General features: G+C 57.9%; 55 protein-coding genes and 1 tRNA gene (1 of these 56 running past the window's edge). 21 read left to right on the forward strand and 35 right to left on the reverse strand.

Translation table 11 applies throughout. From position 1 onward, the window contains the following. Positions 1-237 precede the first annotated feature (237 nt). Positions 238-1,230 carry a MoxR family ATPase gene (locus tag HY26_RS01015; protein WP_034762923.1) on the forward strand — a complete coding sequence of 331 codons (993 nt, stop codon included), beginning with the start codon at positions 238-240 and terminating at the stop codon, positions 1,228-1,230. 21 nt (positions 1,231-1,251) lie between these two features. Continuing rightward, complete coding sequence (locus HY26_RS01020) at positions 1,252-2,592, forward strand: VWA domain-containing protein (protein WP_034762925.1); 1,341 nt, start codon at positions 1,252-1,254, stop codon at positions 2,590-2,592. 68 nt (positions 2,593-2,660) lie between these two features. On the opposite strand, the gene HY26_RS01025 is transcribed toward HY26_RS01020, so the two are convergent. From HY26_RS01025 to HY26_RS01065, 9 genes are all read right to left on the reverse strand, one after another. Further along, entirely contained in the window at positions 2,661-4,061 is a 1,401-nt protein-coding gene (locus tag HY26_RS01025; RefSeq protein WP_034762927.1) for a tetratricopeptide repeat protein, read from the reverse strand. Positions 4,062-4,267: 206 nt separating this feature from the next. After that, positions 4,268-4,819, reverse strand: coding sequence for a TonB family protein (locus HY26_RS01030; protein ID WP_158531380.1), 552 nt, complete (start codon positions 4,817-4,819; stop codon positions 4,268-4,270). A gap of 358 nt (positions 4,820-5,177) precedes the next feature. Beyond that, the gene (locus HY26_RS01035) at positions 5,178-5,801 is read right to left on the reverse strand and encodes an energy transducer TonB (protein WP_034762929.1); all 624 of its coding nucleotides are present in this window, start codon (positions 5,799-5,801) and stop codon (positions 5,178-5,180) included. A 9-nt stretch (positions 5,802-5,810) separates the two neighbouring features. Next, positions 5,811-6,227, reverse strand: coding sequence for a biopolymer transporter ExbD (locus HY26_RS01040; RefSeq protein ID WP_034762931.1), 417 nt, complete (start codon positions 6,225-6,227; stop codon positions 5,811-5,813). A gap of 14 nt (positions 6,228-6,241) precedes the next feature. Continuing rightward, the gene (locus tag HY26_RS01045) at positions 6,242-6,661 is read right to left on the reverse strand and encodes a biopolymer transporter ExbD (protein ID WP_034762934.1); all 420 of its coding nucleotides are present in this window, start codon (positions 6,659-6,661) and stop codon (positions 6,242-6,244) included. Then, positions 6,661-7,170, reverse strand: coding sequence for a MotA/TolQ/ExbB proton channel family protein (locus HY26_RS01050; protein WP_034762936.1), 510 nt, complete (start codon positions 7,168-7,170; stop codon positions 6,661-6,663). The genes HY26_RS01045 and HY26_RS01050 overlap by 1 nt, the downstream gene beginning before the upstream one ends. Positions 7,171-7,206: 36 nt before the next feature. Next, positions 7,207-8,601: a MotA/TolQ/ExbB proton channel family protein gene (locus HY26_RS01055; RefSeq protein ID WP_034762940.1), complete on the reverse strand. Its 1,395-nt coding sequence runs from the start codon at positions 8,599-8,601 to the stop codon at positions 7,207-7,209. Positions 8,602-8,634: 33 nt separating this feature from the next. Then, complete coding sequence (locus tag HY26_RS01060) at positions 8,635-9,402, reverse strand: DUF3450 domain-containing protein (RefSeq protein WP_034762942.1); 768 nt, start codon at positions 9,400-9,402, stop codon at positions 8,635-8,637. Between the two features lie 430 nt (positions 9,403-9,832). Beyond that, positions 9,833-9,907 (reverse strand) — tRNA-Gln (locus tag HY26_RS01065). A gap of 195 nt (positions 9,908-10,102) precedes the next feature. Between HY26_RS01065 and sppA the strand changes: the two genes are divergently transcribed. Beyond that, positions 10,103-11,875, forward strand: coding sequence for a signal peptide peptidase SppA (sppA, locus tag HY26_RS01070; RefSeq protein WP_034762945.1), 1,773 nt, complete (start codon positions 10,103-10,105; stop codon positions 11,873-11,875). Between the two features lie 132 nt (positions 11,876-12,007). Then, on the forward strand, positions 12,008-13,012 hold the full coding sequence (locus HY26_RS01075) for an NAD-dependent epimerase/dehydratase family protein (protein WP_034762949.1): 1,005 nt from the start codon (positions 12,008-12,010) through the stop codon (positions 13,010-13,012). On the opposite strand, the gene HY26_RS01080 is transcribed toward HY26_RS01075, so the two are convergent. Further along, a complete protein-coding gene (locus HY26_RS01080) occupies positions 12,997-13,728 on the reverse strand; it encodes an RluA family pseudouridine synthase (RefSeq protein ID WP_034762952.1) in 732 nt (243 codons plus the stop codon). The genes HY26_RS01075 and HY26_RS01080 overlap by 16 nt on opposite strands. Beyond that, the gene (locus HY26_RS01085; protein WP_034762955.1) at positions 13,725-15,035 is read right to left on the reverse strand and encodes a replication-associated recombination protein A; all 1,311 of its coding nucleotides are present in this window, start codon (positions 15,033-15,035) and stop codon (positions 13,725-13,727) included. The genes HY26_RS01080 and HY26_RS01085 overlap by 4 nt, the downstream gene beginning before the upstream one ends. 59 nt (positions 15,036-15,094) lie before the next feature. Here HY26_RS01085 and HY26_RS01090 point away from each other — a divergent pair, with 59 nt between their 5' ends. Continuing rightward, the gene (locus HY26_RS01090) at positions 15,095-15,937 is read left to right on the forward strand and encodes a TauD/TfdA family dioxygenase (protein WP_034762957.1); all 843 of its coding nucleotides are present in this window, start codon (positions 15,095-15,097) and stop codon (positions 15,935-15,937) included. A gap of 73 nt (positions 15,938-16,010) precedes the next feature. After that, positions 16,011-17,273 (forward strand): cytochrome P450, encoded by a 1,263-nt coding sequence (locus HY26_RS01095; protein ID WP_051599660.1) that lies wholly within the window; start codon positions 16,011-16,013, stop codon positions 17,271-17,273. Positions 17,274-17,279: 6 nt separating this feature from the next. Here the strand turns inward: HY26_RS01095 and HY26_RS01100 are convergent, their stop codons facing one another. The 4 genes from HY26_RS01100 to HY26_RS01115 all read right to left on the reverse strand — a co-directional run bounded on the left by HY26_RS01100 (position 17,280) and on the right by HY26_RS01115 (position 21,760). Further along, complete coding sequence (locus HY26_RS01100; protein WP_233348617.1) at positions 17,280-18,701, reverse strand: Do family serine endopeptidase; 1,422 nt, start codon at positions 18,699-18,701, stop codon at positions 17,280-17,282. 67 nt (positions 18,702-18,768) lie between these two features. Next, on the reverse strand, positions 18,769-20,223 hold the full coding sequence (locus HY26_RS01105) for an MFS transporter (protein WP_034762958.1): 1,455 nt from the start codon (positions 20,221-20,223) through the stop codon (positions 18,769-18,771). Positions 20,224-20,232: 9 nt separating this feature from the next. Continuing rightward, the gene (locus HY26_RS01110) at positions 20,233-21,456 is read right to left on the reverse strand and encodes an acyl-CoA dehydrogenase family protein (protein ID WP_034762959.1); all 1,224 of its coding nucleotides are present in this window, start codon (positions 21,454-21,456) and stop codon (positions 20,233-20,235) included. A gap of 13 nt (positions 21,457-21,469) precedes the next feature. Beyond that, positions 21,470-21,760 (reverse strand): putative quinol monooxygenase, encoded by a 291-nt coding sequence (locus HY26_RS01115; protein ID WP_034762962.1) that lies wholly within the window; start codon positions 21,758-21,760, stop codon positions 21,470-21,472. Positions 21,761-21,911: 151 nt separating this feature from the next. Here HY26_RS01115 and HY26_RS01120 point away from each other — a divergent pair, with 151 nt between their 5' ends. From HY26_RS01120 to HY26_RS01135, 4 genes are all read left to right on the forward strand, one after another. Then, the gene (locus HY26_RS01120; protein WP_112072758.1) at positions 21,912-22,940 is read left to right on the forward strand and encodes a glycosyltransferase family 2 protein; all 1,029 of its coding nucleotides are present in this window, start codon (positions 21,912-21,914) and stop codon (positions 22,938-22,940) included. A 74-nt stretch (positions 22,941-23,014) separates the two neighbouring features. Then, entirely contained in the window at positions 23,015-23,923 is a 909-nt protein-coding gene (locus tag HY26_RS01125; protein WP_051599661.1) for a metallophosphoesterase family protein, read from the forward strand. Between the two features lie 58 nt (positions 23,924-23,981). Then, on the forward strand, positions 23,982-24,572 hold the full coding sequence (locus HY26_RS01130) for a polysaccharide biosynthesis/export family protein (RefSeq protein WP_034762965.1): 591 nt from the start codon (positions 23,982-23,984) through the stop codon (positions 24,570-24,572). Positions 24,573-24,940: 368 nt separating this feature from the next. Further along, complete coding sequence (locus tag HY26_RS01135) at positions 24,941-25,636, forward strand: sugar transferase (protein WP_081812965.1); 696 nt, start codon at positions 24,941-24,943, stop codon at positions 25,634-25,636. 85 nt (positions 25,637-25,721) lie between these two features. Here the strand turns inward: HY26_RS01135 and HY26_RS18915 are convergent, their stop codons facing one another. From HY26_RS18915 to HY26_RS01155, 5 genes are all read right to left on the reverse strand, one after another. After that, positions 25,722-25,895, reverse strand: a complete 174-nt coding sequence (locus HY26_RS18915; RefSeq protein ID WP_155843520.1) for a hypothetical protein — start codon at positions 25,893-25,895, stop codon at positions 25,722-25,724. Between the two features lie 346 nt (positions 25,896-26,241). Beyond that, the gene (locus HY26_RS01140) at positions 26,242-27,210 is read right to left on the reverse strand and encodes a UDP-glucuronic acid decarboxylase family protein (RefSeq protein ID WP_034762967.1); all 969 of its coding nucleotides are present in this window, start codon (positions 27,208-27,210) and stop codon (positions 26,242-26,244) included. A gap of 12 nt (positions 27,211-27,222) precedes the next feature. Continuing rightward, a complete protein-coding gene (locus tag HY26_RS01145) occupies positions 27,223-28,248 on the reverse strand; it encodes a glycosyltransferase (protein WP_146740149.1) in 1,026 nt (341 codons plus the stop codon). Between the two features lie 172 nt (positions 28,249-28,420). Next, positions 28,421-29,737: an O-antigen ligase gene (locus HY26_RS01150; RefSeq protein ID WP_034762969.1), complete on the reverse strand. Its 1,317-nt coding sequence runs from the start codon at positions 29,735-29,737 to the stop codon at positions 28,421-28,423. Further along, positions 29,734-30,648 (reverse strand): glycosyltransferase family 4 protein, encoded by a 915-nt coding sequence (locus HY26_RS01155; protein WP_146740150.1) that lies wholly within the window; start codon positions 30,646-30,648, stop codon positions 29,734-29,736. The genes HY26_RS01150 and HY26_RS01155 overlap by 4 nt, the downstream gene beginning before the upstream one ends. Here HY26_RS01155 and HY26_RS18815 point away from each other — a divergent pair, their 5' ends adjacent. Then, a complete protein-coding gene (locus HY26_RS18815) occupies positions 30,649-30,933 on the forward strand; it encodes a hypothetical protein (RefSeq protein WP_146740151.1) in 285 nt (94 codons plus the stop codon). A gap of 27 nt (positions 30,934-30,960) precedes the next feature. On the opposite strand, the gene HY26_RS01160 is transcribed toward HY26_RS18815, so the two are convergent. The 3 genes from HY26_RS01160 to HY26_RS01170 form a co-directional block, all read right to left on the reverse strand. Further along, positions 30,961-33,321, reverse strand: coding sequence for a polysaccharide biosynthesis tyrosine autokinase (locus tag HY26_RS01160; RefSeq protein WP_051599668.1), 2,361 nt, complete (start codon positions 33,319-33,321; stop codon positions 30,961-30,963). A gap of 90 nt (positions 33,322-33,411) precedes the next feature. Then, positions 33,412-34,770, reverse strand: a complete 1,359-nt coding sequence (locus HY26_RS01165; RefSeq protein ID WP_081812966.1) for an outer membrane beta-barrel protein — start codon at positions 34,768-34,770, stop codon at positions 33,412-33,414. 260 nt (positions 34,771-35,030) lie between these two features. Next, positions 35,031-36,038: a glycosyltransferase gene (locus HY26_RS01170; protein WP_051599670.1), complete on the reverse strand. Its 1,008-nt coding sequence runs from the start codon at positions 36,036-36,038 to the stop codon at positions 35,031-35,033. A gap of 212 nt (positions 36,039-36,250) precedes the next feature. On the opposite strand from HY26_RS01170, the gene HY26_RS01175 reads away from it, so the two are divergent. Both HY26_RS01175 and HY26_RS01180 read left to right on the forward strand, forming a co-directional pair. Beyond that, the gene (locus HY26_RS01175) at positions 36,251-37,378 is read left to right on the forward strand and encodes an NAD(P)/FAD-dependent oxidoreductase (RefSeq protein ID WP_034762975.1); all 1,128 of its coding nucleotides are present in this window, start codon (positions 36,251-36,253) and stop codon (positions 37,376-37,378) included. Between the two features lie 62 nt (positions 37,379-37,440). Continuing rightward, positions 37,441-37,749, forward strand: a complete 309-nt coding sequence (locus HY26_RS01180; RefSeq protein WP_081812967.1) for a PilZ domain-containing protein — start codon at positions 37,441-37,443, stop codon at positions 37,747-37,749. Here the strand turns inward: HY26_RS01180 and HY26_RS01185 are convergent. From HY26_RS01185 to HY26_RS01200, 4 genes are all read right to left on the reverse strand, one after another. After that, positions 37,746-38,696 (reverse strand): glycosyltransferase family 2 protein, encoded by a 951-nt coding sequence (locus HY26_RS01185; protein WP_034762980.1) that lies wholly within the window; start codon positions 38,694-38,696, stop codon positions 37,746-37,748. The genes HY26_RS01180 and HY26_RS01185 overlap by 4 nt on opposite strands. Before the next feature lie 138 nt (positions 38,697-38,834). Next, entirely contained in the window at positions 38,835-39,989 is a 1,155-nt protein-coding gene (locus tag HY26_RS01190) for an acyl-CoA dehydrogenase family protein (RefSeq protein WP_034762983.1), read from the reverse strand. 28 nt (positions 39,990-40,017) lie between these two features. Further along, entirely contained in the window at positions 40,018-41,208 is a 1,191-nt protein-coding gene (locus HY26_RS01195) for an acyl-CoA dehydrogenase family protein (RefSeq protein WP_034762987.1), read from the reverse strand. Between the two features lie 133 nt (positions 41,209-41,341). Beyond that, positions 41,342-42,343, reverse strand: coding sequence for a nicotinate-nucleotide--dimethylbenzimidazole phosphoribosyltransferase (locus HY26_RS01200; RefSeq protein WP_112072759.1), 1,002 nt, complete (start codon positions 42,341-42,343; stop codon positions 41,342-41,344). Positions 42,344-42,482: 139 nt separating this feature from the next. On the opposite strand from HY26_RS01200, the gene HY26_RS01205 reads away from it, so the two are divergent. Next, complete coding sequence (locus HY26_RS01205) at positions 42,483-42,677, forward strand: DUF1289 domain-containing protein (protein ID WP_081812968.1); 195 nt, start codon at positions 42,483-42,485, stop codon at positions 42,675-42,677. A gap of 28 nt (positions 42,678-42,705) precedes the next feature. After that, positions 42,706-43,221 carry a TIGR02281 family clan AA aspartic protease gene (locus HY26_RS01210; protein ID WP_158531382.1) on the forward strand — a complete coding sequence of 172 codons (516 nt, stop codon included), beginning with the start codon at positions 42,706-42,708 and terminating at the stop codon, positions 43,219-43,221. Here HY26_RS01210 and pyk read toward each other — a convergent pair. The 7 genes from pyk to HY26_RS01245 all read right to left on the reverse strand — a co-directional run bounded on the left by pyk (position 43,208) and on the right by HY26_RS01245 (position 51,161). Beyond that, positions 43,208-44,632: a pyruvate kinase gene (pyk, locus tag HY26_RS01215; RefSeq protein WP_034762992.1), complete on the reverse strand. Its 1,425-nt coding sequence runs from the start codon at positions 44,630-44,632 to the stop codon at positions 43,208-43,210. The genes HY26_RS01210 and pyk overlap by 14 nt on opposite strands. Before the next feature lie 109 nt (positions 44,633-44,741). Beyond that, entirely contained in the window at positions 44,742-47,372 is a 2,631-nt protein-coding gene (gene metH, locus HY26_RS01220) for a methionine synthase (protein ID WP_051599678.1), read from the reverse strand. After that, positions 47,369-47,797, reverse strand: a complete 429-nt coding sequence (locus HY26_RS01225; RefSeq protein WP_051599680.1) for a gamma-glutamylcyclotransferase — start codon at positions 47,795-47,797, stop codon at positions 47,369-47,371. The genes metH and HY26_RS01225 overlap by 4 nt, the downstream gene beginning before the upstream one ends. Beyond that, the gene (locus tag HY26_RS01230; protein WP_034762995.1) at positions 47,794-48,867 is read right to left on the reverse strand and encodes a homocysteine S-methyltransferase family protein; all 1,074 of its coding nucleotides are present in this window, start codon (positions 48,865-48,867) and stop codon (positions 47,794-47,796) included. Before HY26_RS01230 ends, HY26_RS01225 begins: the two co-directional genes overlap by 4 nt. Then, the gene (locus HY26_RS01235; protein ID WP_034763000.1) at positions 48,868-49,296 is read right to left on the reverse strand and encodes a VOC family protein; all 429 of its coding nucleotides are present in this window, start codon (positions 49,294-49,296) and stop codon (positions 48,868-48,870) included. Between the two features lie 3 nt (positions 49,297-49,299). Continuing rightward, positions 49,300-50,187, reverse strand: coding sequence for a methylenetetrahydrofolate reductase [NAD(P)H] (gene metF, locus HY26_RS01240; RefSeq protein WP_034763003.1), 888 nt, complete (start codon positions 50,185-50,187; stop codon positions 49,300-49,302). Next, positions 50,184-51,161 carry a metalloregulator ArsR/SmtB family transcription factor gene (locus tag HY26_RS01245; RefSeq protein WP_034763006.1) on the reverse strand — a complete coding sequence of 326 codons (978 nt, stop codon included), beginning with the start codon at positions 51,159-51,161 and terminating at the stop codon, positions 50,184-50,186. Before HY26_RS01245 ends, metF begins: the two co-directional genes overlap by 4 nt. A gap of 117 nt (positions 51,162-51,278) precedes the next feature. Here HY26_RS01245 and HY26_RS01250 point away from each other — a divergent pair, with 117 nt between their 5' ends. The 6 genes from HY26_RS01250 to HY26_RS01275 all read left to right on the forward strand — a co-directional run bounded on the left by HY26_RS01250 (position 51,279) and on the right by HY26_RS01275 (position 57,571). Continuing rightward, positions 51,279-52,076 carry a VacJ family lipoprotein gene (locus HY26_RS01250; RefSeq protein ID WP_233348627.1) on the forward strand — a complete coding sequence of 266 codons (798 nt, stop codon included), beginning with the start codon at positions 51,279-51,281 and terminating at the stop codon, positions 52,074-52,076. Positions 52,077-52,110: 34 nt separating this feature from the next. Beyond that, complete coding sequence (locus HY26_RS01255) at positions 52,111-52,737, forward strand: phospholipid-binding protein MlaC (RefSeq protein WP_034763009.1); 627 nt, start codon at positions 52,111-52,113, stop codon at positions 52,735-52,737. 278 nt (positions 52,738-53,015) lie between these two features. Continuing rightward, a complete protein-coding gene (locus HY26_RS01260; protein ID WP_158531383.1) occupies positions 53,016-55,055 on the forward strand; it encodes a lipopolysaccharide assembly protein LapB in 2,040 nt (679 codons plus the stop codon). A gap of 34 nt (positions 55,056-55,089) precedes the next feature. After that, complete coding sequence (locus HY26_RS01265; RefSeq protein WP_034763017.1) at positions 55,090-55,662, forward strand: hypothetical protein; 573 nt, start codon at positions 55,090-55,092, stop codon at positions 55,660-55,662. Between the two features lie 47 nt (positions 55,663-55,709). Continuing rightward, positions 55,710-56,213, forward strand: a complete 504-nt coding sequence (locus HY26_RS01270; protein WP_051599682.1) for a tellurite resistance TerB family protein — start codon at positions 55,710-55,712, stop codon at positions 56,211-56,213. Positions 56,214-56,242: 29 nt separating this feature from the next. Further along, a complete protein-coding gene (locus HY26_RS01275; RefSeq protein WP_112072761.1) occupies positions 56,243-57,571 on the forward strand; it encodes a murein L,D-transpeptidase in 1,329 nt (442 codons plus the stop codon). On the opposite strand, the gene HY26_RS01280 is transcribed toward HY26_RS01275, so the two are convergent. Continuing rightward, on the reverse strand, positions 57,572-57,671 hold the end of the coding sequence (locus tag HY26_RS01280) for an amidase (RefSeq protein ID WP_233348628.1). The gene runs 1,415 nt beyond the window's last position; only the last 100 of its 1,515 coding nucleotides appear in the window; its start codon lies off the right edge, out of view — the gene reads right to left on this strand; its stop codon occupies positions 57,572-57,574.

Below are 57,671 nucleotides of genomic sequence, written 5' to 3' on the forward strand. Positions count from 1 at the left end.
CGCACGTGCCGCCGATCCCGAACACGCACTGCATGCCCGCCGCCCTCGTCTAGGGCGGGCTGACCGTGCAGCTGATCGAAGCTTCTGAAACGGTGGCCGGATCCGAACAAGGGCTGAACTTCCCGACAATGAGGTGACGTTACCGGAGCGCGGGCGCGTTTCCGGACAAGGGGCTCGCGGGCGCTTCCCCCGCGATATGGCTTGCCAGTCATGCGCCCCCGCCCTACCCCTGAAAACATGGCTAAAGACCTTTCCACCGGCTACGAGCCGATGACTTCCGTTGACGCAATCACTGCGGGCCTCGAAGGCGTGGGGTACATCTCCACGAAACAGATTTCGACGGCTGTTTTCCTGGCCCATGGCCTGCGCAAGCCGATCCTGATCGAAGGCCCGGCCGGCGTCGGCAAGACAGATCTCGCCGCCTCGCTCTCACGCTGGCTCGACCTGCCGCTCCTGCGCCTGCAATGCTATGAAGGCCTCGACGAGGGCAAGGCGCTTTACGAGTGGAAATATGGTAAGCAGCTGCTCTACACGCAGATCCTGAAAGAGAAGCTGAACGAGGTGATCGGCGATGCCGGTTCGCTGGAAAGCTCGCTCGGCAAACTCTCTTCCTTCGAAGACCTGTTCTTCTCCGAACAATTCCTGGAATCCCGCCCTCTGCTGACGGCGATGAAACAGGAAGTCGGATCGATCCTGCTGATCGATGAGATCGACAAGTCGGACGAGGAGTTCGAGGCCTTCCTTCTCGAAGTCCTCTCGGACTATCAGGTCACCGTGCCGGAGATCGGAACGATTGCCGCCAATGTGCCGCCACTGGTTATTCTGACCTCGAACAATGTGCGCGAACTTGGCGACGCCCTGAAGCGCCGCTGCCTCCACCTGCATATCGGCTTCCCCGATCATGCCCGCGAACGCCGCATTGTCCGCGCCCGCGTCGAAGGCCTCGAGGAGTCGCTGCTCGACCAGATGGTCTCCTTCGTCCAGTCGGTGCGCGATGTCGACATCAAGAAACGCCCTTCCATTGCCGAAACGGTCGACTGGGCGAAAACTCTGCTCCTGCTGCACGCAACGGCGCTGGACGAAACCTTCGTCCGCGACACGCTGAATGTGTTGCTGAAGCATGAAAGCGACATCGCCGTGATCGGTCCGGAAGTGCCTAAAATGCTGCGCGAAGCTGCCGCACAGAAACCCGGCAACCGCACGGCATCCGGCTATCCGAACCTTGGATGACAAAGGGGCACTGACGGGTCCATGGAACGCCCGCTCACCAACTTCATCCGTGCCCTGCGCTCTTCAGACGTACGGGTCTCTACCGGCGAGGCGCTGGATGCCGCCCACACACTGAAGCTGATCGGCTATGCCGACCGCAGCATGCTGAAGGATTCCCTCGCCTGTGTTCTGGCGAAATCCCCGGAAGAGAAAGTGACGTTCGACGAACTGTTCGAACTCTACTTCTCAAGGCAGGAAACTGCCTCCAACGCGGAACAGGACCAGACAGACTCTTCAGACAATGACAGTTCGGAAACCGACGCGTCCAACCTTGTCGACCTGATGGAGTCCGGTGACGAAAGCGCGATCTCGCTCGCGCTTGAAAAGGCTGCCGAAGCGGCCGGTGTCGACAATATCCGCTTCTCGACCCAAGTGGCTTACTACGCCCAGCAGATGGTCAAGCAGATGGGCGGCGAAGCTCTGCAAGCGCGCCTCCTCGAAGCGCTGCAGCAAGGCGGCCCGGATGGCGATGCGGAAGCCCAGCGCCTGATCGATGTCCGCCGCGATGTCACGCTGAAAGCGCGGGACCGCGCGGAAAAAGCCTTCCAGGTTTTCGGTACCGGTGAAACACAGCAATTCCGCGATGACTATGCCGCCGAGAAAAAGCTCTCCGCGATTGACCGCAGCGACATGGAGCGGATGAAGCGGCTGATCGCAAAGATCGCCAAACGCCTCGCTGTCAAACACTCCCGCCGCAAACGCCGCCGCAACCGCGGCCAGCTGGATGTGCGCCGTACGATGCGCGCCAATGCAGGTTTCGATGGCGTGCCCTTCAATGTCGTCTGGCGCCAGAAGCGGAAGGACAAGCCGAAGATTGTCGTGATCTGCGACGTCTCCGGCTCAGTCGCGCAATATGTGCGCTTTCTGCTTCTTTTGCTCTGGTCGATGAAAGATGTCGTGCCGGACATGCACGCCTTCGCCTTCTCGTTCCGCCTCGGCTCAGTGGACGAGGTCCTGGAGCAGAACGATTTCGAAACCGCAATGGCAAAGATCCTTCGCGAATACGGCATGGGCTCGACCAGCTACGGTCAGGCCTGGTCGGACCTGAAGATCAACCACGAACAGATCATCGACCGGCGTACGACACTCCTGGTCCTGGGGGATGCGCGGTCGAATTACGGCGACCCACGAATGGATTTGTTCCGCGAATTTGCAGCCCGCGCCAAACGCGTGATCTGGCTGAATCCGGAAGGCCCCGGCCTGTGGGGCACCGGCGACAGCGTCATTCCCCGTTATGCGCCCTTCTGCGCCCAGGTCACGCATGTTTCGACCCTGAAAGACCTGGAACGCGCGGTCGACGAAATCCTCAGCGCCTACAATTGAAGCCCCTGAAAACTAAAAAGCCCCAGCCAATGGCCGGGGCTTTTCGATAGTTCAATTAACGACCTGGATCAGGTCTGCTGGCCTTTGCAGGACGGTGCTTCGTTGAAGGCCTTCTCGGCCGCATCAAGACGCTCGTTTACGGTCTTGCAGTTGTCCGTCATCTGATCTTCGCCAAGCACCGAAAGGCGCTTACAGATCTTGGCTTCGTTGGTGACGTTCAGCAGAGCCGACTGATACTGGAAGCAATCCAGCGCAGAGGCGGTCGCCTCTTCGGAATTCATGAACGCAATCCAGCTGCTGCCGGCCCGATTGTTGGCTTTGCGGAAGGCTTCGCGGGCGCCGGAACGGTCGTTACGTTCATAGCGGGACTGGCCGATCTGGACCCAAGCTGTGCCAGCGTCCTTCACACCGCCCAGGCTGAGCGCTTTCTGGAGGGCTTCTTCGGCTTTTTCCCACTCTTGCAGGTCAGCATAGGACCGGCCGAGACGCTCATACATTGCGCCGCCGCCACCTGCTTCAGCAGCAGCCTGAATCACCGGAATGGCTTTCTCGTGCTCACGGGCAACCTGGTAGAGGTTGGCCAGCAGCTCAAGATGGTCGAGGTTGCGGGAAACGCGGCCGGCATTCATTTCCTTCTCAAGGATCTTGGCGCCCTGATAGGGCACGTTGAACCGGTTGTAGAAGTTCACGATGCGCATGAGTTCGTCTTCAGTTTTCAGCATACCGGCGAGATACATCGCCTTCTGAACTTCAAACGCGCGGCGCTCCTCGTTGCTGGCGAAGTAGTTGCCTGCAATGGCGTCCCAATACTTACGCTCTGTCGGGTTATGCGCGACCACTTCCTCAAGGATGCTGGCCAGCTTCGCTTTGTCGTCAGCCTGGTTGTACAGGAAGATCAGCAGGTCATAGAGCTGCTGGTCGTACTTGGAGCCGTCTTCAGCCTTGACCAGTTCAGCCCACTTGATGGCTTCCTTGAAGTTGTCGACCCGCTGGTACAGAACCGCGAGCTGCCATTTCTGGGTGCGGTCCGGCTTGCCGCCGGCCTGCTGCCACTTGGTCATGTATTCGAGGGACTTGTTGATGTCCTCTTCCTGCAGATAGATCTGGGCGATGTTGTAGTAGGTCTGCGCCCGGTCCTTGTCTGCAATGTAGCCCTTGTTCAGGGCGGAGAGGAGGTCGTTCACAGCGGCCTTGCGATCACCCTTCTGGATGTTGATGTAAGCCGACAGCTTCAGGACAGCGCCTTCTTCATAACAATTCAGCCCCATCTGCTTGAGCTGGTTCATCTTGTTGGCGGCTGTCACGTAATCGTTGTTCGTCATCGCCGCTTGTTCGGCGTCCAGGTAAAGCTGGCCCGTTTTCGACGAAAACTCTGTTTCTTCGCACGCCTGTGCGAGCGCCGAACCGGCGCCAACTGACACCATGATGCCGGCAATGACGGCGCCTTTGAGAACAGATCTGATACCCATAATTCCTCTCCTGACCGCTGGCGTAGCGGAGTTGTACCCAATCAACCGGAATTGCCCGGCAGGATCAAGGACTTCAGCGCGGCTTCTGAGGCTTTTTATCTGCGCCAAATGACCCGTTTCCAGGTTGGTCGTGACTTGCCCTTGATATGGTTCGGTCGCAACCCTCTCGTCAATGCTGATACACATGCGAACGCGTTGATTCCACATCACTGCAACCTGAATTCCATGGGATAGACATAATTGTGCGACTCGACAGGCACTCCCTGCCTGATTTCTGGCAGAAACTCAGCCCTGCTGACTGCCCTGACGGCTTCTTTTTCGAATCCGGCATGGGAACAATTGGCTGTGACATCGTAAGGCAGGCCTCTGGTGCTGAGGCTGAAATGGACATCACAGGTCCCCTCCAGTCCTTTCGAAGCCATTGACCGCGGATATGACGCAACCGGAGGCCGGATGGCCTGGGCGAGCCGCTCGCCCATTGCTTGCGGTGCAGGCGGCGCGAACCTGATTGTCTCGCGCAAAAGTGTCCAGTTTCCGGGCTGGATGACTGGCACAGGAAAGCCGGAAACGCCCGGGTCAATTTTGGAAACTGGCGGCATTGGCGGCAGCTCAACATTCAACGGTGTAACCGGTTTCCGATCAATCCGCACTGGATCGCTGGGTTCACGCTGTGGGGTTATAGTGGACAAGGGTCTCTGCACGACTTTGGGCAATTCGACCTCATCGACCCGGATCAATTGCGTCATGGTGGCAAACAAGCCAAGGGTCACGATTGCCGCCGGCGCCAGCGAAGTCAGAAATCTCCTTTCCCGCCCCAGGAAGCTACCTGTCCCAGCCGATCCTCCAACTGAGCCAGACGCCTTCGCGCCAATGCCGTTTCCACTCAATGCGACCATGATTTTCCTCCGTGCCTTTTTGTAACTTTATCACATAACTAATAGTGTTACGCAAGGGAAAGCTGAGGGAAGGATCGAGATTTTTCTACTTATGTTTGCAATTCGTGATCTGATGGGGGGCTTCCGGCGGTGATCACAAGCCCCCCGAATATCTCGCCCAAACAAGAAAGGGCGCCCCGAGGAGCGCCCTTTTTAGAAATTTGACAATGAAGCCAGAGGCTTACTGGAGTTTGAATTCCAGCGGATAGACCACGTTCCGGCGTTCAGCCGCCTTACCGCGAACGATCTTCGGCGCGAATTCAACCCGGCCGACTGCCCGTTCAGCTTCACGCGTGAAGACGCTGTCCGTGCAGGTTGCCTGGATGTTGTACGGCTTACCGCGCGTATCCACGTCAAAGCGCACTTCACACGAACCTTCGATACCCCGCTCAGCAGCACGCTGCGGATAAGTCGGCACCGGCGGACGGATCGGCTGAGCGTCACGGTCAGAGATCGCCACCGGGTCGATCGCGAGCGACTGCATGCGGCCGAGGTTGAGCTCGGTCGGGGCAGCACCCTCAATCTGCGGTGTCGGCAGATTGATGTTGGATTTCGTGGCCGAAACCTTCGGCGGCGGCGGCGGCTTCTTGGCCGAGTCGATCCGCTTCGGCTTCGAACGCTGACGCGTACGAACCTCGGAGTCCTGTTGCTGCGGCGTGATAGCCGTAAGAACCCGCTGCTCACCCTTTTCCAGGTTCACTTCCTTCACCAAGATGAGCTGGCTCATGACGATGAAAAGGAGATAAACAATCGGGATGGCGATAGCGACACCAACCAACAGTCTCGTCAGGGGATTAGTGAACATCCTGTTCTCCTATTCAATCTTGGCCGAGATGTTGATGGCGGTGGCACCATCGAGGCGGTTGATGGTCTCCATCACATCGACGAGCGTTTCGGCAGACGAGTTCACGTCAGCCTGAACCACGATTTCACCGCGGGGGTTATCTTCACGCATCTGCTTGATGGTGAAGCCAACTTCCTCCGGAGAGATCAGCTTCTTGTCGATGTAGATTTCGCTTTCGTCTGTGATCGCGATCAGGATGGCGAGCGGCTTGGCATCCGCCTTGTTGTCCACGTCCGGACGGATGATACCAACACCCGGCTCCTTGATGAACTGTGCCGTCACGATGAAGAAGATGAGGAGGATGAACACCACGTCGAGCATCGGCGTGAGGTTCACATCATCCTCTGCACCCCCTGAGGCAAAAGCCTGGCGTTTTCTGCGTGCCATACTGGGTGCTCCTCTTACTGGTCCTGCGACAGAACGAGGTTAACCCCCGTCTGATAGCCGGCATTATAGGCGGCGTCCCGGATAAGGACGATGACACCACTTTTCGCACGCGGATGTGCCTGAATTATGACCTGGCTCTCCGGCGTCTCTGCCCGAACACGTTCGATGTTGGCCCGAACGGAGCCGATATCGGTGTTGCGGCCATTGACCGTGATCATGTTGGACTCATCCACATAGATCAGAATCGCTGGCACAGATTGCGTCTGTTCCTGATCTGGCGGTGCAGGCGGCGGCGGAGGCTCAAGGCCCATCGCTTTTTCCTGCGCGAAGGTCGAGGTCACGATGAAGAAGATGAGCAGGATGAAAACAACATCCAGCATCGGCGTGAGGTCGACATTGGCCTCTTCAGGCGCGTCATGTGTACGTCCTCGCATCAGCTAATCTCCATCGCGTCTTCAACCTGTTGGACCGAGCGGGCAACCCGGCGGTCCATGCCGGATGTGAATAGAATGCCGGACAGAGACGCCACCATGCCGGCCATGGTCGGGATCGTGGCACGCGACACACCGGCCGACATGGCCTTCGCATCTGCACCATTCGTGATCGCCATGACGTCAAACACGGCGACCATCCCGGTCACGGTACCCAGCAGACCCAGCAGCGGTGCCAGAGACACCATGGCCTTGGTCAGGCTGACATTCTGCTCCGCTTTCATGCGGACTTCTGAGACCAGCTTATCGCGGATCCAGTGAGCGAAGGTCGATTTCCTGTCGGAGCGCGAACGCCACTCCGCAATCGCCTCAGCGGCCACCTGCTTATGGGCAAATCTGAAATAGAACACACGTTCCAGGATCAGTGCCCACATAACGAATGTTGCAAACATAATAACCAGCAACACCGGACCGCCTCGGTCGAGGAAAGCTTGTAGATCTAGCAAACCCATACGGGCTCCTCCTCAATTGAGGCTACGGGGAGCGGCTTACGCCGCACCACGCAGGGATTCCGCCTTCTCAGCGATCAGGCCAGCAGCCTGCTCGTCGAGGATCTGCTGATTACCGCGCGCCATCGAGGCGATGATCGCGTGCACCAGCAGAAGCGGGATGGCGGAAACAAGACCGAACACGGTGGTCATAAGAGCGACCGAGATACCGCCAGCCATCAGCTTCGGATCGCCGGCACCGTAGATGGTGATCGACGTAAAGGTGATGATCATACCGATAACCGTACCGAGAAGGCCGAGCAGCGGAGAAACAGCCGACAGGACTTTCACGATATCGTTGAAGCGCTCGATGCGCGGCGATTCACGCAGGATCTGTTCGTCCAGCTTGAGTTCCAGCGTCTCGATGTCGGAACCACGGTTCTGTTCGTAGGTTTCAAACAGGCGTGCCAGCGGGTTGCCGTCGCCGGCCTGACGGGTTTTCGCCGTCTTGCGCATGGAACCGCCCATCGTGAACAGGGTGAACATCTTGTAGAAGCCGATCAGCAGGCCGATCGCCAGCAAGAACATGATGACAGCACCAACCGGGCCACCCTGCTTGATACGGTCGCTGAGGACCGGCAGGTCGCCGAGAATACCAAACAGGTTGCCTTTCGACGGATCGACCGGTGCGCGGACAAGCTGATCAGGACCAGCATTGATGAGCGACTTCATTGCACCCGCGTAAGAGCCAGCCGGCTGAGTCTTGAAGGCCTGCAGGAAGGTGTCGCCGTTGTCTTTCTTTTTGACTTCAACGAATTTGGCGCCGTCGGTCGTTGCCGCGGTGAACACACCGACACGCATCAGTTCGACATCAGCATTCGAAGCATCCGGACCGACACCATCAACCGTTGCGGTGAAGGTTTTGACTTCGGACTGAGCAATCATTTCCTGAAGGATTGCCTTCGGAAGACGCTCAAGCTGAGCGCGGTTCGGAAGCGTGCGGGCTTCGGCGATTTCGGCGATACCTTCAACGCGGCCCTGATAGTCGAAGTTTGCGAAGGAGTTCGCGATTTCCGGCATGGTTTCACCAGCTGCCGAACGGAACTGACCAAGCAGCTCCTGGAAATCGCCGGCCTGAGCCGTGACCTGTGCTTCCAGATCAGCAAGCGTGGCTTCGTTTGCATCAAACTCGGCACCGAGGGCACGGCCGCGAGCTTCAGCAGCGTTCAGAGCGCCGCGGGCTTCAGCCATCTTGGCTTCCTGAGCGTTCTTGTCTTGCTGGAACTCTCTGAGACGCTGCTGGTTTTCAGCGGTCATCTCATTGGAATCTGCCTGAACGCGCTTGAGCACGTCGGCAAGTGACTGAGCAGACGCCGGTGCGGCGAAGGTCATTGCGCTAAGGCCGAGCAGCGATGCTGCACCCAGAGCCTTCAGCGAGGATTTGAAATTCAACATTACGGTTTTCCTCTTAGTTCTCTGAGCCGGGCCTTACTGGACCTGGAACTTCTGGATCGGAGCGAACAGGACAGTCTGCTGCGCCTTGGCCTGAGCAACCCGGATGGCTTTCTGGATATCAGATACGTACTTGCCCGGAAGCGCTTCCCACGAACCGGTGGAACGGTTGTAGCTGGCGGCCTTGCCGTTCGGCGTCAGATAAACCAGCGCAACACGGCCATAGAGGAACATGTCGACGGTCGTCGGGTTACCGTCGATGTCAATTTCTTCCTGCCAGGTGCTGATCGTGCGGCCGTATTCCATCTCGGCCTGATAGGCCTCCATGATCAGGCGATACTGTTCTGCCGGCGTCACGTCCGGTTGGGACATGATGCCGTCGAGCGCTTCCATGCGGGCGGAACGCTCAACCTTCTTGAATGGCAGATCAGCGGCCACGAAGGTTTTCAGGTCTTCGACCATGCTGAGAAGCATCGGGACGGTTTGTGCAGTGATGTCGTCGATCGAGCCGAGCTGCTCGGTCAGCGATGCAATTTCTTCGCGCTGCGAGGCAACAACCAGTTCCTGCTGTTTTGCGTACAGGTCAGCAGCGTCGCGGCGCTGCAGAAGCGTACGATATTCGCGAACCATGTCGGTCCGCTCATCATCCAGCTGGTTGATCTGGTTCTGGACCTGCTCTGCACGGCGGGTCGCCTGTTCGCCGACATCGAGCGCCTGGCGCAACTGGGCCTGGGCCGGAATGGCCAGTCCTGCGATAAGCGCCGCGGCAATCACGCCGCGAGCTGGTGACAGAAGTTTCTTCATGAGGTTTGCCTCTCACTCTCCAAACGGTCGCGCTGGTGTCGCGCGGGAAATCCGACTTTCGGGCACTCCGCTAACGAGAGCGTCCCGGTCCTTACAAAACCTCACACACAAACGAGGCAAGTTCCCTTGGAAGCAGAGAGGCGGAGACCGCCCAACACCTCCCCTGAGTTTTTCGGGACGTTATCCGCCCTCTGTCATTGATCCCTGATTGGCCCGCCTTCTGGCAGGTCCGCGGCAAAGCCCTTAGCTGTGAAACCGGACGCTAACAACCCTCTGTGACACGATCAACAAGGCTTTACGATTCATTTAGAAAATATCTGGCGGCTGCACGAACGCAACACGTCGCATGCAGTGCGCACCCGCAATATCGGACTGTGATGAGAAGCTGACCGGGCTGCAAAACCGACAGGCAGGAGGCGCCGGGAAAAAATGGCTGGGGTGCCAGGATTCGAACCTGGGAATGCCGGTACCAAAAACCGGTGCCTTACCACTTGGCGACACCCCAACGGAGGCGCCGGGATAGCCACTCTTTCTTTCGCTGGCAACACCCGTTCGCACTGCATTCCAGCACTTCTTTCATGTTACCTGCGTTTTGCTGCAAATTTCGCCTCTTAGCAGAGCCGAACCTTTACATTTTATCGATTATCGACAATATCAGGTATCAAACCGCCCCTTGGTCAGAACCGGAGACCACACCCCAATGAGAACTTTTTTCCTGTCGATGGCAGGTGCCCTTGTCGCCATGTTTCTTTTCCTTTTCCTGATGGTGATCTTCTTCGTCGGAATCATTTTCAGCGCGACATCGTCGGCGCCCGACACGCCGGACAACATCGTGTTGTCGATGGACCTGAATGCAGAATACTCCGATCAGGCGCCTGTCAGCGGAATTGCAGCTTTTTCAGAAACGCCCGGATTTGTAGACCTTTTGACCAAACTTCAGGCAGCCGAAGCCGATGACTCGGTGAAAGGCCTGTATCTGAGAGGGGCAACCGTTGGCATCGGAAGCTCTCGCGCAGAGGAACTTCGTGAAGCTCTCCTCAGTTTCCGTGACTCAGGAAAATTCGTGATTGCCCATACACAAGGCACGTTTGGTGTTGGCGGCCCGTCCGCTTTGCGTTCGATCACCCCTGCCGATGAAGTCTGGATCCAGCCCGGCTCCGAAGTCTTCGCGGCAGGCGTCACGTTCGAGACGGAATTTCTCAAAGGCCTGTTCGACAAGATCGACGTGACGCCGGAGATTTACCCCTTCTACGAATACAAGAATGCGCCGAACTCCTATAATGAAAGCGGCTACACGGCGCCGCACCGCGAAGCCATGACACAACTGGCCGAGTCGCTGTGGACCCAATCCCTGAACGATATCGCCGCCGACCGGGGCCTGACGGTTCCGGAAGTAAAAACTGCTCTGGAAAGCGGCCCGATGACGGCAGAACAGGTCATCGCAAACAAGCTGATGGACAAGGAAGGCTACCCGGAAGAGGCAGAAGAGGCTGCGAAAGAGAAAGCCGGCAAAGACGCCGAGTTCATTGATCTCGCCAGCTACACCCCGCCTTCCCTTCCGCTTAAGGCGCCGGCCATCGCCATTGTCGGTGGTGAAGGCGCCGTCGTAACCGGCGGCACCAATTCCGGCTCGCCATTCGAGTCCGGACCTGCTTTCGCGTCTGACACCGTCGCCCGGGCCATTCTGGATGCTGGTGACAATGAAAAAGTGAAAGCGATTGTGTTCCGCGTCGACAGCCCCGGAGGCTCACCGACGGCTTCGGACCAGATCTGGAATGCCATTGAGCGCGTCCAGGCCAAGGGCAAACCGGTGGTTGTGTCCATGGGCTCCCTGGCAGCGTCTGGTGGGTACTATGTATCGGCCGGGGCCGACTACATTGTCGCCAACCGCTCCACGATCACCGGCTCGATCGGTATCTTCGGCGGCAAGTTCGCACTCGCTGGCGGTTTCAACAAACTGGGCGTCACGTTTGACACCGTCTCGGTAGGCGGGGAATTTGCTGACGCCTACGGCATGGACAAGTTCACGCCGGAGCAGGAAGCTGAAGTGAAGGCTTCACTGAAGCGCGGCTATGACCGGTTCGTCGGGATCGTCGCCGACGGCCGGGGCATGTCCTATGACGAAGTCCATGACGTTGCTCGCGGTCATGTGTGGAGCGGCGAAGATGCTCTGGATCGCGGCCTGGTTGATGAAATCGGGTCTTTCACGGATGCGATCGCCAAAGCGAAGGAACTAGCTGGAATCGACGCCGAAACCGCGCCGCGCCTGATCTACTATCCACATCGCAAATCGGGCTTTGAAGCATTGGAGAGCCTGTTCGGTGCATCCGCGCAAACGGCAGAGTCCATGGCCGCGATTTCGAGCCTGACGGAAGACAAGCGCATTCAGATCCTGCTGGATGAACTGGCCACCGCCCGTGCGCTCAGCACTGGCGAAGCCCAGGCAATCGTCCCGCGCATGAATGAGCGGTAGGCACGATCGCCTGCGGAAACCTGACCGAGAAGGCCTTCCGGGAAACCGGAAGGCCTTTTCTTTGAAGCGGCGTTCAATGCTTGTACGGACAGCAGCGATCATATAGCCCGGAACCCAAAACAGGGCATAAGCATGAAGATCCTCGTTACCGGCGCCGCCGGTTTTATTGGTAGTGAATTGTCCCTTCGCCTCGTGAAGGAAGGCCACGAGGTGACCGGCGTCGATTGTTTCTCGGCCTATTATGATGTCGCCCTGAAACGGAACCGCGTGAAGCGGCTGGACGCCTACAAGAACTTTCGCATGCACGAAATAAAGGTTGAAGATGAGGAGGCGATGACGATCGCCTTCCGTGAAAGCACTCCCGATATTGTCGTTCACCTCGCCGCGCAGGCGGGTGTCCGCTACAGCCTGGATCACCCGCGAGAATACATTTCATCCAATATTGTCGGCTCGTTCAATGTGATTGATCTGGCAAGACTTCACGGCACCAAGCACCTTGTCCTTGCGTCCACTTCATCCGCCTACGGTGCAAACCAGAAATTCCCGTTTGAAGAAACCGACCCCGCCCCTCACCCCCTGACGATTTACGCCGCGACCAAACTGTCGAGCGAATTGATCGCCCACAGCCACTCCCACCTTTACGGCACCCCCACGACGCTTCTCCGCTTTTTCAGCGTCTACGGCCCATGGGGCAGACCGGACATGGCATTCTTCCTGTTCACCGACCGAATTTTCAAGAACCAGCCCATCGACGTCTATAATCGCGGCGATCTTATGCGGGACTTCACATATATCGATGACCTTGTCGAAGCGATCCGCCGCCTGATGGACACCCCGCCCATCGCTGGAGAACCCGTTACGCGGAACGACTCTCTCAGCCCTGTTGCGCCGTATCGGCTGGTCAATATCGGTCATGCAGCCCCTGTGCGCCTGATGGACTATATCGAAGCCATTGAAGAGGCGATCGGCAAAACGGCCGTGAAGAACATGCTGGACATGCAGCCCGGCGATGTGAAGCAGACCTATGCCGATGTAAGCCTGTTGAAGGCACTTACCGGATATGTTCCCACCACGGATGTGAAAGCCGGCATTCAGGCCTTCGTCGATTGGTACCGCGACTACTATAAACCGGCCTGAAGGCCGAGTGCCGTAGCGGCCAACTTGAAGTCTTCAGGCAAAGGCGCCTCAAAGCACATTTCACCTCCATCCGGGTGCCGCACAACGAGCTTCGCAGCATGTAGCATCAGGCGCGACGCACCTTCTGCGCCGGTGCCGTAGAGCCAATCCCCCAGGATTGGCATCCCGGCAATGGATAAGTGCGCGCGGATCTGGTGCATCCGGCCTGTCTCAGGCCGCGCTTCGAGCAGCGCGGCATCACCGCTTCGTGCCAGAATGCGCCAATGCGTCACCGCCGCTAGCGCCCCTTTCCGACCGGGATTTGCTGCAATCATCCGCGGCCGCCCGGCTTCCTCGACTTTGACCAGAGGCGTGTTCAGAGCGCCCTCATCGGCAAACGGCAATGCGCCACGGACAAGTGCAAGATACGTTTTTTCAGTCCGCCGGGACGCGAACTCTTCCGACAGGAATGCCGCAGCAGGCTGCGTCCGTGCCGTTATGATGACGCCGGAAGTCCCAAGATCCAGACGATGGACGAGCCGGGGGCGCTTTCCGTTTGATTTGGCGAAGGCGACCAGCAGGTCGTCCAGAGATCTGGAAATGCCGCCGCCGCCTTGAACCGCAAGGCCGGACGGTTTGTTGAACACGATCACCTTGTCGTCCTCATGGATGACAAGGTTGCGCACGAAGTCGGCATCCTCCGTACTGAGTTCTGGCACGGGACGATTGCGCGTCACGCTCCACCCTTTCGGTCTCGGAGCTTCGCAATCCACGCAAGGCGTTCGGCGATCGACTTCTCCCGCCCCTCTCCTTTAGGTTGGTAGAAGGATTGCCTTTCCATACCATCCGGAAAATAGTTCTGACCGGACACCCCTTCTTCCGTATCGTGATCATAGGCATACCCCGCGCCGTACCCCTGATCCTTCATCATCTTCGTGGGTGCATTCAGAATGTGTTTCGGGGGCATCAGGCTGCCGGTGTCACGCGCGGACTGAAGAGCGGCCTTCCAAGCCACGTAGGCCGCATTCGATTTGGGCGCGGTCGCCAAATGGATCACTGCGTGTGCAAGCGCCAGCTCCCCTTCCGGAGACCCCATTCGCTCGTAGGCCCGGGCGGCTTCGCTTGTCACCATCAGCGCCGTCGGGTCGGCAAGGCCGATATCCTCGCTGGCCATACGGACAAGGCGGCGAGCCAGATAGAGCGGGTCTTCCCCGCCATCTATCATTCGCGCGAACCAGTAGAGCGCCGCATCGGGGTCCGATCCCCGGACAGCCTTGTGTAAGGCCGAGATCAGATTGTAGTGGCCGTCCCCGGCCTTGTCGTAGGCAGGTGCGCGCTTTTGCAAACCTGCGGTTACTTGCGCAAGGCTCAATACCGACGTCGGCCCGGCAAGCGCATAGAGCTGCTCCACGATATTGAGGAGGTAGCGCCCGTCACCATCGGCCATTGCGAGAACCGGAGCGACCGCTTCTTTCACAACAGGCAAGGGACGCCCTTCAAGCGCCTCTGCCCTGCTGATCAGCTCCGTCAGCGCCGTCTCTTCCAGCCGCTTGAGCACCAGCACCTGACAGCGTGACAGGAGCGCGCCGTTGATTTCGAAGCTTGGGTTCTCGGTCGTCGCGCCGACCAGCGTAACGACACCACTTTCGACAAACGGCAGGAAGCCGTCCTGCTGCGCCTTGTTGAAACGGTGAATCTCATCGACAAACAGAAGCGTGCCCTTGCCGACCTTCCAGCGCCCTTCCGCCCGGTCGAACGCCGCGCGCAGGTCTTTCACCCCTGAAAAAATCGCACTGATCGCCTCGAATTCGAGATCGGTTTCCTGCGCAAGCAAACGGGCGATGGTCGTCTTGCCGACACCGGGCGGCCCCCAGAAAATGATCGAGGACAGTCGCTTTGCCTGCAGCACACGCGTCAGCGTGCCATCCGGGCCGACCAGATGGTCCTGCCCGACGACTTCCGACAGTTTCTGCGGGCGCAACCGGTCCGCAAGGGGACGCGGGGCCCCTTCAGACATTCCGGCTGCTTCAAACAAATCGCTCATGGCCCATGTTCTAGGCGAGCTGGCGGCTCGTGATAAGATAGGCACCGGAGGAAACGCATATGAGCCTGGAGATCACACCATCCGGGCAGGCCTGCGGCGCAACCGTGCGCGGCGTGGACCTGACCCATCCGTTGGACAAAGAGACGATCGCTGAAATCCGGAAGGCCTGGCTGGACTACCAGGTCCTGTCTTTTCCGGACCAGAAGATGACCAATTCGGACTTAGAGCGATTTACGCAGTACTTTGGGCCATTCGGCGATGACCCATTCATTGCCCCCATCGAAGGGCATCCGCACATCATCGCCGTCAAACGCGCCGCAGACGAAACCGCCCCGATTTTCGCGGAAAGCTGGCACTCCGACTGGAGCTTCCAGAAACGCCCGCCTCAGGGAACCTGCCTGTTCGGCATTACCATTCCGCCCAGTGGCGGCGATACGCTCTTCGCAAACCAGTATATGGCGCTGGAGCAAATGCCGGACGAGCTGCGCGAACGCATTGAAGGGCGCCACGCCATTCATTCGGCCCGCAATGCCTATTCTCCGGTAGGAATGTATGGCGAAGATGACAAGGCCAAGGGACGGAGCATGGACATCCGCCCATCTTCCGACGCTGAGGCGACAGAGCGGCACGACCTCATTCGCACGCATCCAGAAACGGGCCGCAAGTCCCTGTTCGGCTGCGCCGGCTATATTGTCGGGATTGCCGGGATGGATCAGGAGGAAGGCTGGGAATTGGTGACGGATCTCTATCGCTGGCAGACCCGACCGGAGTTCCAGTACCGGCACAAATGGGAACCGGACATGCTGCTGATGTGGGACAATCGCTGCCTTCTGCACATGGCGACAGGCGGCTACGCCGGACACGATCGCTTGCTGCACCGCACAACAATTGGGGCGGCTTAAAAACTTTCCAGCGGCGCGCTTCGCACGTACTCTATTTCCCATAAGGGCGAAAAAGCCTGTTTGGGAGGAAAATATGGCCGACACAGCGCAGTCGATAGACGTGGAAGTTCCTGATCCGTGGAGCCTTCCCCTTGAAGGTTTCGACGTTTCGAAAGCGGAAATCTTCCAGCAAAACAAACAGGGTGAGTATTTCAGACGACTGCGCAAGGAAGCCCCGGTCCACTATTGCCCGGAAAGTGCCGTGGGCGCCTACTGGTCCGTCACGAAATACAACGACATCATTGCGGTCGATTCGAACCACAAAGTGTTCTCGTCCGTCCCCAGCATCGTGATTGGCGACCCGTCTGACGACTTCCAGCCGCCGATGTTCATCGCAATGGATCCGCCGATCCATGACATCCAGCGTAAAGCCGCCCAGCCAGCTGTCGCCCCGAGCCAGCTGTCGGAACTGGAAGACCTGATCCGACAGCGCGTCTGCAATATCCTGGACAGCTTGCCGGTTGGTGAGGAATTCAACTGGGTGGACCGTGTTTCAATCGAGCTGACCACCCAGATGCTCGCGACGTTATTCGACTACCCGTTTGAAGACCGGCACAAGCTGCCCTTCTGGTCCGATGTCGCAACCACATCCGACGCAGTCGGCGTCGCCGGCGCAGACATGGAATGGCGGATGAAGCATCTCAATGAATGCCTCGCCAGCTTCACTGAGCTTTGGCACCAACGCGCCGCAGAGCCGCGAAAGTTCGACTTCATTTCCTTGCTGGCCCATGATCCGAAGACGAAGGACATGGTCAACAATCCGATCGAACTGCTCGGCAACCTGATGCTGCTGATCGTGGGCGGAAACGACACGACCCGCAACTCGATCTCCGGCGGCGTCTACTTCCTCAACAAGTTTCCGGACCAGTACGCCAAACTGAAAGCGGACCCTTCGCTGATCCCCAACATGGTCTCAGAGATTATCCGCTACCAGACCCCTCTGGCCCATATGCGGCGCGTGGCGACGGAAGATACGGAACTTGGCGGGCAAAAGATCCGCAAGGGCGACAAGGTCGTGATGTGGTATGTGTCCGGCAACCGCGATGAGGAAGCGATCGAACGGCCTGACGAATTCCTGATCGATCGCCAGAATGCCCGCCGTCACGTTTCGTTTGGTTTCGGCATCCACCGCTGCATGGGCAACCGTGTCGCCGAGATGCAGCTGCGAATCCTGTGGGAAGAGATCATGAACCGCTTCGAAAATGTCGAAGTCGTCGGCGAACCGGAACGCGTCCTGTCGAACTTCGTGCTCGGCTACACCCACCTGCCGGTGGTCCTGCATCCGAAAACGAACTGAAGCGATTCAGAGGCGGACCGTCCCCCGGATGGTCCGCCCGTTGCGGTCCAGCTCAATATTCCAGCTTCGATCTGAATCCTTGAGCACGGCTTCCAGGTCTTTCACGGTCTTGGTCTGCTTGCCGTTGACGGAACGAATGATGTCGCCCGGACGGAAATAGTTGCGCGCCACGGACCGGCGGGCGACGGAATAGACATAGATGCCGGAGCCTTTCTGGAACGGGTCCAGCCCGTTCTCCTCGGCAAGGCGAGGTGAAAGCTCAACCACACGCGCGCCGTTGAAAACATCCTGCCCTTCCAGCAACACGATATCAGCCTCCGTTGCGCCGGGTGGCGGCTCAACCTTGACGCCGATCACCTGATTGCGGCCACCGCGCAGCACGTTGAGCTGCGCTTTTTCACCGGGATTCCGGATGGCGGCGAGGAATTTCAGGCCTTTCTCGTCGAACACTTCCCGGCCATCGATGGCGGTGACCAGATCACCACGGCGCAGACCAGACTTGTCAGCCGGCCCACCGTCGTAAACCTCTGTGACCATCACGCCGATGGGACGGGACAGGCCCTGCGCCTTGGCCATATCGAAACTGACCGATTGCGCGGCGAGCCCCAGCCATGGGCGCACAAACGTACCTTCATTCATGGCCGCATCGACAACGCGCTTGACCATTTCGGACGGGATGGCGAAGCCGATGCCATTCGATCCGCCGCCCCGCGAAAAGATCGCTGTGTTCACGCCGACCAGCTGACCCTTCATATTCACAAGTGCCCCGCCGGAGTTACCAGGATTCACCGCCGCGTCGGTCTGAATGAAGAAGGAGTAGTCGGAGATGCCGACATCAGTACGGGCCGTCGCGGAGATAATGCCGCTGGTGACGGTCTGGCCGACGCCAAACGGGTTGCCGATGGCCATTACAAGATCGCCCACCTGCGCCTCTCGCGTGTCGGCGTAGTGCAGGACCGGCAGCTTGTCGCCGCCGGTATCGATTTTGAGCACGGCAAGGTCTGTCCGCTCGTCGTTCAGAACCAGCTCCGCCGGATACTCCCGCCGGTCGCTCAGGACGACACGAAATGAATCCGCATCTTCAACGACGTGGTTGTTGGTGACAATCACACCGTCCTCACGGACGACAACACCGGAGCCGAGGGAGTTCTGAACCCGGCTTTGCGGCGCAGCGCGGCCATAGAGAAGCATCTCCATCGGCGTGACACCTGTCTTCACCGTCTTCTGTGTGTAGACGTTCACGACGGCGGGCGAGACTTCTTTCACAAGCGGCGCGAAGGTCAGCTCGATCTCGGATCGCGTCTCCGGCAATCGCTGGGCATGGGCCATGAGGGGTGAAACCGCCAGCACCAGAAGTGCCACCACACAAAGCCCGGCCACAACCAGGTACTTTGAAACATGTCTTGTCATGCGAAGAGCGTGCATCATGTCTATGGCTCTATTGCGGCGCTGAAGGAGTGGCAATTCGGCGGTTCATGACAATTCAGTCAGAAATTCAGTGACTTGCCTCTTCTGCCCCTCGTGCTGCGAGTGTCGCAAGGTTGTTTTCATGCGACTCGCGGCTGATCCGGTAGAAGCCCACGCAGAGCATCATCAGCGTCCATGCTGCGAGCAGCGTCACCGCATATCCCCAACCAAGCGAAGTCAACGAGCTGTCGGTGACCTTGTCTGGCTGAGCCCCTTCCTGAATACCGGCAAATGTAAGAACCACGGTCGCGACGAATACGCCGGAGGCCTGCGCCAGCTTTCGGATGAAGCTGATCCCGGCATAGAAGATGCCTTCCGACCGTCGGCCCGTCTGAACCTCGCTGTCCTCGACAATGTCAGCAACCATCGAGCCCATAAGCATCTGCGTGGCGATGATGAGCGCCAGGTCAAAGATCGTGATTGTGAGTACGATATTATAGAGTGCGTCCGAGCCGTTCGGCGGCATGATCCCGATCAGCCGGGCGAAGACCGGCGCCGGGGCAATCGTGAATGCCAGGACGCCGATCGAGAGGGCAGCGCGTTTCTTTCCGAACATCCGCCCGGCGATCGGCGCAATGATCAGGGCCAGCACAGCTGAAATGTACACAGCGACTGTCAGGCCTGCCGTCTGGGTCGTTGTGAAGCCCCAGAAATAGCCATTGATGTACTGGTTGAGTGAAGCGGAAACGCCGGAGGCCAGCAGACCGAAGAGCGTGGCCAGGAACAAGGCCCGGAACGACGGGTTCGAAATCGTCTCGAAGATTTCCGAGAAGACCTTGCCCAGGGTCAGGTTCCTTTGCGCGGGCGGTGCCTTGAGATGAGGTATGCGGGCATGCGTGCCGAATGTCGACACGGCCGCCGCCAGCAGAATGACACCGGCTGCGACCTGACCATAGAGATGCCAGCCGGGAATATGGAAATAGCCGGACGGGTTCTGTTCGCTCGGCTTCAACAGGAAGAAGAGCAGGAAAATCTGGATGGAAAGACCGCCAACCCATGCGAAGAAGTAGCGGTACGACATCAGGCTGGTGCGAGCATCATATTCCGGCGTCAGCTCCGGAACCAGCGCCGTACTCGGCACCTCATACATCGTGAAAGACAGCCGTACACTGATTGTCAGAACCAGAAGCCAGACAAACAAGCCGTTTGTCGACAGGCCTTCAGGCGGGTTCCAGGCGAGGTAGTAAGTCAGCCCGACCGGAAGGAGCGCCGCATACATGAAAGGATGCCGCCGGCCGATACGGGTGCGTATATTGTCTGACCAATACCCGACGATTGGATCGGACATGGCATCGACGACCAGCGCGATCATCAGGGCGAGGAAAACCATCGCCGCAGGAACACCCAGAATCTGGCTGTAGAAGAACAGCAGGAAGTATTCGAACCCGTTGTTCTTGATCCCTTCGGCCGCGCCGCCAAACCCGAACGCAAGCCGGGTTGGCAGGCTCGGCCCGGAGGCCTTTGCGGTGACAGCGTCAGTCATCGCCGGCCGCTAAAGCCCCAGAACCATCTTGGCCATGATGTTCCGCTGAATTTCGTTGGAACCGGCATAGATGGACGTTTTGCGATAGTTGAAATAGTTCGGCGCTGCGACCAGGCCGTGCTGAGGTGTCGGACAGGTTTCATTGCCGCCGGCCTCCAGCAGGGCGATCGTGTCCTGCACGAACGGCGCGGCGTAGAACCCTGCTGCCTCAAGCGCCAGTTCGGTGATCGCCTGCTGTGCTTCAGACCCGGCACATTTCAGCATCGAGCTTTCCGGCCCGACATTCTGACCAGCCGACAGGGACGACAGCACCCGCCGCTCGGTCGCGTCCAGCATATCGATCCGGATCTCCAGCTGGGCCAGCTTGCGGGCAAAATCCGGATCGCGGATCACCGGCGCCCCTCCGGCGATTTCCTTCGAGGCGACCTTTCGGGCCTTGCGCAGCATGTGGCGCAGCCCCGGCGCATAAGCGTTGCCGCGCTCGAATTCCAGCAGGTACTTGGCATAGGTCCAGCCCTTGTTCTCCTCGCCGATGAGGGCGTCCTTGATGGGCACACGGACGTTCTCGAAGAAGACCTGGTTGATCTCGTGCTGACCCTCAGCCGGGCCGTCCAGCGTCGGCAATGGCCGGATGGTAATACCCGGCGAGGTCATCGGGAACACGATAAAGCTGATCCCTTCCTGCGGCTTTCCCGTTTTCGAGGTGCGTACCAGGCAGAAGATCATGTCGGCCCACTGGGCCAGCGTCGTCCATATCTTGGAGCCATTCAGCACATAATCGTCGCCGTCGCGGACCGCACTCATCTGCAGCGAGGCCAGATCGGACCCCGAGCCCGGTTCAGAATACCCCTGGCACCACCAGAGGTCAGACGCGAGGATCGGCGGCAGGTGCTTCTTCTTCTGCTCCTCGCTGCCAAAGGCCATGATGACCGGCGCGACCATGGACACGCCAAACGGCGCGACATTCGGCGTGCCGGCGCCGGACAGTTCGGAATGCAGAATGTAGCGCTCGGTCGCCGAGAGGCCCGGTCCGCCATATTGCTTCGGCCAGTTCGGCGCGATCCATCCGTTGGATGCCAGCTTCTTCTGCCAGGCCACCTGGCTTGCCTTGTCGACATAGCCATTCTTGGACAGTGCCATCCGGGCGCGCAGGTCAGCGTCAAAATTGACGTCAATCCAGTCGCGCACCTCTTTCTGGAATTTCAGGTCGGCGGGCGAGAGCGAGAGATCCATGGCCGCCCGTCCCCTATTCGACGATATCGAAATACTGGACGTCAGGAGCTCCAGCGAGACACGCACCCAGCGCTGGGCCGGCAGCCTTGAAATATTCGGTCTGCCCGTGGGATTTCAACGCCTCTTCGGAAGCATATTGTTCCATGAAGATATAGACGTTCGGTTCTTTCTTCGACTTGTAGAGCTGGTAGGTCAGGCAGCCAGGCTCATTTGCCTTCACCTTTGCCATCAGGTCCTTGCCGACCTGTTCGAATTCCGACTCTTTGCCAGACTGGATGGTTAGTTTTGCTACGACGCCGATCATGTTTCCCAATTCCTCCTGTTTTGTCCCACCATATGGGGTTCGGCCAGCGCGGCAAGATTGACGTTAGGGATGCCATCGCCTCAGCTTCCCTTCAGCCGTCTGGAATGGAATTTGCTCCCTTCACAGGTGAAAACATTCATCAGAGGTCGCCATGGGTGCGCATGCAATGGCTGAAATCGAACAAAACGAAGCGCCGGAACCGGCGCCCGCCTCGATTCTGGCTGTAATTCCAACGCTTAACGAAGAACGCCATATCGAGACCTGCATTCGCTCGCTGATGCGGGGCGATGCCCGGCTTCGCGACATCCCGCTGGTCGTGGCCGATGGCGGCAGTACCGACAAAACCGTTGAGATCGTCGAGCACCTGAAATCGGAATTCCCGAACCTGCAGCTGATCCACAATCCGAAAAGATTGCAGGCGGCCGCCATGAATCTGGCTGTTCTGGACGCAAGCACACCAGTTACGCAGTACGTTGTCCGATGCGACGCGCACTCGATTTACCCTGCTGATTTTATCCTATCCGTCGCAAAAGCGCTCGAGGCCACCGGTGCGGCTTCAGTCGTCATCCCAATGGATGCGGTTGGTGATACGTGTTTCGAACGTGCCAATGCCTGGATCGTTGATACGCCGCTTGGTTCCGGAGGTTCTGTTCATCGCGGAGGCAAGACATCCGGCTATGTCGACCATGGGCACCATCCCGGCTTCAACATCAATATGTACCGCCAGATCGGCGGATATGATGAGACCTTCTCCCACAACGAGGACGCCGAATATGATGAACGCGTGGTTCAGGCAGGCGGTAAAATCTTCCTCGATTCTGATATCCGCATCCGCTACATCCCGCGCGGTTCGGTTGGCCGCCTGGCGAAGCAATACTTCAATTATGGTAAAGGCCGTGCCCGCAACGTTCGCAAGCATGGCCAGCGTCTCAAGATCCGTCAGGCGCTTCCCATCTTCGCCCTTCTGGCGAGCGCTGGGGGCTTCTTGGCGTCACCCGTTTTCCTGCCCGCCCTCATTCTGCCACTTGGTTACATCGGCGTCCTGGCGGCCGCTTCGATGGCCGTCGCAGTCTGGAAAAGGTCTCCGTGCGGTCTCCTCGCCGGCCTGATTTCGGGCACCATGCACATGAGCTGGGCGGCGGGTTTTCTTAATGAAGCGATAGCTGGAACCCGGCGCTGAATCGCCCGCATCGATTGGTTTCAGACCAGAAGTCGTTATAAGTAGTTGTTAATACTTACACCCAGATGAGCAAAATGACCGACCAGACCCGGCAAAGTTTCCTGCAACGGATCAGCAACCTGACCCGATCAGCGACATCTTTGCGCGCGCGCATCCGCCGGGGCATCGGTCTCACGTCCCCTCAGGTGGAGGAGGAGGCGCAGGAACAAACACCGGTTGCCGTCACACGCCAGTCTGCCGCTCCTGATGGACAATGCGTCTACGCAATCGGAGATGTTCATGGTCGGCGAGACCTTCTTGAAAAGCTCGTCGAACAAATTGACGAAGATTCCCAATCCCTGCCAGAAGGCACGAAAAGAGTCCTTGTATTTCTTGGAGATTACATCGATCGCGGCCTTCAATCCAAAGACGTGATAGACTTCCTCATCAGCGACCGGATGAAGGCATTCGAACGGGTCTTCCTGATGGGAAATCACGAGGAGGCGCTGCTACGGTTTCTCAATGACGTCAATTTCGGGAAACAATGGGTACGCTATGGCGGCGCCGAGACACTGTATTCATATGGCCTGCAGCCACCTCAAAATGCTCGCGCTGCGATGCAGTCCCATGACGCCATGCAAGCGTATCAGCGCGCCTGGGACAAAGTCTGGACCGAGTTCCGCAATCGCCTGCCTGAGCAACATCTGAAATTCTACCAGAACCTCCAGCACTACTATGTGACCGGAGACTACCTGTTCGTGCATGCTGGCCTGCGCCCGGGAGAAATGCTCGAAAACCAGACCGTGCGGGACATGCTGTGGATCCGTGAAGAGTTCCTGGACGCGGAGGAACAGTTTCCTCAGGTTGTCGTGCATGGCCACACGCCGACCGACGACGTATTTCGCGACGATCGGCGGATTGGCCTTGATACCGGTGCGTTCATCAGCGGGAAACTTTCTGCTGTTCGGCTGTTCAGGGATGAAGTTTCCTTCATTTCCACCTGAAACTCTGGAATAGGTCTTGCTAAGCAGCAGACACGCCTAATCTGGGAGAAAAGAGACGATGAATTTCCTGCGCCCCCTCGTCACAGCCGTTCTGGGCAGCCTGCTTCTGGTTGTTGCCGCCTGTGAATCCGCGGTCCCTTCCGCACCAAGCCCCGTTTCTGGAGAACGCGTGGTGCAGCAGCAGGCAATAAGCGCCTACACGCTTGGCAACGGAGACCAGCTCCGGATCACAGTATTCGGCCAGCCTGACCTCTCCGGCCAGTTTGAAGTCGATGGCACTGGCTCCATCTCCATGCCGCTGATCGGCCAGGTCGAAGCCCTTGGCCTCACCACACCGCAACTCGAGAAGCGCATCGTGGAGATGCTGGAAGGTGACTACGTCCTGAACCCGCGGGTCAGCGCAGAAGTCATCAACTATCGTCCCTACTATATTCTCGGCGAAGTAAACCGTCCTGGAGAGTATCCATACACGTCCGGACTGACTGTCGTGAATGCCGTTGCCGCCGCTGGTGGTTGGACCTACCGCGCCAAGAAAAACGTCGTGTACATCAAGAGCGTCAACTCGCACGAAGAGCAGGCAATTGAACTGACCACGTCAACCATGGTTCAGCCTGGCGACACAATTCGCATTAAAGACCGCGTCTTCTGATCGCTCTGGCGACAGACCACACCCCGAATCAAAGCGGCAGTGCTCAATGGCACTGCCGCTTTTTTTTTCGTATCGAATTGGCACGCACGTGACACGTTCTGGCACACGCGAATCCCTCAAAGCCCCGAAAACGACGCGTTGTGATTAACAAATGCCCGCTGCCTGCCGATTACTTGAAAAATACTTCGCCTAGCAGGCGAATTTCGGGAAAAACCCTCAAATATTTGGGCTAATCCCGGTATACAGATTGCAAACGTCCCCAAATGAAATAAAGGTTTCCTTGCTCTCAAAGTTAACGATTGTTGGCTTGGGCGTGAGGAATTCCGGGAAGATTTCTTACGCCGTTCGGTAGAGTTCCGGGGACAGTTATGGGTCTGAGACTAACAAATCAATCACGTCACGCGGAAACGGCCGCATACTCTTCGACGCGCCTCGATCGCGCAGAGTATCAGGAGAATACGAGTGCCAAACGTATTCTCGACATCATCATCGCGAGCGTCGCGCTTGTGTTTGTATTCCCGCTCCTGCTTGTCGTGGGCATCCTCATTCGCATGCAGGATGGTGGCCCCGCCGTTTACGCCCAGAAGCGTTACGGTCGGAACGGGCGCACCTTCAAATGTTTCAAACTCCGCTCCATGGTCGCAAATGCCGATGACCGCCTTCGGGAGATCCTGGCGACCGATCCTGCAGCCCGCGCCGAATGGGAAGCGACGCAGAAACTCGTGAACGATCCGCGCATCACGCCACTGGGTCATTTCATCCGCAAGACGTCGATCGATGAATTGCCACAGCTCGTGAATATCCTTCGTGGAGACATGTCGCTGGTCGGTCCGCGCCCGATCGTTGAAAACGAGATTGCCAAATATGGCGAGTTCTACAGGGACTACTGCGCTGTCCGCCCGGGCCTGACCGGCCTGTGGCAGGTCGAAGGCCGCAGCGACACCACTTACGAAGAGCGCGTACAGCTGGACGCCAAATACGCCCGCACCCGCACCTTTGTCAGCGATATCATGATCATGCTGCGCACGGTGCCAGCCGTTCTGATGTCGCGCGGCGCTCGTTAATCCCCCAGCGACAAACTTCTCGCTCATAAACAAAGAGCCCCGGTGCGATCACCGGGGCTCTTTGTTTTGGGTGGCTTTTACAATCTTAACCGAACAATGCGACCGCTGAGCTGATAATGCCTGCCCACAGCAGAGCGCTCAATCCAACGATGATCAGGAGACGTGCCCAGACAGGCCATTTGTCATAGGTTTCCTTCTCGGTCTGGATACCGGCGTCCCAGCCGCGATGCGCAATGGTGGCATTCGCAATATCGACCACAGGTCTGCTCCCTGGCACAGAAGAACTGGCATTGCTCATCAGCACGTATCAGTCCCTCAAACTCTTAAAAGCGCGTTAAATCCGCTCCTTCCACGAAACTCATGACAGAAGTTATGGTTCCAACCTTGTCAGGAATGGGGCCACAAGGAGTGCCTGTTGTGGTTGTCATATCCTTAACCTTTGCCACTCCCTGAGAAAGGTTCGCCACCGAAGCCGAGACGATACCAAAGACCGGACCTCACAAGGCTGGATTGTCAGCGAAAAGGGCCCCACCCGATTGGGTGAGGCCCTCACAAAATGTTTTTCTGCCTCAAGCCGTAACGCAAGTTGCAGTCTGTCTGTCAGACTAAACCAGTTCTTTGGTCTCTCTCAGGAGATCATCAAAGTAGGCGATTGTCTTCGTCAGACCCTCACGAAGCTCAACCTTCGGCTTCCAGCCCAGCTGCTCAACCGCCTTTGAGATATCTGGCTGACGCTGTTTGGGATCGTCCGCCGGCAGCGGCAGACTGATAAGCTTGGAGGATGTCCCGGTCAGATCAATAACAGTCTCGGCAAGCTCCCGAATGGTGAATTCTTTTGGATTCCCGATATTGATCGGACCTGTTGTTTCCTTGGGCGTACTCATGAGGCGCAGAAAACCGTCGATCAGATCATCGACGTAGCAGAACGACCGCGTCTGGTCGCCATCTCCGTAAATCGTGATGTCCTCTCCCTTCAGCGCCTGGACAATGAAGTTCGAGACGACCCGGCCATCTCTCGGATGCATGCGGGGACCATAGGTATTGAAGATCCGGGCGACCTTGATTTCCAACCCATGTTGGCGATGGTAATCAAAGAAGAGCGTTTCAGCGCAGCGCTTCCCCTCGTCATAACAGGACCGCGGTCCAATCGGGTTCACGTTCCCCCAGTATTCCTCTGTCTGCGGATGTACGATAGGATCCCCATAGACTTCCGAAGTCGAAGCCTGAAAAATGGGAGCCCCCAGGCGTTTAGCCAGTCCGAGCATGTTGATCGCGCCATGCACACTGGTCTTGGTCGTCGCCACGGGATCGTGCTGATAATGAATCGGGGAAGCCGGACAAGCCAGATTATAGATCGCGTCAACTTCAATATAGAGTGGGAAAGTCACATCGTGACGCATCAATTCGAAATTCGGGTGGTCGAGCAGATGCTGAACATTCCGTTTTGCCCCAGTGAAGAAGTTATCAAGGCAAACCACATCTTCCCCACGTTCAATCAGACGATCGCAGAGGTGCGAACCGAGAAAGCCAGCGCCGCCGGTGACGAGCACCTGTCGTTCCAAAGTAAAGTCCATTTTCAATCGCCTTTAAGCATATTCAGTTGACTGATCCGCGCCTGCCATTCCGGCCCGCGCATAAGCTTGCAAGTAATTCTTTGCAGAATTCTCAAAGTTCAACGTCTCTTCGACAAATTTTCGGGGATTGAAATTCTCCCGGGCCGACCAGAAATCAATCCACTTTGTCTCGAGGTTCTCTGCCTTAAAATGCAGTCCGCAACGCGAGTCGAAATATGGCGTAGAGGTACACGGAACAGGTTCATCCGACACTTCCGCTGCCTTCGGATTGGGCCAGATGCCCTCATCCCAGGCAAAAACCGGCACATTCATCGCCAGACATTCCTGATACGCCATACCTTGAGTTTCTGAGTGCGCGAAAAAAGCCATAGAACGGCTTCGCTTCAATTTGTCGATATAGTCGTCATAAGCATATTCACCGTAGCGGATGACTGTGTAAGTCAATCCCTCGCGCTCCAGACGCTCTATGAGCGGCGCAATCAAACGAGAATAATTTGCCTCCCGATCAAAGTAGATTTTGTCGTAGATGAGTACATCGAAAGTCTTGGGACTGCGGGCAGAGTCCGGGAACCTTGTAATATCGAAGCCGCCGAACCAGAGAGCGAGTTTGTCGCCCCACATCGGCTCAAACATGTTCCTGGTCCACTCACACGTTTGCAGGTAGACTTTGTTTCTTGGGTCTGAAAGCAGAGCGGTGCTTTCATTGGGAATGTCGTAAAGCCCCGGCCCCAATAATCTTGGGTTCGGCAGTGCGTCGACTTTCGGGATTACACTGGGGTAGCCAAGAACGCCGATTGGCTGATCGGGATACTTCCGCGCCAATCTGAAATTGTTAACGTGAACTTCGACACCTGCGGTCTCAAGCGCTTCTTTGAGCATGAAGAACCAAGTATAGAATCCTGTTCTGACTTGCCGGCCGCGCAGCTTCCTCCACGCATACCTTGCGTGTCTGCGGACCTCGCCCTTCAACATCGGACCGAGCGCTTCATCTGCTGTCCGCTCATAACCGTCGTAGAACAGAAATACTTTGTCTCTCATTTCGGACCGCATGCTCCTGCTCTCTTGCCCCGCGAATTCCTGCAATGTTCAAGCCAATTCGTCACCGGATCAAATACGCGACATCGCCGGCCGACCCTTAGTAGTTGAATGCCGGTTACGGGAGGCTTACGCCGCTATAGGAAATCCTCGTGCAGCCATACATTCTTGCGTTTCAGGTGCGCTTACGAACGTACTTGTTCGCATCGGATCCCGTCACACGGACCGGAATGTATCCTTCGAACTTTCGACGTCCCGCGGTGAAGGCCGAAATCGATGCCAGAATCATAACATTGACTGGAGTGTTAAACACGCCCCATGGAGTCGATTCTGTGAAACTCATCACGAAGACGATCCCCAACAGTAGCAACAAGGCCGTCGCTTCGAGGTCTTTAGAGGATAACCAATTGCGAATTGCGTTCTGAGCTTGCCACATCCAGGTGGCGATGAAGAGAGTCCAACCGACATAACCCAGATGAACACGCACTTCCATGTAAGCGTTATGGAACGACAATTTTGTTCCGTAGGGCTTGAAGTCATAGAAGTTGATCGATTGTGCAGCACCATTGTCGTACTGCCAAAACCCTGCGAGGCCAGTGCCCGTAATCGGATGCTGGTCCTGAATCACGCGCCCAGCAGCCCAGATCGCTTTCCGACCGCTAAAGGTAGAATCCTTGCCGACAGCCTGAAGAAAGTCCCCTAGAAAATCTTCTTCCGGCATCGCCAGTGCGATCGTGGCAACGACAAGGATAAGAACGATACCCGCCGATAGCAAAAGGCTACGCGCATACTTGACCCGCCCCATATCGATCCAGAGGAACCTCAGAGCCAACATTCCGACAATTCCTCCGGCCCCGGCCACGAGATTGGTCGCAGAATTGGCCGAATAGACAAAAACCGCCCCCATGAGAATAAAAGGAATGGCGGCAACCCGGACCCATACAAGTTCCTTTTTGTTCAATGCAGCCGCCAGAGAAAGCAGCATCATAAAGTTCATCTGCAAGGCGACATAATTCTTGGATGGATACGGTCCGCCATACTGAATGTTCTGGAATTCCTTCAGCACCATGAAGGCTGCAATCCATCCTGCGAACATCAGACACCGCATAACCCTGCGGGCATCCATCAATGACACAATCGTCACCATCATCAATGGAGTCAGAATGTAATAGGCTGCCAGCTTGAGTGCTTCCGATGGATACGGAGACCAAAGAATCGAGGACAAACCGAAAGCTGGCAGCATGAACAGCGGCCACGCCCTGATAATCGTTGGAAAGACTACGGCGCTCTTAATCGCTACTAAGCCTAAAATGGCTAAAACCAACAGATATCGAGCCGCGGTAACGCCGGGAAATTCGATGTAGGTGGAAAAGAACCAGCCGGTAGCAAGCGCCTGGAGCCATATTGGTGAGTTCTGTTCATCGGAGAAGACCTTGGCCCATACCAAAGTCGTCTGATCACTCACTTTCATTTTGCGAGATATGAAATTCATTCCGCCGCCCCTTCCGAAAGAACTTCACCAAGAAGGTCTGACAAAAAGCCCGGCGGTTGAACAAAATCTTCCACAGGACACTTCGCAAGGGCACCGGCGCAGGCGAAAATCCCGCTCGGCTCATTCGCGAGGCGGGAAATCAGTGATGGCAGTGTCGTTTCAAGTGGCTCAGCAACTTCAAAACCGCCTCGATGCCGGGAGATCCATTGAGCGGTTTCGGTCCCAACGGGGGCAATACCGGGAACACAATAGTATCCGCCTTCGTAGATGCGATTTGGCAGCAACCAGACGGAATTGAAGCCCGCCTCCATGAAATCCCCTGCCCAAACCAAATCGAGATGACCATACAATTCCGACAGGTCTTCCGGTGACTTGTAGCGCCCATGATAGACCATGTTTGGATGTTTTGAGACTTCCGGCTCAAACACCGGGATTTCGCGCCTGGCCGGAACCCCATAAAGGTGGATTTCCAGCGTATCCGGAAACTGGTCTGCCAGACCGCAGAGCATATCGAAAGAACGTTGGCACCGCAGGACACCAACCCACCCGAGGCGCATTGGCCGGTCAGCCGCAGGCGCTTCAGGAACCGGCCGTGGCCCGTACTCTGCTCCCGCTGCGAGGCGGTTCTCTACGAGAAAGGCCCGGTACTGACCTGGATAATATCGCTCGAAATGGTTTCGCAGGAATGCAGGTGAACTGACGATCAGGCCTATTGTTCGCCGTAGAAGACTGCGTTCCAGCCGGCGCAGTGCCTTGCCGATCAGATCCTGCCGGCACAAGAGACGGTGTATGTCCAGTGACTCGTAAATCACCGGGGTATCAAGTCCCGCCTTATGCTTGGCCAGGAAAGCGCACGCGAGCATATCCAGATTGCGCGCAACAATAACATCCGCCTTTGCCAGGTCTTCCATTTGCGCAGCTGCTATTGCAGCCCCGGAAAAGACCTGCCGAATCCTCTGAAGGAACGCGCCGTCTGCCGTCAGGCCGAGATCGATATTCTTCCACTCTGTCGGCTGAACATCGCCACGGCGCATCATGAAACCCGTGACGGTTACGCCATCGTCTTCGAATCCCCGCACGCGGCGTCGGATCGCGGCGTCACCAGCGTCATGGCCGAAATATGCGACACGCAACGGCCGCGAGCCCTTCACGGCCTCGCGCTCCATGGATGGTTTCGCGATCCGCGCATTTCCTGACATGGAACCGTCTCGCTTCGTGCCGGTTTATTCAAATCCCACAGGGACTTCTTCTTCTTTCGTGCCCTTGGCCTTCTCCGGAGGCGTTTGCATGGCCACAGGCCGATTTCCGCCTTTTTTCCGTTTACCAGCACCATTGAGGTCAAAGCCGAACACGGACTTCTTGCTCTCCATCTGGTAGTATTTGCGGTAGGCTTTGTAGCTGGCACCTGGGTCTCGGTGATGACGACGGCGGTTCAGGTCAACCATATTGAGCGTTGCGCCGAGTACGTCCGCATTGAACGAGCGCAGCAGGTTCAGCGATTGCTTCACGGCAGCGCGGGTCGAATGACGCCAGCGCACCATCAGGATCGTTTTATCAACCTTACCTGCAACCACGCGGGCCTCGGCCATTAGAAGCAGCGGGCCCGTATCGATCAGGATCAGGTCGTACATCGACCGCAGGCGGGAAAGCAAATCATCAAAGGCGCGGGTACCAAAGACATCATGCGGCGTATGGCCGGACTGGGATAGCGGAAGGACATCCAGCATCGTCTTGCTGTCCTTCTGGATCGCATCCGATAGCTGACCGGCGCCAAACAGATGTTCGATAAACCCGATCTCCGGCGACATGCCTGCCGCTTCCGTCAATTGTCGCCGGCGAAAGTCACCGTCGATCACAATCGTGCGCGAACCGGACATAGCTGACATGCGACCGAGGCTCAGCGTGAGACTGGTCTTGCCTTCATCTGGCAGGGACGAGGTAATCGCCACCGTCTTGGTCTCGCTATCAAGGTCCGAGAACGCGATTGCGGCCCTGAGATAGCGAACACTTTCCGCGTACGCTGATAGTGGATTTTCCACCAGGTAGTCCGCAGGGTTCGTCTGGCCAAGGCCGAACAGGCTGGAAGCCCGGATCAGCGGCACGGAACCAATGGCAGACACACCAAGCTTGCGTTCAATGTCTTCCGTCGAACTGATTTTAGCATCGAACATCTCTGCGATGATCGCCATCGCCGCACCAATCGCTGCGCCAAGGATGGCTCCGATCAGCAGGTTCAGCCGCTTCTTTGGCGCGGCCGGACTGTTTGGCACGGAGGCCGCAGACAGAATAACTGCGTCAGCCTGGACGAGATCGTCCTGAACACTGGTCTCTTTGGAACGCGCAATGAATTCTTCGTAGAGTACTCGGCTGGTTTCTGCATCACGTTCAAGCTCACGCAGCCGGACGCTCGCGATGGAGTTGTCGCGCAGTTGGGCGTTGGCTTGATTGATACGGGCCTGGATCGCATTGACCTGGTCCTGTTTCGCCTTGACCTCGCTTTCAAGGTTACCAGCAATACGGTTCACTTCCCCCGTCAATTGACGCTCGACGTCACGCACCTCGTTCCGGGCGCCAATCAGTTCAGGGTGCTGAGGACCGAGTTTTGTCTCCAGTTCTGCCACACGCCCACGCAGTGTAGAAAGCTGTTCCTTGAGACGGGAAATCAATGGAGAATCGAGCACTTCACTGATGCCATCAACACCGGCACCGGAATCGATCTGCCGGCGCATGTTCTCATAACGGGCCCGGGCTTGGCTTAGATCGAAATCGAGCTGAGTTTTCTGCTTGGTCAGGTCGGCAATTTTTTGTTCCGCCAACGTGGTACCCATCGCAGTGTCCAGGCCATTCTGTGCCCGATACAGCTCCACGCGGTTTTCCTTTTCCGCCACTTCATCGCGCAGACCGGAAACTCGTTCACCCAACCATTCCGTGGCGCGGCGGGTTGCATCCAGCTTCGTATCCAACTGCTGCACGCGGTATTGGTCTGCAACGGCGTTCGCCAATCGAGCTGCCGTCTCAGGGGACGTCGACACGACAGTAACAGTCAGCAGGTAGGTTGTTCCCACACGAGATACGCTGACCCGGTTCGTCAGTGCCTGGACCACCGAGGACATGATGGCGGCTTCACGCTCTTCAGCGCTGAGGCCTGCATATGGGTCAACCCGCTCCGTCCGCATACCAAGGCTTTTCTTGATGGGTCTTGTCAAACCATCGATCAGGCCCGGTTTGTGCTCAACGAGGGTCCAGTTGAATTCCGGGTCCTCGATGAGTTTCTGACGCTCCGCAACTTTGGTCAGAAGGGACTTGGAGCTGATCACCATCACTTCGGTATCAATGACCGCAGTGTTGGCAACAATACCGCCCAACACACTTCCAAGATCGATAACGTTTTCCTGGTTGGCGCCCAGCTGAATTGTCGTCGACGCCTTGTAGATCGGTGTCGCTGTGAACGTGATGTAGGCAACTGCCAGAAACACGACCAGAAAACCGGTCATGATCAGCCAGAACCGGCGATAAACAATGCCGACCAGAGACTTCAGGTCAAAGGATGTGTCCTCACCGGCCGGCGCATCATGGCCGGTCATCTGTGAAGGTAGTTCGAAGCTGAAACTCTTAGTCAAAACACTGTACCGATGATTGGAGTGAGCTGAAGGCGCGGATTAGTCCGCAATTGCTTAGGGGTGGAAACGAAACTCGACGCCGACCATGTCGATTCCATACGATGGCACGAATGCGACGTTTGCTCCGTTGGAATCCCAGTCCAGGTGCCGTGCAAAGGCATCGATGTGGAGACGCTTGTTCATCTTGTAAGTCGCCGCCACACGATAGTTTGTGATCTCGTCAGTGCGGTCGATTTCCTGATAGTCGAAGTCGGAGAAAGTGACCTGCGCTGACAAGATGAGATTCCGGCGAAGCTCATGATCAATTTCAGCACCGTAATTCGTCGCGAGCGCACTCGGCGCTTCAAAGATACCAGTGTCCGAAACGCGCCGGCTGCCCGTGAAGGTCACTGTCGTCAGGCGTGACGGGAACCACTGAATCCGACCATCGACAGAAACACCATCCACATCCGAGAAATAGTTGTCTTTCTTGTCTTCATTGAGATAGCCGAGCGCAACATCACCGCGGATCAGGGACTGAAGCTCAAAATCCACACCAGCAGCGATCGTATATCCTTTGGAATCACGGCTGCGCGGCAAGCCGCCAATAATTTGCGTGGTATCAAAAGAAGTGTCGTGAGCCGTTCCCTGAACGAATACCGCCAGGTCAGGTGACACCGCGTATGTCAGGCGTGAGCGAGCGTAGGTATCTTCGTTGTCACGGAAATCCTGATCCGACACGGCACCAGACCCAATGATACGACCGTCTTTATAATTGTAGTCTCGAACGCCAACCGCATTGGCCCAACGAAACCGGTCATTCGCGTAATTGGCACTCACTTCTGCGCCAGCGGCGGTGTACTCGATCGGCTTTTCCAGTCCGCCGAGTCCAGCCGGATCATAGCGTTGCAGCACCGATTGATCGGCAAATGCGCGTGCACCAAGCGAGAAATCCCGAGTCACATCGAGCCGGCCATTCACGCCAGCATAAAGTGACGGCGCGGATTCGTCTGACAGGTCGAGATATTCGTTCTGATACGCGGATACGTCGAAACCGACCTGATGGACATTCCAATCCGTCCGCCCCACTGCCTCGCCGCCAATGCGGACGATGACGTCAGATTCTTCGTTGGTGTCCTGTGCATAGACATTCGAATTGTAGGTCGCACCGAGGACTGCGGTCGCATCCACCAGGAAGGTACCAAGACGAAGAGGCTCCGGATCGAACTCCGGCTGGCGGCGATCTTTTACGGCTTCGTACTTGTTTCTGCTGTAGTAATTGTCAGCCCCTTGCCCCTGCGCCATCGCGGTTCCCGCAACGAGGCTGCCACCTGCAACCGTGAGAAGGCAAAGTTTTTTTACGTGGTTCATGTGTCTGAGTTCCCTCACAAATTGCGCCGGATGACCGCTCTGTTCGCCGTTTACCTCAATCATTTTGCAAGTGTCATACCATTGACCTGCAAGGTTTCAGGAGGCTGTTAACCTTTAGATACACGAGAACTAGCCGTTTCGGCGAGTTTTCCTGCCAACCTCCCCTGTTGCGCGTACCTTTTCAAGCGGCGTCGCTTCAAACTCACAAAATTAACTTTGTCCCGGCAGGTGACTAATTTTGAGACAGAATGCCCCGAACACAGTTCGTGTGGCTCGTCGAAAACGCCTCAAGACGGTTTCCCTGCGCCCGGAGGACGATTGCGTCAGGCTGAATGCCTGGCCGGACCGCCGTTTCCGCTAATCTTGTTTCCGACCGCCTTAAGCAGATTGCCTGCGACATGAAGGCTTGCGGGGACAGAAATCATGAAAGCTCTCAAGAGTCCGATCGGGTTCTTGGCACGTACGGCCGCAATCGCTGTCCAGGCAGCCCATTCCTTCTCGCAATACCGTGTATAGCCGGCAAACGCGGCGCGCTCGGCCGGGGCGAGCCCTTCACACTTGAGGAAATTGCGCCCCATAAGAGCCAGCTTCCGGTGGTCACTTGCGCCTTGTCTGTGAGATGCCGATCCGTCCCGAACCACGAAAACATATCCCATCGGATCCGTCAGGACAGCCCTTGCGCCGCCGACCAGCAAACGCGCATACAGCTCGAAGTCTTCGCCGAACCGAATGTCCGATTTGTAGGGCTCGGATCCCGCCGCCGCCGCACCGCGCCGGATCAGTGGTTTAAGAAAACCAAGTTCCGAGCGCTCCATCTCGACCGCGTAGGAACGATTAACAAACAATTCTGCGGTCAGCGGGACGTCCCCCGGTGGTTTCTCAGGCCACAAGTGTCGGGTTACAGTCTCCGGCGCGCTGGTTGAGCTTATCAACAGATTGTCGGCAACAATATCAAATCCGCCTTCGCGCGCTTTCTCCAGCAATGATTCAACCCGTTCCGGTAACATGAAGTCATCGCTGTCGAAGGGCGTGAACCAGCCCGCATCCGTTTCCCGCAAAGCCCGGTTTCTAGCAGCCGCCGGGCCGCCGTTCTGCACCATTTTCAGAAAGGTCACATTGTCGAATCGACGGGCATAGTCCTCGGCAATCTCCGGACCGGCGTCCTGCGACCCGTCATCTACGACCAGTATCTCGAATCGAATCCCTTCAGGCGGTTTCTGCGCAACCGCACTTTCCAACGCGCGCGCAATATTCGCTTCATCGTTGTAAAGCGGAATAATGATCGCGACCTTTGTCTCGTCATACGTATTTGAGGCGGGCTCTGCCGGCATAAGTTCTGACTTACCTGTTCTCAACGGGCACAATATGCAAATTCGGGGCAAGTGGTTTGGATTTGGTTTCCAGTACTGACAGTACGTATCGTTTCACAATGAAACTTGCGCCGGATTGGCGCTGAATTGGTCTTCAATATGCATGAAATACAACACAAGATAGCAAAACAGGACCGGAGCGCGCCAGCCTTCGGCACCAAGGTACAGCGCCATTGATAGAAACCGAAGCCATCGTAATCGGAGCTGGTGCGGTCGGGCTTGCCTGCGGCGCGGCTTTGGCCCGTGCCGGTAAAGAAACACTGGTTCTGGAAAGTGCACTCAGTATCGGAACTGGCACCTCGGCCCGCAACAGCGAAGTCATTCATGCCGGGCTGTATTATCCAACCGGATCCCTGCGCCATCAGCTATGCGTAGCTGGCCGTCGGCGGCTGTATCAGTGGTTGGCGGAGCGCGGCGTTCCCCACCGCAAAACAGGCAAGCTGATCGTGGGAACGACTGACGCACAGATACCGCGCATGCAGGCGCTTTTCGATCAGGGAATACGGAATGACGTGGAAGGGCTCCGTTTTCTGACAGGGTCAGAAGCCATGGCGCTGGAGCCGAACCTGACCTGCTCGGCCGCAGTTCTGTCCGAAGAAACCGGCATACTCGACAGTCACGGCTACATGCTCTCGCTCCAGGGCGACCTTGAAGATCATGGCGGTTCGGTCGTCGTCGGCGCGCCAGTTGAGACAGCAGAAATCCTGCCAGATGGACGATTCCTTCTGGGCGTGGGTGGTACAGAACCGGCCGACATCGTCACACGGATTCTAATAAACAGCGCCGGCCTGCACGCCGTGCGGGTTGCCCGGCAGATGAAGGGTTACCATCCCGATCTCATCCCTTTCTTCACGCTCGCCAAGGGCAATTATTTCAGCTGCCTTGCCAGGCCGGCGTTCCAGCGACTGATCTATCCGGCACCCGTGGAAGGCGGTCTTGGCGTTCACATTACGCTGGACCTCGGCGGCCGCATGCGCTTCGGCCCCGATGTAGAATGGCTCGAACATGATGATCCGGACCGGATCGACTTCACTGTCGACCTCAGCCGGGCCGATGATTTCTACGATGCCGTTCGCCAATACTGGCCGGGATTGCCCGACGGCGCGATTGCTGCGGATTATTCCGGTTGCCGCCCAAAGCTCTCATCACCTGGTGAACAAGCAGCTGATTTTCGTATCGATGGTCCCGAACATCACGGTCATGCCGGACTGGTCCATTTGTTCGGAATTGAATCCCCTGGCCTGACCAGTTCTCTCGCCATCGCGGAAGAAGTCGTCAGCCGACTGTCGGAACTCGACTGATTTTTTTCCGAACCATTTGGTTCCGTTGTGCATAGAGACAACAACAGAACCCTGGATTTACCATGACAGCTCTTGATCCCCGGCGGGGTTACCGCCGGCACCGCACAATCCGTAGCACTCGCCTAAGGCCCAATGGATACAGGACCTGGATTCATGCCGCGATGATCGATTGGTCCGCCGCAGGTGCAAGCCTTTCCTGCCCGGATAATGAAGTTCCACTAGGCCCGGCAATACTGGCCGTTTCGCCATTAGGCGGAACAAACGACATCCAGCTGGCCTGTGAGGTCGTCTGGCGCCGCAGCGGTCAGCTGGGTCTGAAGTTCTCACCCGGTACGCCGAAGACAGAAGATAATACAGTGGACGTCCGCTAACTCGCCCTGCCGTATTCCTCATACATCCGGCCGGTCGCAAACGAGATCATGCCCGCACCTCGGCAGACTGTGTAACAGCGTTCCAACACCTTACGTGGGTTTCTGCCAAGCGTGACGAGCCAGACGAGCGCAACGAGAACAGCACCCACAACAACGCGTGCGACACCATGGAAGAGCGCCCGCAGACGCGACAAGAAGGGTGAGACGTTCCGTCCCGCAATCAAGGCATCGCTGATCCCTGTCCGGTACCAGCGGCGCATCAGCCAGCGAGAATTCGCCCGGCTATCTGGAACATGTTCATAAACCAAAGCGTCTTTCGCCCGCGTCAGTCGCCGTCCGGCATCCAGCATCCGTGTGAAGAACAGAGTATCTTCTCCGCCTAACAGGGACATGCGCGGCTCAAATGTCAGGCTCAGCTCGGAAACGGTTTTCATCTCGATAAGGCAATTGCAGGTCGCACCAGGCTTGGTTTGATCTTCATCTGTTTCCATCGGCGTACCATGTACACCCCAATCGCGGATCCATTCCGGAGCTATTGCCGAATAAACAGACTGCACCGGACCGAATACGGCTGCGGATGGACGGGCGTCATAACGTTCAACGAGCGCGACAAGCCATTCAGGGGAAGCAAACTCGTCATCATCAATGAACGCGAGGAAATCGAATTCCGCCGCGGCGGCCAGCGCCCGGTTACGCACATGAGTCACCCCGGGGGCCTCTTCAATTTCGTAATGCAGTGGAACTTCGAACTGGCTTTGCCACTTCTCTACGACGGGCCGCGCACCTCCACTTGTCTCATTGTCGATAATGAGAAACTCGACATCAACCCCGTCAGGAATTTGTACGTCTCGCAGGCTTTTCAACAAGCCATCGAGCAATTCGTTGCGCTTGTACGTCGCCGAGGCAACAAGCAGTTTTCTGCGAGAAGAGTTACTTGAGACTGGCATTTTTCGCTCCTGCCCGCAGGCTCAACGACAATAAAGCAAAAAGCCTGCCGCCTTGAATGCGCGGTACCGGAGAATGCCACAAAAGAAAACCGCCCCGGAATTTGCGTTCCGGGGCGGTTTGTCCTGATGGATGGCCGATTACTCAGCGGCTACCGGAACGTCGGCAGCAGAAAGATCGGTGTAACGCTTCAGGTGGTGATCGACATTACCGAACTCGGAGTCGATCATGGTCAGGCGCTTGAAGTAGTGTCCGACAGCCAGCTCGTCCGTCATGCCCATGCCGCCGTGGATCTGGATCGACTGCTGGCCGACGAAGCGGCCACCCTGACCAATACGCACCTTGGCAGCCGAGGCCGCTTTCTTGCGGGTGACTTCATCATCGCCCAGCTTCAGCGTGGCCATGTAGGTCATGGAGACCGACTGCTCGTATTCCATGAACATGTCGACCATGCGGTGCTGCAGCACCTGGAACTTGCCGATCGGCGTGCCGAACTGTTTACGCTGGCGCGAGTATTCGACCGTCATCTCGTGGGCAACTTTCATTGCACCGCATGCCTCGGCGCAGAGTGCGGCGATGGCTTCGTCCGAAACGAGTTCGATCAGCGGCAAGCCATTGTCGACTTCGCCAATAACGGCTTCTGGACCGACAGCAACGTTTTCGAAGTAGACTTCCGAAGCGCGGCGGCCATCGACCGTCGGGTAGTCACGAGTGGACACACCCGGTGCCGTTTTCTCGACCACGAACACCGTCACACCGTTTGCATCGCGGCGTCCGCCGGAGGTGCGAGCGGTGACGATCAGGTGAGTTGCCCACGGCGCACCGATGACCACAGCCTTGTGCCCGTTGATAACGAAGCCTTCGCCGTCTTTCTTGGCAGTGGTTTCAAGGTCAGCCAGGTTGTAACGGCCACGCGGTTCAGCATAGGCGAAGGCGAAGATCGTTTCGCCCGACATGATGCCGGTGAGGTATTCTTCCTTCTGCGCATCCGTGCCGCGCTTGATGAAGCCACCACCACAAACAACGCTCGGCACGTACGGCTCGACCACGAGGCCCTTGCCGAACTCTTCCATGACGACCATGGCGTCGATTGGGCCGCCACCGAGGCCGCCGTCTTCTTCGCTGAACGGCGCCATCATCAGACCAAGCTCAGCGAACTGCATCCACATGTCCTTGCGCCAGCCATCGGCTGAAGCCACGACCTTGCGACGGTTTTCGAAGTCGTACTGGTCGCGGATCATCTTCGCGAGGCTGTCGCGAAGCATTCCCTGTTCTTCAGTGAAATTAAAATCCATTTGAGTCGTTTCCTCTCTGGCCTCGGGCTTAAAGGCCCAGGATCATTTTCGTGATGATGTTGCGCTGAATTTCGTTGGAACCGCCGTAGATCGACGTCTTCCGCATGTTGAAATACGTCTCAGCAGCATAGTCCGCATAGTCCGGACCGATGCCGGCGCCGTTGCCGGTGGCTTCCATGCCATAGGCGTAAGGCGCACCGTAGTGATTCACAGCTTCCAGCGTGAGTTCGGTCAGGCGCTGCTGCACCTCGGTACCTTTCACCTTCAGGATCGAGCTCTCAGGGCCAGGGCCTTTACCAGCCGCTTCGGATGCGAGCGTGCGAAGTTCGGTGAACTCAAGTGCCGTAAGATCGATCTCAAGCTGGCTGATCTTGCGCGAGAATTCCGGCGTTTCGATCAGCGGCGTACCATCGACCGTTTCCTTCGTGGCAATATCGCGCAGACGCTCAATGCCACGCTTGGAGCGTGCCACGCCGGCGATACCGGAACGTTCGTGCGCGAGCAGGAACTTGGCGTAGGTCCAGCCCTTGTTCTCTTCGCCGACCAGGTTCTCGACAGGCACACGGACGTCGGTCAGCCAAGTCTCGTTCACTTCATGCGTGCCATCAATCAGTTTGATCGGACGCACTTCGATGCCCGGCGTTTTCATGTCGACGAGGATGAATGAAATGCCTTCCTGGGCTTTCGCGTTCGGATCCGTCCGACAAAGGAAGAAGCCCCAGTCGGCGTGCTGTGCGAGCGTGGTCCAGGTCTTCTGGCCATTGATCACGTAGTGATCGCCATCGCGCACAGCGGTGGTTTTCACGCTTGCGAGGTCAGAACCGGCGCCCGGCTCCGAATAGCCCTGACACCACCAGACGTCGCCGGAACGGATGCCTGGCAGGTGCTTCGCCTTCTGCTCTTCATTGCCGAAGGTGTAGATCACAGGGCCGACCATGGAGACGCCGAACGGCAGCGGCATGATGGCGTCGATACGGGCGTTCTCTTCACCCCAGATATATTTCTGGGTCGAGGTCCAACCGGTGCCGCCGTATTTCTCCGGCCAAGCCGGCACTGACCAGCCTTTTTTGCCAAGCACCTTGTGCCAAGCGAGGAATTGCTCGCGGCTCAGGTCTTCGCGGGTGCCGGCACCTGCCAGCTCCTTTGGGTAGTTCTCTTCAATAAAGGCCCGGACTTCCTTACGGAATTCGATTTCCTCGGGCGTAAACTCCAGATTCATGACGTGCTCCTCCGAAACGGTCTGATCCTGCTGACAGGCACAGCTTCTCTATGTCAGTCATTTGTATTGGCTGGCAAGGTGACGCGAACGTCAACGTAAACTAAGTCGCCGATTAGTCGCAGATGCCGCCGCGTCAGGTAGAGGCTGGTTCCGCAATGAACGGTGCACAGGCCGTTTTCAGCAGGCCAATCGCCGAGGCTGATCCCAAGCCGCCGCCCGTTTGGAACTCCATCTGCATCAACGGCTTCAGCCCCAGCCGCTCCAAGGCCGCTTCGTGCGCCGGCCGGCGCGTGATGTGCGAAGCCAGGCAGTGGCTAATGGCTTTCGGGTCGATTGCGTGAACAACACCCGCAGCGATCGTCGTGGCAAATCCGTCCAGAACAACCGGAATCCCCTGATGTCGAGCCGCGATGATTGCACCGACACAGGCAGCGAGTTCGCGCCCACCCAGGCAACGCAACGTCTCCAGAGGATCAGACAGATGTCCGCGATGGAGTGTCAGCGCCCGGCTAACAAGATCGATCCGTTTGCGGGAAAGCGTCGCAGACGTCTGGCCGCTGGGGCGCACCCAATAATCGGGCGAGCCGCCATAAAGGGCGCAGGCCACCGCGGCCGCAGCCGTGCCAACACCCGCGCCGGCGACAGCCAGCGCCAGCAGATCGGGATGGTCCTCGGTCGCTTCAAATCCATAAGCGATGGTTGCCGCGCACTCCTTTTCTGTCATCGCCGCAGTCTCGGCAATGCTCGGCGTCGGCTTGTCGAGCGCGAGTTCAAAGACCCGAATGGACGCGCCGGCCTGCGTGGCAATTGCCGACAAGGGCGCACGCCCTTCCCGCAAGGCATCCACATGAGCCTTGGTATCCTCGTTGGAAGACATGGAAACGCCTTCCTCGACAATGCCGTGGGAGCCCGCAAAAATGGCCAAGGTGGGCTTTTCAATGCGCGGAGGGTAGCGGTTCTGCCAATTGGCCAGCCATTCCGCTGCTTCGCCCAGACGCCCAAAGTCTCCTTCCCGGCCCATGCCGAGCAGGGCTTCTCGCACCTGTTTGCCAGGTTCAGTTGGCGCCGGCGGCGCGTTCAGGACGAGCGCACGCACATCCGCCAGAGGGGAGCCTTCGCGAACAGGTTCGGGCACGTTGATATTACTCCTGCATTACGCTGGCGCGATTTCGACGCCACAATAACAGGTTACAGGGTGTCTGCACGACAAGGATTTGTTACCTTGCCCCTGCTACACTCCAACCCGCAACCCTCACTGGATACAGGGTATATTGATGTCTCGTGAACCCATAAAGTCCCCTTGTATCAAGGTGTGTGCAGTTGACGCGTCGACAGGCTGGTGCCTAGGCTGCGGGCGCTCACTGAAGGAAATTGGCCAATGGGTTGCCATGGGGGAGGCTGGCCGCGACAGCGTGATCGCTGAGCTGCCCGATCGTATCACCCGGTTGGAGACCTTGGGAAAGCGCTGACGCCATGTATGCCAGACATGTTCTCCCCATGCTCGCCGCGGCACTGATGATCGCCGCAGCCGTGGTGTTTTTCATCGTTCCCAAAACCGAAGCCATGGACGGCATTACGCCAGCCGCCGCCTCCCTGACCAAAGCCGGCACGCCAGAAATTACGTCTTCGCCCCGCGCGAATTTCGACAAAGCGGCCATCATCAGCCGCGAAGCAGATGGTCATTACTGGACGCGTGCGGACGTGGAGGGAACTGACGTCCGGTTCATGGTCGATACCGGCGCCAGCATCGTCGCGCTGACGCTCCACGATGCGCAACGGATCGGACTGATCCCTTCAGAACTCGAATTCGATAATGAAGTCCGCACGGCGGGCGGCATGACCAAGGGCGCTTACGTCGTTCTGGACCGCGTGCGTATTGGACGCGTGGAAATGGAAGGTGTCAGCGCCATGGTGCTGAAAGAAGGCCTGGAGCAATCGCTTCTGGGAATGAGCTTCCTGGGAGAACTCTATTCCTACGAGTTCAAGGGCGACACGCTGATCATACGCCAATAATGGGCTTGCCATCCTCACCTTTACCGACCCCGACCTCCCAGGCGAAGCGCGCCTCGTCTCCGGCCCAACGGGCGTAGGCAACACGGCCTTTCAACCCGGCCGCCTCCATCAGGTCGCGATACCAATAGGCCGCCCCGGCATTGAGCCGTTGAGGATGTACACCCCATAGGAGGCACGCCTGCCTGAGGCGCTGGTCATCCAGCGAGCCATAAAGGATCGGCGCGGGCCCGCGCACGCGGGAAAACCGGGCCAGCCGGTCGAAGGCGCCCGTTCGGAGTGCCAGCGCCCCTGCCCCCTCCGCACAGGCCATCGCCTGTGCAGTTGTCGCAACAACGTCGACGGCAGATGGTTCCGAGGCTTCTCCGGCGAACTGGGCGATGGACTGACGATAGTCTTCTGCTGACTCTGTCGCCCGGATGATCCGCGACATGATCGCGACAGCTGTTGCCGGGTGGCGGCCAACAGCCGTTTCAGCAGAAAGCATCACAGCATCGGCGCCCTGATAAATCGCTGTCGCCACATCCGACGCTTCCGCCCGTGTGGGCGCAGCGTTCTCGATCATGGATTCCAGCATCTGCGTTGCGACGATCACCGGACGCCCTCGGGCCCGGGCGGCTCGTACGATCCGGCGCTGAATGACGGGCACATCTTCCGGGGCAAACTCAACGCCGAGATCACCCCGCGCCACCATCACGGCGTCTGATACCTCTACGATCGCGTCCAGGTTCGTGATTGCGGCGGGCTTTTCCAGCTTTGAGACGAGCGGCGCCCGCCCGGCAATGAATGCCTTCACCTCCTCGACATCCGACACGTTTTGCACGAAGGAGAGCGCTACGATATCGACGCCAATCTCCAGGGCGAACTCCAGATCCGCGCGGTCCTTGTCCGTCAGGGCACGGACAGGCAGCGGCTTGCCGCGAACAGTAAACCCTTTCTTGTCGGACAGTTTACCTGGCACCTCGGCACGAACCCTCGGTGCACTTCCGGCCTCAGTCACTGTCAGGATCAGCTTGCCGTCATCCACAAGTATCGTGTCGCCCTCTTCGAGGATGTCGACGATCTCCTTGTGCGGCACCGGGATTGTATCCGCCTCATCGGTCTCGTCTGCGGCGACGAGATTGTATTCTTTCCGGAAGCCAAGACGCAGGCCTCCGTCTGGAAACTTCCCGACGCGCACTTTCGGCCCCTGAAGGTCCGCCAGTGTCGCCAAGGGCCTGCCAGTTTTCTCTTCTGCTGCACGCACAGCCTGCAGCGCTTCAAGATGCGCGGCGTGTTCACCATGGCTGAAATTCAGGCGAAAGACGTCCACGCCCGCATAGGCCAGCGCGACAACTTCCTTAGGTGAGCGGCTGCCAGGTCCGAGGGTCGCGACGATTTTCGCATTTTCGCCCATCAGCGGATTGTCTGCCATGATTGTCTCCGCCCTTCCCGTGGACACAACCCCTGTTTATGCGACTCGGGCCGATCCTTCCAGTCGCGGCAAAGCCAGATCACCCGCTTTAAGCGAGGTATTTTCGAAGTCAGGCGGCAAACGGGTCATAGTTCAAGATCGGTGCCAGCCACCGCTCTGCCGTGCGCAGGTCCCAGCCTTTCCGGCGGGCATAATCCTCGACCTGGTCTTTCTCGATCCGGCCGACAGCGAAATAGACGGCTTCGGGATGCGCGAAGTAGAGACCGGACACGCTGGCTGCCGGTGTCATGGCGAAGCTTGATGTCAGCGACACGCCAATCCGGTTCTCTGGGTCCAGCAAGCGGAACAGAGTCTCCTTCTCGGTATGATCAGGCTGACTGGGATAACCAGGGGCCGGGCGGATGCCCCGATATTTTTCGGCAATGATATCGGTGGTGGAGAGTGTCTCATCCGGCGCATAGGCCCACAGGTCCCGGCGCACCTGCTCATGCATGTATTCCGCCATCGCCTCGGCAAAGCGGTCAGCCAATGCCTTCACCATGATGGACGAATAGTCATCGCCTTTCTTCGCGAATTCCGACGCGATCGCGTCAACTTCGCTACCCGCGGTCACGCAGAAACCGCCGATCCAATCCTCGCCCTCCGGTGCGACGAAATCCGACATGGCGAAGTTCGGACGGGTATTGTCCTTCTCCATCTGCTGGCGGAGCGTGTGGAACACATCCCCCGTTTCAAGGCGGATATCGTCTCCATCGCGGTTGGCCTTCCAGAAACCGACGACGGCCTTCGGCTTCAGCCAGCCTTCACCCACCAACTGTTGCATCATCGCCTGCGTGTCATTCCAGAGCGAGGTTGCCGCCTCGCCCACAATATCGTCTTCCAGAATGGCCGGATATCTGCCGGCGAGATCCCATGCGGAGAAGTACGGCGTCCAGTCGATGTAGCGCGCGAGTGTCGCCAGATCGATATCCTCAAATGTCCGCACACCGCTATAAGTGGGCGCAGGCCGATCATAGGCGCTCCAATCCGGCTGCAACGCCTTCTCACGCGCGAGATCAATAGGCAGGCGTGGTTTGGGCGGGCCGCCCTGCCGGGATTCGCGCATGCGTTCGTAACGGGCGCGGGTCTGTTCGACGAGGCCTTGCTTCTCGCCAGCACTTAGCAGGGCGCTGACAACCCCGACGGCCCGGCTGGCGTCCGTCACATGCACGACCGGGGCTGACTTGATCACCGGGTCGATCTTCACAGCCGTATGCGCCGGGCTTGTCGTCGCGCCGCCGATCAGCAGCGGCTGAACCATGCCGCGACGTTGCATTTCGGCAGCGACATAGACCATCTCGTCGAGGCTTGGCGTGATCAGGCCGGAGAGGCCAATCACGTCCACGTTCTCCTTCTCAGCCGTATCGAGAATTGTTTCGGCCGGCACCATGACGCCCAGGTCGAGAATTTCGTAACCGTTACAGGCGAGCACAACGCCAACGATATTCTTGCCGATATCGTGCACATCGCCCTTCACGGTCGCCATCAGCACCTTGCCGTTGGAGACGTCCACCGTGCCGAGACGTTGCTTCTCTTCTTCCATATAAGGTTCGAGCCAGGCGACAGCCTGCTTCATCACGCGGGCGGACTTGACCACCTGCGGCAGGAACATTTTGCCAGCCCCGAACAGGTCGCCGACGACATTCATGCCATCCATCAGCGGGCCCTCGATCACATGCAGCGGCCGCTCCGCCTTCAGGCGCGCTTCCTCCGTATCCTGATCGATGAATTCGGTGATGCCATGCACAAGCGCGTGCTCCAGACGCTTCTCCACCGGCGCCTCGCGCCAGGAGAGGTCCTTAACCGCCGTCTTGCCCTTCTGACCCTTCAGGCCTTCGGCAATCTCAACCAGGCGTTCTGTGGCGTCTGCGCGGCGGTTGAGGATGACGTCTTCAACGCGCTCCCGCAGTTCGGCCGGGATGTCGTCATAGATGTCCAGCTGGCCCGCATTCACGATGCCCATGTCCATGCCCGCCGGAATGGCGTGATAGAGGAAGACCGAGTGCATCGCGCGGCGCACGGGCTCATTGCCCCGGAAGCTGAACGATACGTTCGAAAGGCCGCCGGAAATATGGCACCCCGGGCAGGTATCCCGGATGACGCGCGCAGCTTCGATGAAGTCGACGGCGTAGTTGTTGTGTTCTTCAATCCCTGTCGCCACGGCAAAAATGTTTGGATCGAAGATAATGTCCTCCGCCGGAAAGCCGACGTCTTCGGTGAGGATACGGAACGCCCGCTGGCATATCTCGACCTTCCGGTCCTTGGTGTCGGCTTGACCGACCTCGTCAAACGCCATGACGACAACAGCGGCCCCATAGGACAAGCACTTCGCCGCCTGCTCGCGGAAAATGTCCTCGCCTTCCTTCATGGATATCGAGTTGACGATGCACTTGCCCTGCACACATTTCAGGCCGGCCTCGATCACCTCCCATTTGGAACTGTCGATCATCACCGGCACCCGCGCGATATCCGGCTCGGCGGCAATCAGGTTCAGGAAGGTGCGCATGGCTTCGGCACCGTCCAGCATGCCTTCATCCATGTTGACGTCGATTACCTGCGCGCCGTTCTCCACCTGCTGGCGGGCGACCTCGACGGCATCGGCATAACGCCCTTCCGTAATCATACGGCGGAATACGGCGGAACCTGTCACGTTGGTGCGTTCACCCACGTTCACGAAAGACTGGGAAGCTGAGGCTGTCATTTTCTCGTTTTTCCGGCGTCGAGCGGCCAGTTTCCATCGGCCACAGGTGGGAATCCCTCGACCGGTTTGTTGTACAAATAAATCCAGGCGGTTTCGCCGGTTTCGTTCCCGGCGTCATCGCACAGTGGAATGCGGGTTCGGATATAGAGGCTGGTGGCCGGATCGTCCGTCACATCCTCAAATTCGTCCATCGGGCCGATGATGGAAACGTCGTCCAGTATCCAGCGGATGCCATGGCAAAGCGCATTGCCTGCAACAACGCCCGGAAAACCACCAAGGTCAACCATCTGCCCACGGAACCTGCAAGGCGCACCGAAGGCGCCTGCCGTTCCAAGCGGAAGGTCTGCAGGCTGCCCAGCTGCGCCAAGTTTCAGAAGGCCATAGAAGACGAACAGGTCTCCGGCCTGAACGGAAGAATTTGTCACGAAGCCACCTCGAACGGCTCTAGCCCAGCAAGGCGCATCGTGTGCTTTTCCGGCGCCGGGTCGCGCGGCTTCACCCCTTCCACCGCCTTTGCGATGGCCGCAATATGCTCCGGCGTCGTGCCACAGCAGCCGCCCAGAATATTTACCAACCCGTCCTGCGCCCAGCCGCCGACGGCGCCGGATGTCTGCTCCGGCTGTTCATCATACTGGCCCATCTCGTTCGGCAGGCCGGCATTCGGATAAGCCGCCACAAGCGTGTCAGCGACACGCGACAATGCCGCGATGTGCGGGCGCATCAGGTCCGCGCCAAGGGCGCAGTTGAAGCCTATGGCGAACGGCCTGGCATGACGGACCGAGTTCCAGAAGGCCTCCACCGTCTGGCCGGACAGCGTGCGGCCCGACCGGTCGGTGATCGTGCCCGAGATCCAGATCGGCAGCTTCTCCATGCCCTCGGCCTCAAGATCCATGATCGCCTTGATGGCGGCCTTGCAGTTCAGCGTGTCGGTGATCGTTTCGATCAGGTAGAGGTCTACGCCGCCCTCATTAAGCGCCTGAATCTGCTGACGGTAAGCTTCATAGACTTCGTCGAATGTCACCGAGCGCGCGCCCGGATCGTTCACGTCAGACGACATGGACAGCATCTTGTTCAGCGGGCCAATGGATCCGGCAAGAAAGCGCGGCTTTTGCGGCTCCTTCGCCGTCCAGGCGTCTGCTGCCTCACGGCCAAGGCGGGCGCCTTTGAGATTGATGTCCCGAACGGATTCTGCGTCCAGCTTGTAGTCATCCTGTGCGATGATTGTAGCGCTGAACGTGTTCGTTTCGGAAATGTCCGCACCCGCCGCAAAATAGGCATTGTGAAGGTCGGTCACGATGTCCGGACGGGTGATACAGAGGATGTCATTGTTCCCCTTCATCTGCCCCGGATATTTCGCCTCGGTGAAGCGGTCACCGCGATAGTCGGCCTCGTCGAGGCCACGCCGTTGGATCATGACACCCCACGAGCCGTCGAGAATGAGGATGCGTTCTTTTGCAGCCGCCTTGAGGGCTGCAATGCGTTCCTGCCGTGTCATCTAGAGCTCCATGGTTCCGTCTTCGCGCAGCGGCGAGTGAGGGTTGTAGGCCACCTCCCAGAGGTGGCCGTCGGGATCCGAGAAATATCCGGAATAGCCGCCCCAGAAGACTTTCTCCGCGGCCTTGATCAGCTGGCCGCCTACCTCGATCGCGCGGATCATGGCGTCGTCGACAGCCTCTTGGCTGATCTGGTTCCAGGCAAGCGTCACAGCCCGAAAGCCTTCGCCCCGCGGCAGGACACCCGCGTCCTCTGCCAGAGGTTCACGACCGAACAGGCCGAGGGCGACGCCGCCCATATCGAAGAACACGACCGCCTCCTGAGAGGCTGGCGCACGCTTCAGGCCCAGCTTCTCATAGAAGGCCGCCGACGCCTGAACGTCGGCAACCCCGAGCGTGACCAGCGTGATGTGGATCGGATTAGCGGACATGGGTCAGGCCGCCTCTGCGGGATGTGGCTTCAGGCCAAGCAGTCGGCAGGTGGACAGAGCCAGACCCGCACGGTTCAGCGTATAGAAGTGGAAGTTCTGGACACCCTGCTCGGCCAGCTTGCGGCAGAGGTCTGCCGCGACATTCGCGGTGACGAGTTCCCGGGTCTCCTCGTCATCGTCGAGGCCGTCATAAAGGTCGGCCAGCCAGTCCGGTATGGTCGCACCGCAGAGTCCACTGATCCGCTGTAGTCCGCGGAAGTTTGCCTGAAGCATGATTCCGGGCACGATAGGCATGGTCACGCCACCCGCGCGGGCCTTGTCCAGGAAGTTCAGATAAGTCTCAGGCTCGAAGAAGAATTGCGTAATCGCGCGGTCGGCGCCTGCGTCCTGCTTGGCCTTTAGATAGGCGATCTCAGCCTCCCAGCCCTGGCTCTCCGGGTGAAGCTCCGGGTAGCAAGACACTGAAATTTCGAAACATTTTCCGAGTTCCGGCCGATGCTCCCGCAGACCCTTCACCAGATCCACCGCATCGCGGAAGCCGCCCGGGTGCACTTCGAACTTTGCCCCCATGCCCGACGGCGGATCACCCCGCAGCGCCACGATATGCTTCACGCCCGCCTGCCAATACTCCTCCGCAACCGCCAGCACTTCCGCCTTCGTCGCGGACACACACGTCAGGTGTCCTGCAGGTTTCAGGCTGGTTTCCTGGGCGATGCGCTTGACAGTTTCGTGGGTCCGCTCACGGGTCGAACCGCCCGCACCGTAGGTAACAGACACGAAGTCCGGAGCCATTGGTTCCAGCCGCTGGACCGTATCCCACAAGCGGTTTGCCATGGCGTCGCTCTTGGGCGGGAAAAACTCAAATGAAACGTGGGGCGTAGAGGTGCTCATGCAGCGGACTCCTGCGCATCTGCGGGCTTTTCGGCGGTCCAGATGTGAACCGTCAGACCTTGTTCGTTTTCGGGTGGCGGGGCGAACGCACGCGGCTCTGAAAGTTTCAGTCCGGCGGCGGAAGCCCATCCTTCCATGGCATCCGGCGACAGACCGAGCCTGTGATGGCCGTGCTCAGTCCTGAGGAATTCCAGTTCGTGCGGAGCAAAATCCACAACCAACAACCGTCCACCTGGCTGAAGGATCCGCCCGGCTTCTGCAATTACGCGGTTCGGCGCGTCCACATAGTGAAGCACCTGATGGATGATCACGAGATCGGCCGAAGCGTTCTCGAACGGTACGGCCGTGACATCTCCCTGCCGAACGCGTGCGACAGGGCTCCCGCCGCGCTCAAGATTGGCGCGGGCGACCGTCAACATGTGATGGCTGAGATCAATGCCTTCAGCTTCGACCGCAAGCGGCGCGAACAAAGCCAGCATCCGCCCGGTTCCGGTTCCGAAGTCCACTACCCGGCGGAAGGGCCCCGGCCCCGCAATTTCCAGAAGCGCCTGTTCGATTGCTTCATTGGGATAATGGAGTGTGCGAATCGCATCCCAATTATCTGCAACCGATGAAAAGTAAGCCTGCGCAGACGCGGCGCGCGAGGCGCTGACCTCGTCCAACCTCTCAGCATCCCTCAACAACTCGGGCACCTGGTTTCCAAGCTGTTCAAACAAGGCGTCCAGGAATGCCCGCCCATCGCCGCGGCTTGCGGCTCGGTAAAAGACAAAGGAGCCTTCCGGCAAACGCTCGACAAGACCAGCACCGGTAAGTGCTTTAAGGTGATGAGACAGACGCGGCTGGCTGAGAGACAGAATTTGCACGATCTCGCCCACGGAAAGGTCACGTTCACGCAAAAGTGCCAATATGCGCAGACGAGTTGGCTCTCCGGCCGCCCGCAATTGCTCTAGGGTGAGGTCAAATCGCTCGCTCATGAGGAACGTATAAACATTCTTTTATACGTTTTGCAAGGAACCATACCGCTGTTGCAGCATAGTCGCATGTAATTGGAATTACATAAGTGTGAGTTGCGTCGATTGGGGGAAGTAACCATGTACCGGGCCAAGAAACGGGAAATCGCAATTATGAACGTCCGAATTGCGGCCACCGCGGTGGCCTTCACTCTGAGCGCATGCGCTTCGACTCCGCCAAATTCAGCGGATCCAGGGTCCATTGCCGATCCTTATGAAGGCTTCAATCGCCAGATGTTCGCATTCAACAATGGCGTGGACAAATATGCGCTCGGCCCTGCTGCCGGTGCCTATAAAACTGTGACACCCGAATTCGCCCGCGACCGCATTGGCGATTTCCTGCGCAATCTTCGCGCGCCCGTCATTTTCGTAAACGACGTGCTGCAGGCAGAGCCATCCAGAGCTGCAGACACCTTTGTTCGTTTTACCATTAACACAACAGTCGGCATTGCGGGCCTTTGGGACGCCGCAGATCATATGGGTGTCGAGCACCACTCAGAAGACTTCGGTCAGACATTGGCCGTCTGGGGAGTCGATAGCGGCCCCTACCTGGTGATGCCTATCATGGGCCCAACGACTCCGCGCGACTTGTTCGGAAGTGGCGTGGACCGGGCGATTGATCCGCTGACATGGACCGAATTCGATGGGGATCCGGATCTGGACGACAAAATTGCCGTCGGCCGGGGCGTTCTCTCCGCGCTGAACGCCCGTGTCGCGCTGGAAGACCAGATTGAACAACTGAACGCCCAGCCGGAACCTTACGTGGCCCTTCGTCGTATTTATTCATCTCAGCGTCAGGCTGAGATTCGTAATGGTCGTCCGGAGGATGAGTCAGAGTTGTACCAAGATCTCCCAGATTTTGACGAATTTGACGAATAGCCAAGCAGACACGATCGAAGCAGGAGCCCGCCCCGTGAAACGCCTTGTGACCCCCGCAATCGCCCTGACCGCGCTCGCCGCGTTGGCGCTGCCGGCTGCCGCAGACGCAAAAACAGAAGCCTATGTTCAGAAAAACGCCAGCGAAGTGCTCGCGTCTCTGAACGACCCGTCCCTGAACGCAGACGAACGCACCCAGAAGTTCAACGCCTATATGGACGAATTCACGGACATGAAGGCGGTCGCCAATTTTGCGATTGGCAAATATGCGCGCCGTTTCACTGAGACGGAGCTCGCTGAGTATCAGAAAGTTTTCCGGGAGTACGCGCTTGCCGTTTATGAAAACGAACTCGATGCCTATCGGGGCGAAGCCGTTGTCGTGAAAGACTCAGTCGATCGTTCTGACACTGATTCTATCGTCAACACCGTCATTCGCCGTGATGACGGCAAGGATATGGATGTTCGTTGGCGCGTTCTGCTCCGCAATGGGCAATACCAGGTTGTCGACGTTGCGCTGAACCTCGATGGAAACCTGATCTGGCTCGGCATCGAACAGCGCGCTCAGTTCCTCGCCCTGCTCGACCGGACAAACGGATCGGCCCAGGCTCTGATCGACAAGATCGAAGGCATGACGCAAAAACTGGAAAGCGAAAAGCGCACCTGATCTTTTGCAGACAATTGACCTAACCGAAGGCCCGCTTCCCGCCCGAAGCGGGCCTTTCCTTATCCGATATCCTGCCGTCACTGCGTCGATGCATCGCGCAAGCTCACCTCCTCTGGGAAACCGACTCCTGTACAATGAAACTGCACTGGCATGCTGCCATGGATCCCCACATGACCGGTGGCATCTGAGGTGTTATGGTTAATTGGTGGTATGGCGAGACGGTCACGGTCTCGTAGCCGCATGAGGCGGAAGGCTGCTGAGATTTGGTGGGTGAGACGATGACGGCACATACTACTCCCTTCAGGAAAATCTGGACGGCATCACTTGGTGCGTTGGGCGTTCTGTCTGTTGTTGGCTGTGCATCTGCAGCATCTGGTGTCACAGCACCGGTCCAGGCGAAGCCGTGGTCGAGCCTGAGTGATTGCTTCGACCGGGCAGTCGCCGTTCCCACATCGGCAGCGGAAGATATGGCGCGGACCTGTGGCGGCACTTCCGCCGCCGGCGATCCATCCCGCAGCGGCATCGAACGGGCAACTGCCTCGTTCAATGCAGCGAGCGCCTACAATGCCCTTGCTGCGACGGGCGCTGCCAGTTCGTTTTGCCAAAGCACAAGTGCCTGCAGCCAAATGGCGCTCAGCCTGCTCGACCAGTCTTTGGCATCTCAACAGGACGGCCAGATCAGTCTCACTGGAAGCGAAGTGCAAATCGCGACCAACAAGCATTTCATGCTCCGCAGGACGCTGGAGCGCAGCAAAGCCCTGCGCAGTGTTGCGAACAGTGGCGCAGCAAACGCCAGTTGCGGCACGCGAACCACTTGCCTGACGGATGCTGCAGCCTTGCTTTCCAGCGTCACCGTCGAGATCCCGGCAGCATCCGAAGCACCAGATGCTGCCCGCTTGGGGTGCGAAATTCTTGATACGCGATGGCGTGTGAACAGCGATATCGGCCGCGAACGGGAATATCTCTATGTCGAAGATCTGAGACGCCTCGTCAGTTCGTGCCCCGACTACGCCGCTGCCGCTTCAGACCAACTCGCCGAAATCGCCTTTGAGCGGGCGGAACGTGTTCGGGAAAACCTGGCACAATCCAACGCAACCATCTCCGTCGAATCCTCACTCGGCGCCATTACGGATTATCGCGACACGCTCAGCACAGACCGGTTCAGATTGCCCGCCTACCGGGGCATGGGTGCGGTCTATCTGGCATTGGCCAAACATGACCCAGCTGGCACCCGCACTTATCTTGAAAGCGCAGTAGATGCCTACAGCAATGCAGTAACACTGTCCGTATCCGAAGCGACGGCTGAGCGCGCGGGCGACTATGAGTCTCTTGGCCGGGCACTCATGGCACTTTCCAAAGTCACCGGGTTGCCAGGATCGGTGGAACGCCAGGCCCTCGCAGAACGCGCGGCCAGCGCACTTCAAAGCGCAGTCGATCTGGCGCCTATACCCGCCCGGTACGCCGTGCTGGGTGATGCCTACGCCGACACAGGACAATGCACTCTTGCAATTCCGGCCTATAATTCCGCAATTCCCGGTCTTGCGGGAGCAGACAAGGTTTCGACGATCCTCGCTCTCTCGGCAGCTTATGATGCATGCGGACAACCGGACCTGGCATTGCAGACCCTCAATCAGGCCAACGCCGCTGGAAACGTGTCCGCTGAAGTCCGATACGAGATTGGACGAAAAGAGTTCAACAATGGCAACTTCCCGGCAGCCCTTAGCGCACTGCGCGCTGCCGAGAACGGACTGAATGGCCTCCAGGCTGCTGAAGCCAACTACATGATGAGCGTCGCCGAAACGATCACCCGTCCAGACGGCTGGCAGAAAAGCGCGCTGAGCCATGCGGAGCGTGCCGTATCACTGAATGCCCGGACCTGGGTTTACAACCGACAGGCTTGCCTTGCGACCATCCTGAAAGGCGGCAAAAGCGTAAAAGACGGCACCAGCCTGGCTCGCTGTCCGGATGCCGGTACACCGGAAGCCAGTCTGCTGCGCGGTATGTTCTTCCTCAAACAAGCTCAGTCGATGGATGTCAGCGCCTACAATCTGGCATCCCAGACACAATGGCGGTCTGTGCTCCAGGCGGCAGAAACCGCTTTCACTCGCGGACAGGAAGCCCTCGCCGACGCTCCCGATCGCGAGCGCCTTGTCCAGTTCGATGATCTGCAAGCGAAGGTCGATATCGCCGCGAGACTTCAACAAGGACTGACGGTCATCCAGCGCTGCAATCGCGAAGTCACGCTTGGCCCGCAGGATCCTGTCTGGAATGATCTGAACACCTTCTATGGCCATTATGGAATCTTGAAATGCTCCTGACGGCCACGAACATTGAGAATGAGGAAAACTGGGTATGACGGTGCCAACAGTCCAATCTCCCGACAATTCGGACATGCAAGTATTCCAGTCCGTGCCGACCCATGACGACATGATGGCTCTGTCCAGCCAGGTAAAAGAAGCCAAGCGCGGTCAGGCCAGTCTGCTCATCATGGTCATCTTCCTTGCCGGCGTTCTCGCCGCCGCAATCGTTGCCTTGTTCATGGTGTTCTCGAACACCAGCGCCCAACTGGCGGAGGCAGATCAGAAACTGGCGACGCAAGCGGCCGAAATGGAAAAGCTGGAAACGCAGGTCACGAACCGCGATCAGGTGATTGCTCAGCAACAGGCGGCAATCGCCAGCTATGCCGGCTTCCAAAGCATCGTTCAGCTGCAGCAACAGTCGAAGGCGCTGGAAAAGGAGATCGCCGATCTTCTTGCTCAGCCGAGCCGCGCAAATGCGCCACGACGCTTAAGAGAGCTGCCCGACAATGTCGAATGGCTGGACGATGTCATCACAGCGCTTACGGAACGCAGGGATGCACTGGTAGAATTGAAGTCTGATGTTGAAGCCTGGCCACCGGTGCCAGCCCCCGTCCGACCCGACTAAGGCCACACCGTTTGCCCCAGTAGCTATTGAAGCAGGAGTATACGCCAATGGGCGATCCACAAGACAACTCTCAGGCCTTGTTCGGTCCGATCACTGCCGAGAAAAAATCGGGCTTCAGCATGCAGGAACTGGTCACGGAGTTTCCGGACCACCCCAACGATTGGAGCATACCAGAAGCGTTTCTGTGCCTGATCCTTTCCGCCGCCTTCGCGGATGGCCGGATTGCGGAGCAGGAACAGGAAGAAATACGCGCTCTGTCACACCGTTCGCGCACCCTTAAAAACCTCGATCAGAACGAGTTGGCACAGGTGAACCGGATCGTTCTCAAACGGCGGGCGGACCGGCCGGACTGGCTGGCGGAAGCCTGTGAAGCCCTTCCCAAGGATATGCACCTCGCAGTGTTTGCCCACTGCCTCGACATCGCCCTTGCCGATGGCGTCCTCGTACCATCCGAGGCGGAATTCCTTGAAAAGCTGATTGGCTTGCTCACCATCACCGAAGAAGAAGCGAAGCTGATCACAAAAGTGATCTCGCTGAAGAACCGCTTCTGACGAGGCTAAAGTTCCGCGGAGCGAAAAATATGGAAATTCTGCGGCCCGGGCCAATGGCCACGCTATTGGCGGCCATTGCTATTTGTTTATCCAGTTGCACACAGGTGCCTGCAACCGCACCACCACCGGCTCCGAAGCCACCGCAAGGCGCAGTGGTTCCGCCACCCATTGCAGACGAGCAAGACCATAGCCAGACTACTCGAACGGAGATCCTGATCGATGCACTCCGGAGAATGTCCGAGCACGGCCTACCGGTTGAGGCATATGAGCTTGAAAACATTGAAGCCTTGTCTGGCGAAGCGCGAAACTCTGCCCTTGGCAAGGCGTGGCAACTCGCTGCCACGCATCTGGCTCGTGGATATCTGAACCAGGAAACACTGCAGCCCCGAACCGTGCCAGATGTTGCCGAAGTCAACATGTATGCCGCCATACAAAACAATGGCGCAGAAGAGCTGGCCACTGCGCTCAGCACGCTCGCACCACAACATCCCTCCTATCTGGCGCTCCGACGAGAACTGTCTCGTCAGCAAGCAGCAATGGAAGCAGCAACCGATCCCGCGGCCAAGTCCCGACTCCTGACCCAAATAAATCAGCTGCGCGTAAACCTGGAGCGTTGGCGATGGCTGCCGCATGACCTCGGAGAGCGGTCAGTGCTTGCAAATATTGCCAGTTTTGATGTCACGACATTTGAACAGGAAACGCCCACATCCAGCTATGCGGCCATTTTTGGCAAGGCGCAGCGGCAGACACCGATCTTCTCCGATGAGATCGAATATATCGTGTTTAATCCGTGGTGGGAGATTCCAGACAGTATCGCCCGCAAGGACAAACTGACTCAGTTCCGGCAGGACCCGGCTGCGATTACCCGGCTGGGATATCAGGTTCTGGACCGTCAGGGCCGCAAGGTTGATCCTGCAACCATCGACTGGAATGCGGTCTCGGCGGAAACCTTCCCTTATCGCTTGCGCCAGGCGCCCGGCCCACAGAATGCGTTGGGACAGGTCAAGATCATGTTTCCCAATTCGCACAATGTTTATCTGCACGACACCAACGACAAGAGTTTGTTCGACTCCGATGAACGCATCTTCTCTTCAGGGTGTGTGCGCGTCCAGAATCCCCTGGACCTAGCTGCGTGGATTTTGAAGGAAACACCCGGCTGGGACCGGATGACCATAGAAACGGTTGTCGCCTCAGGCGATGAAACACGCGTAGATCTGAAGAGTGTGGTTCCCGTCTACGTCGTCTACATGACGACGGTCAGCAATGCCTGCGGGGATGTGACTTACCTGAAAGACATTTACGGCAGGGATGCTGCAGTGCTTTCCGCCTTGCAGCCGTCCCCCACCTATCAGAACTGATTATTTCGTCATCGCCGCAGAGATCTCAAGCCGGTCTTCTGCGCTTTCCAGATAGTGCGGATCTGGCCGCAACAGGCTCGCCTGTTCGTAGGCATAGCCG

The sequence above is a fragment of the Hyphomonas sp. GM-8P genome, from assembly GCF_003263315.1.
Taxonomy (GTDB): Bacteria; Pseudomonadota; Alphaproteobacteria; order Caulobacterales; family Hyphomonadaceae; genus Hyphomonas.

Bases quoted from the DNA above. Each gene is read 5' to 3' on its own strand.
- HY26_RS01085 (WP_034762955.1), bottom strand. From the start codon at position 15,035: ATGAGCGATTTGTTTGAAGCAGCCGGAATGTCTGAAGGGGCCCCGCGT.
- HY26_RS01120 (WP_112072758.1), top strand. From the start codon at position 21,912: ATGGGTGCGCATGCAATGGCTGAAATCGAACAAAACGAAGCGCCGGAA.
- HY26_RS01185 (WP_034762980.1), bottom strand. From the start codon at position 38,696: ATGCCAGTCTCAAGTAACTCTTCTCGCAGAAAACTGCTTGTTGCCTCG.
- HY26_RS01020 (WP_034762925.1), top strand. From the start codon at position 1,252: ATGGAACGCCCGCTCACCAACTTCATCCGTGCCCTGCGCTCTTCAGAC.
- HY26_RS01125 (WP_051599661.1), top strand. From the start codon at position 23,015: ATGACCGACCAGACCCGGCAAAGTTTCCTGCAACGGATCAGCAACCTG.
- HY26_RS01165 (WP_081812966.1), bottom strand. From the start codon at position 34,770: ATGATTGAGGTAAACGGCGAACAGAGCGGTCATCCGGCGCAATTTGTG.
- HY26_RS01075 (WP_034762949.1), top strand. From the start codon at position 12,008: ATGAAGATCCTCGTTACCGGCGCCGCCGGTTTTATTGGTAGTGAATTG.
- HY26_RS01190 (WP_034762983.1), bottom strand. From the start codon at position 39,989: ATGGATTTTAATTTCACTGAAGAACAGGGAATGCTTCGCGACAGCCTC.
- HY26_RS01015 (WP_034762923.1), top strand. From the start codon at position 238: ATGGCTAAAGACCTTTCCACCGGCTACGAGCCGATGACTTCCGTTGAC.
- HY26_RS01195 (WP_034762987.1), bottom strand. From the start codon at position 41,208: ATGAATCTGGAGTTTACGCCCGAGGAAATCGAATTCCGTAAGGAAGTC.
- pyk (WP_034762992.1), bottom strand. From the start codon at position 44,632: ATGGCAGACAATCCGCTGATGGGCGAAAATGCGAAAATCGTCGCGACC.
- HY26_RS01180 (WP_081812967.1), top strand. From the start codon at position 37,441: ATGACAGCTCTTGATCCCCGGCGGGGTTACCGCCGGCACCGCACAATC.
- HY26_RS01110 (WP_034762959.1), bottom strand. From the start codon at position 21,456: ATGGATCTCTCGCTCTCGCCCGCCGACCTGAAATTCCAGAAAGAGGTG.
- HY26_RS01105 (WP_034762958.1), bottom strand. From the start codon at position 20,223: ATGACTGACGCTGTCACCGCAAAGGCCTCCGGGCCGAGCCTGCCAACC.
- HY26_RS01060 (WP_034762942.1), bottom strand. From the start codon at position 9,402: ATGAAGAAACTTCTGTCACCAGCTCGCGGCGTGATTGCCGCGGCGCTT.
- HY26_RS01035 (WP_034762929.1), bottom strand. From the start codon at position 5,801: ATGTTCACTAATCCCCTGACGAGACTGTTGGTTGGTGTCGCTATCGCC.
- HY26_RS01155 (WP_146740150.1), bottom strand. From the start codon at position 30,648: ATGGAAGACCTGGCAAAGGCGGATGTTATTGTTGCGCGCAATCTGGAT.
- HY26_RS01245 (WP_034763006.1), bottom strand. From the start codon at position 51,161: ATGAGCGAGCGATTTGACCTCACCCTAGAGCAATTGCGGGCGGCCGGA.
- metH (WP_051599678.1), bottom strand. From the start codon at position 47,372: ATGACAGCCTCAGCTTCCCAGTCTTTCGTGAACGTGGGTGAACGCACC.
- HY26_RS01135 (WP_081812965.1), top strand. From the start codon at position 24,941: ATGGGTCTGAGACTAACAAATCAATCACGTCACGCGGAAACGGCCGCA.
- HY26_RS01270 (WP_051599682.1), top strand. From the start codon at position 55,710: ATGGGCGATCCACAAGACAACTCTCAGGCCTTGTTCGGTCCGATCACT.
- HY26_RS01040 (WP_034762931.1), bottom strand. From the start codon at position 6,227: ATGGCACGCAGAAAACGCCAGGCTTTTGCCTCAGGGGGTGCAGAGGAT.
- HY26_RS01210 (WP_158531382.1), top strand. From the start codon at position 42,706: ATGCTCGCCGCGGCACTGATGATCGCCGCAGCCGTGGTGTTTTTCATC.
- HY26_RS01055 (WP_034762940.1), bottom strand. From the start codon at position 8,601: ATGTTGAATTTCAAATCCTCGCTGAAGGCTCTGGGTGCAGCATCGCTG.
- HY26_RS01205 (WP_081812968.1), top strand. From the start codon at position 42,483: ATGTCTCGTGAACCCATAAAGTCCCCTTGTATCAAGGTGTGTGCAGTT.
- HY26_RS01150 (WP_034762969.1), bottom strand. From the start codon at position 29,737: ATGAATTTCATATCTCGCAAAATGAAAGTGAGTGATCAGACGACTTTG.
- HY26_RS01230 (WP_034762995.1), bottom strand. From the start codon at position 48,867: ATGACACGGCAGGAACGCATTGCAGCCCTCAAGGCGGCTGCAAAAGAA.
- HY26_RS01140 (WP_034762967.1), bottom strand. From the start codon at position 27,210: ATGGACTTTACTTTGGAACGACAGGTGCTCGTCACCGGCGGCGCTGGC.
- HY26_RS01250 (WP_233348627.1), top strand. From the start codon at position 51,279: ATGTACCGGGCCAAGAAACGGGAAATCGCAATTATGAACGTCCGAATT.
- HY26_RS01275 (WP_112072761.1), top strand. From the start codon at position 56,243: ATGGAAATTCTGCGGCCCGGGCCAATGGCCACGCTATTGGCGGCCATT.
- HY26_RS01025 (WP_034762927.1), bottom strand. From the start codon at position 4,061: ATGGGTATCAGATCTGTTCTCAAAGGCGCCGTCATTGCCGGCATCATG.
- HY26_RS01145 (WP_146740149.1), bottom strand. From the start codon at position 28,248: ATGAGAGACAAAGTATTTCTGTTCTACGACGGTTATGAGCGGACAGCA.
- HY26_RS01050 (WP_034762936.1), bottom strand. From the start codon at position 7,170: ATGGGTTTGCTAGATCTACAAGCTTTCCTCGACCGAGGCGGTCCGGTG.
- HY26_RS01045 (WP_034762934.1), bottom strand. From the start codon at position 6,661: ATGCGAGGACGTACACATGACGCGCCTGAAGAGGCCAATGTCGACCTC.
- metF (WP_034763003.1), bottom strand. From the start codon at position 50,187: ATGAGCACCTCTACGCCCCACGTTTCATTTGAGTTTTTCCCGCCCAAG.
- HY26_RS01115 (WP_034762962.1), bottom strand. From the start codon at position 21,760: ATGATCGGCGTCGTAGCAAAACTAACCATCCAGTCTGGCAAAGAGTCG.
- HY26_RS01235 (WP_034763000.1), bottom strand. From the start codon at position 49,296: ATGTCCGCTAATCCGATCCACATCACGCTGGTCACGCTCGGGGTTGCC.
- HY26_RS01265 (WP_034763017.1), top strand. From the start codon at position 55,090: ATGACGGTGCCAACAGTCCAATCTCCCGACAATTCGGACATGCAAGTA.
- HY26_RS01130 (WP_034762965.1), top strand. From the start codon at position 23,982: ATGAATTTCCTGCGCCCCCTCGTCACAGCCGTTCTGGGCAGCCTGCTT.
- HY26_RS01170 (WP_051599670.1), bottom strand. From the start codon at position 36,038: ATGCCGGCAGAGCCCGCCTCAAATACGTATGACGAGACAAAGGTCGCG.
- sppA (WP_034762945.1), top strand. From the start codon at position 10,103: ATGAGAACTTTTTTCCTGTCGATGGCAGGTGCCCTTGTCGCCATGTTT.
- HY26_RS01100 (WP_233348617.1), bottom strand. From the start codon at position 18,701: ATGATGCACGCTCTTCGCATGACAAGACATGTTTCAAAGTACCTGGTT.
- HY26_RS01260 (WP_158531383.1), top strand. From the start codon at position 53,016: ATGACGGCACATACTACTCCCTTCAGGAAAATCTGGACGGCATCACTT.
- HY26_RS01095 (WP_051599660.1), top strand. From the start codon at position 16,011: ATGGCCGACACAGCGCAGTCGATAGACGTGGAAGTTCCTGATCCGTGG.
- HY26_RS01090 (WP_034762957.1), top strand. From the start codon at position 15,095: ATGAGCCTGGAGATCACACCATCCGGGCAGGCCTGCGGCGCAACCGTG.
- HY26_RS01160 (WP_051599668.1), bottom strand. From the start codon at position 33,321: ATGACCGGCCATGATGCGCCGGCCGGTGAGGACACATCCTTTGACCTG.